Annotated in this window: 40 protein-coding genes; 15 read left to right on the forward strand and 25 right to left on the reverse strand. The window is 62.1% G+C overall.

Annotated features, from left to right (window positions below):
* Positions 1–64: 64 nt before the first annotated feature.
* On the reverse strand, positions 65–652 hold the full coding sequence (locus ACIQUI_RS09465) for a TIGR00730 family Rossman fold protein (protein WP_403197448.1): 588 nt from the start codon (positions 650–652) through the stop codon (positions 65–67).
* A gap of 349 nt (positions 653–1,001) precedes the next feature.
* On the opposite strand from ACIQUI_RS09465, the gene azu reads away from it, so the two are divergent.
* Entirely contained in the window at positions 1,002–1,451 is a 450-nt protein-coding gene (gene azu, locus ACIQUI_RS09470; protein ID WP_403197449.1) for an azurin, read from the forward strand.
* Positions 1,452–1,565: 114 nt separating this feature from the next.
* On the opposite strand, the gene nadE is transcribed toward azu, so the two are convergent.
* Entirely contained in the window at positions 1,566–2,393 is an 828-nt protein-coding gene (nadE, locus tag ACIQUI_RS09475; RefSeq protein ID WP_391129436.1) for an ammonia-dependent NAD(+) synthetase, read from the reverse strand.
* Between the two features lie 3 nt (positions 2,394–2,396).
* Positions 2,397–3,602 (reverse strand): nicotinate phosphoribosyltransferase, encoded by a 1,206-nt coding sequence (pncB, locus tag ACIQUI_RS09480; protein ID WP_403197452.1) that lies wholly within the window; start codon positions 3,600–3,602, stop codon positions 2,397–2,399.
* A gap of 525 nt (positions 3,603–4,127) precedes the next feature.
* Between pncB and ACIQUI_RS09485 the strand changes: the two genes are divergently transcribed.
* The 6 genes from ACIQUI_RS09485 to ACIQUI_RS09510 all read left to right on the forward strand — a co-directional run bounded on the left by ACIQUI_RS09485 (position 4,128) and on the right by ACIQUI_RS09510 (position 10,674).
* Positions 4,128–5,264 (forward strand): branched-chain amino acid ABC transporter substrate-binding protein, encoded by a 1,137-nt coding sequence (locus ACIQUI_RS09485; RefSeq protein ID WP_403197454.1) that lies wholly within the window; start codon positions 4,128–4,130, stop codon positions 5,262–5,264.
* 145 nt (positions 5,265–5,409) lie between these two features.
* Positions 5,410–6,324: a branched-chain amino acid ABC transporter permease LivH gene (locus ACIQUI_RS09490; RefSeq protein WP_403197457.1), complete on the forward strand. Its 915-nt coding sequence runs from the start codon at positions 5,410–5,412 to the stop codon at positions 6,322–6,324.
* A gap of 2 nt (positions 6,325–6,326) precedes the next feature.
* A complete protein-coding gene (gene livM / locus ACIQUI_RS09495; RefSeq protein ID WP_403197460.1) occupies positions 6,327–7,628 on the forward strand; it encodes a high-affinity branched-chain amino acid ABC transporter permease LivM in 1,302 nt (433 codons plus the stop codon).
* Positions 7,625–8,500, forward strand: a complete 876-nt coding sequence (locus ACIQUI_RS09500; protein ID WP_403197462.1) for an ATP-binding cassette domain-containing protein — start codon at positions 7,625–7,627, stop codon at positions 8,498–8,500. Before livM ends, ACIQUI_RS09500 begins: the two co-directional genes overlap by 4 nt.
* Positions 8,497–9,213 (forward strand): ABC transporter ATP-binding protein, encoded by a 717-nt coding sequence (locus tag ACIQUI_RS09505; RefSeq protein ID WP_403197464.1) that lies wholly within the window; start codon positions 8,497–8,499, stop codon positions 9,211–9,213. Before ACIQUI_RS09500 ends, ACIQUI_RS09505 begins: the two co-directional genes overlap by 4 nt.
* Before the next feature lie 693 nt (positions 9,214–9,906).
* On the forward strand, positions 9,907–10,674 hold the full coding sequence (locus ACIQUI_RS09510; RefSeq protein ID WP_403197466.1) for an SDR family oxidoreductase: 768 nt from the start codon (positions 9,907–9,909) through the stop codon (positions 10,672–10,674).
* Between the two features lie 98 nt (positions 10,675–10,772).
* Here ACIQUI_RS09510 and ACIQUI_RS09515 read toward each other — a convergent pair whose 3' ends face one another.
* The 3 genes from ACIQUI_RS09515 to ACIQUI_RS09525 form a co-directional block, all read right to left on the reverse strand.
* Entirely contained in the window at positions 10,773–11,870 is a 1,098-nt protein-coding gene (locus ACIQUI_RS09515; protein WP_403197469.1) for an AGE family epimerase/isomerase, read from the reverse strand.
* 175 nt (positions 11,871–12,045) lie between these two features.
* Complete coding sequence (locus tag ACIQUI_RS09520; protein WP_403197471.1) at positions 12,046–12,678, reverse strand: TetR family transcriptional regulator; 633 nt, start codon at positions 12,676–12,678, stop codon at positions 12,046–12,048.
* A 121-nt stretch (positions 12,679–12,799) separates the two neighbouring features.
* Entirely contained in the window at positions 12,800–13,162 is a 363-nt protein-coding gene (locus ACIQUI_RS09525) for a hypothetical protein (RefSeq protein WP_197854212.1), read from the reverse strand.
* Between the two features lie 341 nt (positions 13,163–13,503).
* Here ACIQUI_RS09525 and ACIQUI_RS09530 point away from each other — a divergent pair, with 341 nt between their 5' ends.
* Positions 13,504–15,570, forward strand: a complete 2,067-nt coding sequence (locus ACIQUI_RS09530; RefSeq protein WP_403197474.1) for an AsmA family protein — start codon at positions 13,504–13,506, stop codon at positions 15,568–15,570.
* Positions 15,571–15,698: 128 nt separating this feature from the next.
* On the opposite strand, the gene ACIQUI_RS09535 is transcribed toward ACIQUI_RS09530, so the two are convergent.
* Positions 15,699–16,229: a bacterioferritin gene (locus ACIQUI_RS09535; RefSeq protein WP_403197477.1), complete on the reverse strand. Its 531-nt coding sequence runs from the start codon at positions 16,227–16,229 to the stop codon at positions 15,699–15,701.
* Positions 16,230–16,271: 42 nt separating this feature from the next.
* Positions 16,272–16,613, reverse strand: a complete 342-nt coding sequence (gene osmE, locus ACIQUI_RS09540) for an osmotically-inducible lipoprotein OsmE (RefSeq protein ID WP_027592558.1) — start codon at positions 16,611–16,613, stop codon at positions 16,272–16,274.
* A 123-nt stretch (positions 16,614–16,736) separates the two neighbouring features.
* On the opposite strand from osmE, the gene ACIQUI_RS09545 reads away from it, so the two are divergent.
* Positions 16,737–17,627, forward strand: coding sequence for an alpha/beta fold hydrolase (locus tag ACIQUI_RS09545; RefSeq protein ID WP_403197480.1), 891 nt, complete (start codon positions 16,737–16,739; stop codon positions 17,625–17,627).
* Here the strand turns inward: ACIQUI_RS09545 and ACIQUI_RS09550 are convergent.
* A complete protein-coding gene (locus ACIQUI_RS09550) occupies positions 17,624–18,496 on the reverse strand; it encodes a DMT family transporter (protein WP_403197483.1) in 873 nt (290 codons plus the stop codon). The genes ACIQUI_RS09545 and ACIQUI_RS09550 overlap by 4 nt on opposite strands.
* A 216-nt stretch (positions 18,497–18,712) precedes the next feature.
* Here ACIQUI_RS09550 and ACIQUI_RS09555 point away from each other — a divergent pair, with 216 nt between their 5' ends.
* From ACIQUI_RS09555 to ACIQUI_RS09565, 3 genes are all read left to right on the forward strand, one after another.
* The gene (locus tag ACIQUI_RS09555; protein WP_403197486.1) at positions 18,713–19,501 is read left to right on the forward strand and encodes an AraC family transcriptional regulator; all 789 of its coding nucleotides are present in this window, start codon (positions 18,713–18,715) and stop codon (positions 19,499–19,501) included.
* Positions 19,502–19,564: 63 nt separating this feature from the next.
* Positions 19,565–19,852 carry a PsiF family protein gene (locus ACIQUI_RS09560; protein ID WP_403197489.1) on the forward strand — a complete coding sequence of 96 codons (288 nt, stop codon included), beginning with the start codon at positions 19,565–19,567 and terminating at the stop codon, positions 19,850–19,852.
* Positions 19,853–19,922: 70 nt separating this feature from the next.
* Positions 19,923–20,930, forward strand: coding sequence for an AI-2E family transporter (locus tag ACIQUI_RS09565; protein ID WP_403197492.1), 1,008 nt, complete (start codon positions 19,923–19,925; stop codon positions 20,928–20,930).
* A gap of 122 nt (positions 20,931–21,052) precedes the next feature.
* Here ACIQUI_RS09565 and ACIQUI_RS09570 read toward each other — a convergent pair whose 3' ends face one another.
* Positions 21,053–22,321: an Hsp70 family protein gene (locus ACIQUI_RS09570; protein WP_403197495.1), complete on the reverse strand. Its 1,269-nt coding sequence runs from the start codon at positions 22,319–22,321 to the stop codon at positions 21,053–21,055.
* A gap of 164 nt (positions 22,322–22,485) precedes the next feature.
* On the opposite strand from ACIQUI_RS09570, the gene cbpA reads away from it, so the two are divergent.
* Positions 22,486–23,439, forward strand: a complete 954-nt coding sequence (cbpA, locus tag ACIQUI_RS09575; RefSeq protein ID WP_403197498.1) for a curved DNA-binding protein — start codon at positions 22,486–22,488, stop codon at positions 23,437–23,439.
* Positions 23,440–23,441: 2 nt separating this feature from the next.
* Positions 23,442–23,747 (forward strand): chaperone modulator CbpM, encoded by a 306-nt coding sequence (locus tag ACIQUI_RS09580; protein ID WP_201202507.1) that lies wholly within the window; start codon positions 23,442–23,444, stop codon positions 23,745–23,747.
* 117 nt (positions 23,748–23,864) lie between these two features.
* Here ACIQUI_RS09580 and ACIQUI_RS09585 read toward each other — a convergent pair whose 3' ends face one another.
* The 7 genes from ACIQUI_RS09585 to ACIQUI_RS09615 all read right to left on the reverse strand — a co-directional run bounded on the left by ACIQUI_RS09585 (position 23,865) and on the right by ACIQUI_RS09615 (position 37,301).
* Positions 23,865–24,380: a GNAT family N-acetyltransferase gene (locus ACIQUI_RS09585; RefSeq protein WP_403197502.1), complete on the reverse strand. Its 516-nt coding sequence runs from the start codon at positions 24,378–24,380 to the stop codon at positions 23,865–23,867.
* A gap of 31 nt (positions 24,381–24,411) precedes the next feature.
* Positions 24,412–25,110 carry an urea ABC transporter ATP-binding subunit UrtE gene (gene urtE / locus ACIQUI_RS09590; protein WP_403197505.1) on the reverse strand — a complete coding sequence of 233 codons (699 nt, stop codon included), beginning with the start codon at positions 25,108–25,110 and terminating at the stop codon, positions 24,412–24,414.
* Between the two features lie 146 nt (positions 25,111–25,256).
* Entirely contained in the window at positions 25,257–26,114 is an 858-nt protein-coding gene (urtD, locus tag ACIQUI_RS09595; RefSeq protein ID WP_403197509.1) for an urea ABC transporter ATP-binding protein UrtD, read from the reverse strand.
* Complete coding sequence (gene urtC / locus ACIQUI_RS09600) at positions 26,111–27,190, reverse strand: urea ABC transporter permease subunit UrtC (protein WP_403197512.1); 1,080 nt, start codon at positions 27,188–27,190, stop codon at positions 26,111–26,113. The genes urtD and urtC overlap by 4 nt, the downstream gene beginning before the upstream one ends.
* The gene (gene urtB / locus ACIQUI_RS09605; RefSeq protein WP_403197514.1) at positions 27,190–28,719 is read right to left on the reverse strand and encodes an urea ABC transporter permease subunit UrtB; all 1,530 of its coding nucleotides are present in this window, start codon (positions 28,717–28,719) and stop codon (positions 27,190–27,192) included. The genes urtC and urtB overlap by 1 nt, the downstream gene beginning before the upstream one ends.
* A 79-nt stretch (positions 28,720–28,798) precedes the next feature.
* Entirely contained in the window at positions 28,799–30,064 is a 1,266-nt protein-coding gene (urtA, locus tag ACIQUI_RS09610; RefSeq protein WP_403197517.1) for an urea ABC transporter substrate-binding protein, read from the reverse strand.
* A 292-nt stretch (positions 30,065–30,356) separates the two neighbouring features.
* On the reverse strand, positions 30,357–37,301 hold the full coding sequence (locus tag ACIQUI_RS09615; RefSeq protein ID WP_403197520.1) for a neuraminidase-like domain-containing protein: 6,945 nt from the start codon (positions 37,299–37,301) through the stop codon (positions 30,357–30,359).
* A 504-nt stretch (positions 37,302–37,805) separates the two neighbouring features.
* On the opposite strand from ACIQUI_RS09615, the gene ACIQUI_RS09620 reads away from it, so the two are divergent.
* Positions 37,806–38,105 (forward strand): hypothetical protein, encoded by a 300-nt coding sequence (locus ACIQUI_RS09620; protein WP_403197523.1) that lies wholly within the window; start codon positions 37,806–37,808, stop codon positions 38,103–38,105.
* A 148-nt stretch (positions 38,106–38,253) separates the two neighbouring features.
* Here ACIQUI_RS09620 and cycA read toward each other — a convergent pair whose 3' ends face one another.
* The 8 genes from cycA to ACIQUI_RS09660 all read right to left on the reverse strand — a co-directional run bounded on the left by cycA (position 38,254) and on the right by ACIQUI_RS09660 (position 46,351).
* A complete protein-coding gene (gene cycA, locus ACIQUI_RS09625; RefSeq protein WP_403197526.1) occupies positions 38,254–39,660 on the reverse strand; it encodes a D-serine/D-alanine/glycine transporter in 1,407 nt (468 codons plus the stop codon).
* Between the two features lie 228 nt (positions 39,661–39,888).
* The gene (locus tag ACIQUI_RS09630; RefSeq protein WP_403197529.1) at positions 39,889–41,256 is read right to left on the reverse strand and encodes a PepSY-associated TM helix domain-containing protein; all 1,368 of its coding nucleotides are present in this window, start codon (positions 41,254–41,256) and stop codon (positions 39,889–39,891) included.
* 58 nt (positions 41,257–41,314) lie between these two features.
* Complete coding sequence (locus tag ACIQUI_RS09635) at positions 41,315–43,381, reverse strand: TonB-dependent copper receptor (RefSeq protein WP_403197531.1); 2,067 nt, start codon at positions 43,379–43,381, stop codon at positions 41,315–41,317.
* Between the two features lie 66 nt (positions 43,382–43,447).
* Positions 43,448–43,879, reverse strand: a complete 432-nt coding sequence (locus tag ACIQUI_RS09640; RefSeq protein ID WP_391129358.1) for a DUF2946 family protein — start codon at positions 43,877–43,879, stop codon at positions 43,448–43,450.
* Between the two features lie 22 nt (positions 43,880–43,901).
* The gene (locus ACIQUI_RS09645) at positions 43,902–44,387 is read right to left on the reverse strand and encodes a copper chaperone PCu(A)C (RefSeq protein ID WP_403197533.1); all 486 of its coding nucleotides are present in this window, start codon (positions 44,385–44,387) and stop codon (positions 43,902–43,904) included.
* Between the two features lie 46 nt (positions 44,388–44,433).
* Positions 44,434–44,823 (reverse strand): DUF2946 domain-containing protein, encoded by a 390-nt coding sequence (locus ACIQUI_RS09650; protein ID WP_403197536.1) that lies wholly within the window; start codon positions 44,821–44,823, stop codon positions 44,434–44,436.
* Between the two features lie 209 nt (positions 44,824–45,032).
* Positions 45,033–45,887, reverse strand: a complete 855-nt coding sequence (locus ACIQUI_RS09655; protein ID WP_403197539.1) for an SPFH domain-containing protein — start codon at positions 45,885–45,887, stop codon at positions 45,033–45,035.
* Positions 45,888–45,913: 26 nt separating this feature from the next.
* The gene (locus tag ACIQUI_RS09660; protein WP_104833875.1) at positions 45,914–46,351 is read right to left on the reverse strand and encodes an NfeD family protein; all 438 of its coding nucleotides are present in this window, start codon (positions 46,349–46,351) and stop codon (positions 45,914–45,916) included.
* Between the last annotated feature and the right edge of the window lie 341 nt (positions 46,352–46,692).

The following is a 46,692-nucleotide window of genomic DNA, read 5'->3' on the forward strand; positions in this document are numbered from 1 at the left end:
GCAATCCCTGTGGGAGCTGGCTTGCCTGCGATGGACCGCAGAGCGGTCCCATGGATTTCAGCCTTCAATCAGGTTTCTTGTCGACCCACTTCGGCGCCACCGGCGCAACGAAGCTGTCCATCCCGTCCAGCAGCTCATCCGGCTGCTGCGCCAGCAGCAACATCGCCCGGTGCTGCGGGCGCACAAAGCCTTCTTCGACAATATGGTCGAGGAACCCGCCCAGCTTGTCGTAAAAGCCGTTCACATCGAGCAGCCCCAGTGGCTTGGCGTGATAGCCCAGTTGCCCCCAGGTCCACACTTCGAACAGTTCCTCCAGCGTACCCAGCCCACCCGGCAAGGCGATGAACGCATCGCTCAGTTCGGCCATGCGGGCCTTGCGTGCGTGCATGCCATCAACCACTTCCAGGCGGGTCAGGCCTTTGTGGCCGACTTCAGCGTCCAGCAGGCTCTGCGGGATGATGCCTACCACTTCGCCACCTGCTGCCATGGCCGCGTCGGCCACCACGCCCATCAGGCCTACGGCACCGCCGCCGTACACCAGCTTCAGCCCACGACGCGCTATGGCCTGGCCAAGCGCGACGGCGGCCTCACGGTAGGCAGGGTTGGCGCCAATGCTGGCGCCGCAGAACACACAAACGGAACGTACGGGCATTGCTCATCTCCTGTCACTTAGCTGCACAGGGTAAGGCGCATGCCCGTCACTTCCAAGGCCGCTTTCATTCGGGGCGGGAGAATTCGCAGATGGCGCCAGTAGCGCCGTGGGCGTAGGCCGCGAGCAGGCTATTGAGGAAATTCGAGATGGGCATTTGGTATTGCTCCTAAATGAGAGGTTGTCCCATCGTCTATTAAAAGGGCATGATGTGCCCTTAGATTGGTTGTATACAATCCATTGAACAATTCTACTGGCTGGCCTCTTGACAGCCCCTTGACCCATGTCAGCAGGGGGCTGAACGGTTTCAGGCAGTCTCGCAATTGATAAAACCCTGCCAAGGAGATTCATGATGTTTGCGAAAGCTGTAGCGGTATCCCTGCTGACCCTCGCCAGCGCTTCTGTCTTCGCCGCCGAGTGCTCGGTAACTGTCGAATCGACGGACCAGATGTCCTATACCACCAAGGAATTCACCGTCGACAAGAGCTGCAAGGAGTTCACCGTCAAACTGACCCACTCCGGCAGCCTGCCGAAGAACGTCATGGGTCACAACCTGGTGATCAGCAAGACTGCCGACATGCAGGGCATTGCCACCGAAGGCATGAGCCAGGGCATCGAAAAGGGTTATCTGAAAGAAGATAACGCCAACATCATCGCCCACACTGCGATGATCGGCGCGCCGGAAAAAGAAACCGAAGTGAAGTTCGACACTTCCAAGCTGGAAGCCGGTGGTGACTACAGCTTCTTCTGCACCTTCCCGGGCCACATCTCGATGATGAAGGGCAAGGTTGTCGTCAAGTGATGGCAGCTGAGTAGGGCTTTCGGGCCTATTCGCGGGCACGCCCGCTCCCACAGGTGAATCACTGTTCTCAAGGGCAGTGGCTATCCTGTGGGAGCGGGCGAGCCCGCGAAGCTTTTATGGGGCAAACGGCAGTTCGCGCTTGTGCTGGGTCTTGCGGTAGGTGGCAACGATGATGTCGAATGCTGCCTGGTCAACCGGCAACCCATGCAGGAAGGCATCGATCTGCTGGTAGGTCACGCCATGCGACGCTTCGTCCGGCTTGCCCGGTTCCAGGTCTTCCAGGTCCGCAGTCGGCACCTTCTCCACCAGTGACTCCGGCGCACCAAAGCTGCGCGCAATCGCCCGTACCTGGTTCTTCACCAGCCCGCTCAGCGGCGCCAGGTCGCAGGCCCCATCACCAAACTTGGTAAAGAAGCCCATCACCGCCTCGGCGGCGTGGTCGGTACCGATCACCAGGCCTGCGCGTGCGCCGGCGATGGTGTACTGGGCAACCATGCGCGTACGCGCCTTGACGTTGCCGACCACGAAGTCGACCAGGGTTGGCGAGCCGTTCTTCAGCTCCACCACTTCCGCCGCCAATGCCCGCACTGCCGGGGCAATGTCCACGGTGTGCACTTCATCGGCCTTGATCACCTCCAGGCAGGCCTGGGCATCATGCTCGTCATGCTGCACCTGGTACGGCAGGCGCACGGCAATGAAGGTGTATGCCTGGTCGCCGGTTTCGGCGCGCAGTTCATTCACTGCGCGCTGGGCGAGCAGGGCGGCCGTCAGCGAGTCGACACCGCCGCTGATGCCCAGCACCAGGGTCTTGAGCCGGGCATTGGCCAGGCAGTCCTTGATGAACGCCACACGCCGGGCGACTTCGGCCTCGAGCGCGGCGGTGTCGGCGAACGGCGGCTGTACCTTCAGCGCCTGGGCAATCTCTTGCTGAACCGCTTGCATGGGTTACTCCTTGCTGGGGACTTTGAATACGTGGCGCATATAGGCGACGAAATTCTCGTCGCGGCATTGGGTCTTGGCGGCTTCGTCCGAGATCTTGGCCACTGGCGCGCCGTTGCAGTCGGTCATTTTAAGCACGATGTTCATCGGTGCTACACCCGGTATGTCGCAAGTCAGGTTGGTGCCGATGCCAAAACTGACGTTGATGCGACCGCGCAGGGCACGGAAGATTTCCAGCGAGCGGGTGAGGTTGAGGCCATCGGAGAACACCAGGGTCTTGGTCATCGGGTCGATACCCAGTTTCTGGTAGTGGGCAATGGCCTTCTCTGCCCAGGCCACCGGCTCACCCGAGTCATGGCGCAGGCCGTCGAACAGCTTGGCGAAGTACAGGTCGAAATCGCCGAGGAAGGCGTCCATGGTGATGCAATCGGTCAGGGCGATGCCGAGCAGCCCGCGGTACTCGCGTACCCAGCAGTCCAGCGCGGCGATCTGGCTGTCGATCAGCCGCGGGCCGAGCTGCTGGTGGGCCATGATCCACTCATGGGCCATGGTGCCCAGCGGCTTGATATCCAGTTTCCATGCCAGGTCGACGTTGCTGGTGCCGACGAAGCGGGCCGGGAAGTCGTTGCGCAATACCCGCACCACTTCTTCCTGCACGCGACTGGAAAAACGCCGGCGGGTGCCGAAGTCGGCCACCTGCAGGTCGGCCAGTTCATCATCGCTGGCATGCGCACGCAGCCAGTCGAACTTGCGGTACAGCTGGTCACGGGCTTCGGCCAGCCGCATGTGCGGGTGCAGTTGGCGGTTGCGCACTTCGCTGATGATGGCCAGTAGCGGCACTTCGAACAGGATTACGTGCAGCCACGGGCCTTTCAGGCGCAGGAACAGTTGATCGTTTTCGATACCGACGCGTACGTAGCGCAGGTTGAAGCGAAACAGCCGCAGAAAGCGCAGGAAGTCCGGCTTGAGGAAGCTGATGCGTTCGAGGAAAGCCAGTTGGCCATCATCGAGTGTGAGGTCGCTGAGCAGTTCGAGCTGGTGACGGATCTCGCCCAGGTAGGGGCGCAGATCCTCGCCGTTGCGGCAGCGGAATTCCCATTCGACGTCAGCGTCCGGGTAGTTGTGCAACACGCCCTGCATCATGGTGAGTTTGTAGAAGTCGGTGTCGAGCAGGTTGTGCACGATGCGCTCGGCGAATGCGCTCTCGCTCATCAAGGGGGCTCCGGAAGCGGCGAATGGCGGACATTGTGCCAGCCTTTGATGGCTTGTGTGGCTGTTATGGCCCTTTCGCGGGCTTGCCCGCTCCCACAGGAACTGCACTGAGCTTGAAAACGGTGCAATACCTGTGGGAGCGGGCGAGCCCGCGAAGAGGCCCGAACAGCCAAAACAGAGGTGTTTTTCCATGCACCGGCTAGCCTTGAAACGGTGCCGCCTGTAGCAGTCGCGCACCAGCGGTGTGCAGTTCGGTGACGTCCGCTGTTACAGGCTGGTTGCACGTAAACACTTGTCGGGGTTGCAATGATGGCACCGTACGGTTGCTCCTTGTCTGTACGTGTGGTGGCGCCTGCCGCGTGGCAGACGGTTGCACGCTCAATAAAGAAAAGGCCGTCGGTCGCCTTCAGTGCACCCGCGCAGTGTGTTTCCCCGGAAGACAAAACCTATGGCACGGCCCTTGCTCTGAGCACAGGGTTGAGAAGTTGTAGTGCCAACCAAAAAAAACTCTAGGAGCACCACCTCATGTCGCAGACGTTTTACAAGAAAGGTTTCCTGGCTCTGGCCGTGGCTACAGCACTGGGTGTTTCTTCGTATGTTCAGGCCGACGTCAAGATCGGTGTAGCGGGCCCCATGACCGGGGCGAACGCAGCGTTTGGCGAGCAGTACATGAAGGGTGCGCAGGCAGCGGCCGACAAGATCAACGCCGCCGGTGGCGTGAATGGCGAGAAAATCGTCCTGGTGAAGGGCGATGACGCCTGCGAGCCGAAGCAGGCCGTGGCCGTGGCCAACCGCCTGGTCGACCAGGACAAGGTGATCGGGGTGGTCGGCCACTTCTGTTCCTCCAACACCATTCCGGCGTCCGAGGTGTATGACGAGGCGGGCGTGATCGCCATCACCCCTGGCTCCACCAACCCACAGGTTACCGAGCGTGGCCTGAGCGCCATGTTCCGCATGTGCGGCCGTGACGACCAGCAGGGCATCGTCGCCGGCGACTACATCGTTGATGTGCTCAAGGGCAAGAAAGTCGCGGTGCTGCACGACAAGGACACCTACGGCCAAGGCCTGGCCGATGCCACCAAGGCGCAGTTGGAAAAACGCGGCGTCAAGCCTGTGCTGTACGAAGGCCTGACCCGTGGCGAGAAAGACTTCAGCGCCGTGGTTACCAAGATCCGCTCCACCGGTGCCGACGTGGTCTACTTTGGCGGCCTGCACCCGGAAGCCGGCCCGCTGGTACGCCAGCTGCGCGAGCAGGGCCTGAAGGACGTCAAGTTCATGTCCGATGACGGCATCGTCACCGACGAACTGGTGGCCACCGCCGGCGGCGCGCAATACGTCGATGGCGTATACATGACCTTCGGCGCCGACCCGCGCCTGCTGCCAGACAGCAAGGCGGTGGTGGAAGAGTTCCGCAAGGCCGGTACCGAACCTGAAGGCTACACCCTGTACGCCTATGCCTCGCTGCAGGCCCTGGCCGCTGGCTTCAACGGCGCCAAGTCGAACAAGGGCGAAGATGCTGCCAAGTGGCTGAAGGCCAACCCGGTGCAGACCGTCATGGGCGAGAAGAAGTGGGACAGTAAAGGCGACCTGACCGTCTCCGACTACGTGGTCTACCAGTGGGACAAGGACGGTAAATACCACCAGCTGGAAAAACAAAAATAATAACGGCCCACGGCCCGGGCTGATGCTCGGGCCCAAGCCCCGCGGTACCTGTCTTTATTTCGGAGATCTGCACGGTTCTGCGCCGCCTGGGGCCGCTTCATCCGTGGCCGGCGCCCGTGCAGTCTCACTCAGGTGAGATTGCGTTATGGATGGTATTTTCCTGCAGCAACTGGTCAACGGCCTGACCCTCGGGTCGGTCTATGGCCTGATCGCCATCGGCTACACAATGGTCTATGGCATTATCGGCATGATCAACTTCGCGCACGGCGAGGTGTACATGATCTCCGCGTACCTCGCGGCGATCAGCCTGGCATTGCTGGCTTATTTCGGTATCGAGTCGTTCCCCCTGCTGATGTTGGGCACGCTGTTGTTCACCGTCGTCGTCACGGGCGTGTATGGCTTCACCATCGAGCGCATCGCCTACAAACCTCTGCGTAACTCCACCCGCCTGGCACCGCTGATCAGTGCCATCGGTATTTCGCTGATTCTGCAGAACTACGCGCAGATCAGCCAGGGTGCCCGCCAGCAAGGCGTGCCAACCCTGCTTGAAGGGGCTGTGCGCGTCGAATTCGGTACCGGCTTCGTGCAACTGACCTACACCAAGATCTTCATCCTGGTCGCGGCCTTCGTCGGCATGGGCCTGCTCACCTACGTGATCAAGTACACCAAGCTCGGCCGCATGTGCCGCGCTACCCAGCAAGACCGCAAGATGGCCTCGATCCTGGGCATCAACACCGACCGGGTGATTTCGTACGTGTTTGTCATCGGTGCGGTAATGGCCGCCCTGGCAGGCGTGCTGATCACCATGAACTACGGCACCTTCGACTTCTACGCCGGCTTCATCATCGGCATCAAGGCGTTCACCGCCGCCGTGCTCGGTGGTATCGGCTCGCTGCCTGGCGCCATGCTTGGCGGGATCATCCTGGGTATTTCCGAGTCGCTGTTCTCTGGCCTGATCAACTCCGACTACAAGGACGTGTTCAGCTTCTCGCTGCTGGTGATGATCCTTATCTTCCGCCCTCAAGGCCTGCTGGGTCGTCCGCTCGTGGCTAAGGTGTGAACATGTCGATTGCCAAGATTGCCTCTGCCTCTGAAACCAAAGGTTTCGATATCAAGCGCAGCTTGCTCGAAACCATCGTCGCCGGCCTGCTGGCGCTCATCGTCTTCGGCCCGATCGTCGGCGTGGTGCTCGATGGTTACACCTTCAACGCCGAACCACGCCGGGTAGCCTGGCTGGTGGGCGGGGTGATGCTCGGGCGCTTCCTGCTCAGCCTCTACGTGCAGACCGCCGCCGGGCGGCGCATGCTCGAAGGCTTCGACAGTGGTGGCTCGGGCGTGCACGTCAACGCACCGGACTACAAGTCGCGGTTGCGCTACATCATCCCGGCGCTGGTGGTAATTGCCATCGTCTTCCCGATCTTCGCCAACAAGTACCTGCTGACCGTGGTCATCCTCGGCCTGATCTACGTGTTGCTGGGCCTTGGCCTGAATATCGTGGTCGGCCTGGCCGGCCTGCTCGACCTGGGTTACGTGGCGTTCTACGCCATTGGCGCCTACGGCCTGGCGCTGGGTTACCAATACCTCGGCCTGGGCTTCTGGAGCGTACTGCCGCTGGCGGCCATCGCGGCGGCGCTGGCGGGGTGCATACTCGGCTTCCCGGTGTTACGCATGCACGGTGACTACCTGGCGATCGTGACCCTGGGCTTTGGCGAGATCATCCGCCTGGTGCTGAACAACTGGCTGTCGTTCACCGGTGGCCCCAACGGCATGCCGGCGCCGTCGCCAACCTTCTTCGGCCTGGAGTTCGGCCGCCGGGCCAAGGACGGCGGGGTGCCGATCCATGAGTTCTTCGGCTTCGATTACAACGCCAACCTCAAGTTCGTGTTCATCTACGCGGTGCTGTTCCTGGTTGTGCTGGCGGTGTTGTACATCAAGCACCGCCTGACCCGCATGCCGGTCGGCCGGGCGTGGGAAGCACTGCGCGAAGACGAGATCGCCTGCCGCTCGATGGGCCTGAACCACGTACTGGTCAAGCTTTCGGCGTTTACCCTGGGTGCTTCCACTGCCGGCCTGGCCGGGGTGTTCTTTGCCACCTACCAGGGCTTCGTCAACCCGTCGTCGTTCACCTTCTTCGAGTCGGCGCTGATCCTCGCCATCGTCGTACTGGGCGGCATGGGCTCGACCGTGGGCGTGGTGATCGCGGCGTTCGTGCTGACCGTGGCGCCGGAGCTGCTGCGCAGCTTCTCCGAATACCGGGTACTGCTGTTCGGTGTGTTGATGGTGCTGATGATGATCTGGCGACCGCGTGGGCTGATCCGCATCAGCCGTACCGGTGTGACCCCGCGTAAAGGAGTGGCGCCATGAGCGACGAAATCATTCTATCGGTCGACAACCTGATGATGCAGTTCGGCGGCATCAAGGCGCTCAGCGACGTCAGCCTGAAGGTCAAGCGCAACCAGATCTTCGCCCTGATCGGCCCCAACGGCGCCGGCAAGACCACCGTGTTCAACTGCCTGACCGGATTCTACAAGGCCAGCGGCGGGCGTATCGAGCTGAACGTGCGCGGCAGCCACACCAACGTCATCCAGCTGCTTGGCGAGCGCTTCCAGGCGGCCGACTTCGTGTCGCCGGCGCGCTTTGCCAACCGCCTGTACTACAAGATGTTCGGCGGTACTCACCTGGTCAACCGCGCAGGCCTGGCGCGCACCTTCCAGAACATTCGCCTGTTCAAGGAAATGTCGGTGGTGGAGAACCTGCTGGTAGCCCAGCACATGTGGGTCAACCGCAACCTGCTGGCCGGGGTGCTCAACACCAAGGCCTTCCGCAAGGCCGAGAGCGATGCGCTGGACCACGCCTTCTACTGGCTGGAAGTGGTTGATCTGGTCGACTGTGCCAACCGCCTGGCCGGCGAGCTGTCGTACGGCCAGCAGCGTCGCCTGGAAATTGCCCGGGCCATGTGCACGCGGCCAAAGATCATCTGCCTGGACGAACCGGCTGCCGGCCTGAACCCGCAGGAAACCGAGGCGCTCAGCCGCATGATCCGCGTGCTGCGTGACGAGCATGACATCACTGTGGTGCTGATCGAGCACGACATGGGCATGGTCATGAGCATTTCCGACCATATCGTGGTGCTGGACCACGGCAACGTGATTGCCGAAGGCGCCCCGCAGGATATCCGCCATAACCCGACGGTGATCGCCGCCTACCTGGGTGCAGACGAAGAGGAACTGGTATGAGTGCACCCATTCTCGAGCTGAAGGACCTGGACGTGTTCTACGGGCCGATCCAGGCGCTGAAAAAGGTGTCGATGCACATCAACGAGGGCGAGACGGTCAGCCTGATCGGTGCCAACGGTGCCGGCAAGTCGACCTTGCTGATGTCGATCTTCGGCCAGCCGCGGGCGGCCGCCGGGAACATCGTGTACCGCGGCACTGACATCACCCGCAAGTCGTCGCACTACATCGCCTCCAACGGCATTGCCCAGTCACCGGAGGGGCGCCGGGTGTTCCCCGACATGACCGTCGAGGAGAACCTGATGATGGGCACCATCCCCATTGGCGACAAACATGCCGACGAAGACATGCAGCGCATGTACGAGTTGTTCCCACGGCTGAAGGAGCGGCGCAACCAGCGGGCCATGACCATGTCCGGTGGCGAGCAGCAGATGCTCGCCATCGCCCGGGCGCTGATGAGCCGGCCCAAGTTGCTGCTGCTGGACGAGCCCTCGCTGGGGCTGGCGCCGATCGTGGTCAAGCAGATCTTCTCGACGTTGCGTGAATTGGCCAAGAGCGGGATGACCATCTTCCTGGTGGAGCAGAACGCCAACCATGCGCTGAAGTTGTCGGACCGTGCGTATGTGATGGTCAACGGGCAGATCCGCATGACCGGGACCGGGCAGGAACTGTTGGTCAACGAGGAAGTGCGTAACGCCTATCTTGGCGGGCATTGAGTTTAATTCGGGGCCGCTTTGCGGCCCATCGCCGGCAAGCCAGCTCCCACAGGGATCTCACAAGCCCTGAGAGCAACGCAATACCTGTGGGAGCTGGCTTGCCGGCGATGGGCTGCAAAGCAGCCCCATTCCCAATGTGGACAACTTGTCGCGCACCTTTGGCCATAATCATCACCATCCCATCCCAAGCCCTTGTTTCCACAGGCCAGATCTTTTCCACGGATAATGTGGAACCGCCTGTGGAAAACATGGTGGCATCTCGCTCAAGCCCTTTAATATCAAGCCCTGCAGAGGTGTGATCATTTTTTGATCATGTCCGGCTTGTGGATGATTTTCCAAGGTATTTCAAAGCCCTGCATGCATCCGCAGAGCAATGAAAAAACTGTGGATAACTCTGTGTAAAAACCTTGGACAGACCGCTACAGGCGGCATGCTTGAAAGCCTTGCGCCATCACCGAAAAGATATCCACCGACCACAAGCCGCTGAAAGGGTTCCGCACAGCAGACAAGTTGCCCCCAATCCGTGGGGAAAGCCTTGTGGATAACATGCGCATAGCTGGCGCCAAGCCCTCTGCCGCAAGGGTTTGCCGCATATGTACAAAAAATGAACAGCGCCATGAACGGCTTGCTGCCGGCGCCCGGCGCGGGCATGCTGCAAAGCTGCCGATGACAACCCACCGTGAGGAACAGAGCATGACGTCCACCGTATTCATCACTGGCGCCACTTCCGGTTTTGGCGAGGCCACCGCCCGCCGCTTCGCCGAAGCCGGCTGGAAGCTGGTGCTCACCGGCCGTCGCAAGGAGCGCCTGGATGCCCTGTGTGCCGAACTGTCGGCCAAGACCGAAGTGCATGGCCTGGTACTGGACGTGCGTGACCGCAAGGCTATGGAACAGGCCATTGCCACCCTGCCGGCCGGCTTCGACAAGCTGCAGGGCCTGGTGAACAACGCTGGCCTGGCACTGGGTGTGGACGCGGCGCAGAACTGCAGCCTGGACGACTGGGAAACCATGGTCGACACCAACATCAAGGGCCTGATGTACACCACTCGGTTGCTGCTGCCACGCCTGATCGCCCACGGCCGTGGTGCATCGATCCTCAACGTGGGTTCGGTGGCGGGCAACTACCCGTACCCGGGCAGCAACGTGTATGGCGGCACCAAGGCGTTTGTCGGCCAGTTCTCGCTGAGCCTGCGCTGCGACCTGCGCGGTACTGGCGTGCGGGTGAGTAACATCGAGCCGGGCCTGTGCGAGAGCGAGTTCTCGCTGGTGCGCTTTGGTGGTGACCAGGCCAAGTACGACGCGACCTATGCGGGTGCCGAGCCGATCCAGCCGCAGGACATTGCCGAGACCATCTTCTGGATCCTCAACCAGCCGGCGCACATCAATATCAACAGCCTCGAGTTGATGCCGGTGAGCCAGGACTGGGCAGGGTTCTCCATCGACCGCTCGGTCAAGGGCTGATCCGAGGGCCTCTTCGCGGGCGCGCCCGCTCCCACAGGTAATTTGCCGCCCTCAAGGTCGGCGCTATCCCTGTGGGAGCGGGCGTGCCCGCGAATGCGTCAGCTCAAGCGCTGCAGCCCTTCCAGGCAAGTCGCCAAATGGTAGGGCGTAGTCGAAGGCATATCATGCCGGCTGACACTGCCTTGCCCATCCCGGCACTCATACCAGCCCGCCTCACGCAGGAACCGCGCCTCCAGCACCTGCAACAGCTCCGGCAATTTTGCCTCGCCCCCAGCCCGCAACACCAGTGCCCGCAAATACTCCGCCTGGGCCCAGATCCGCTGGGTGGCATCGATCACCTTGCCCTCCACATCCAGCATCGCCAGCACTGCCGCATCTTTCACCCCATACTGCTCGGCAAAGCCGAAGGCCCGGTCGATGGACGCATGCAGCGGCGTATCACGCAGCAGCGGCGAGGTATGCAGCAAATAGAACCACTCGAACTGATGCCCTGGCTCAAACCAGTTATCCACAGCCCCGAGTGGCTTTTCCAGCATCAGGCCGTGGGCCGGTTCGATGAAGTATGTCTGCAGTGCTTCGCACAGTTGCAGCAGCGACAGTCGGGTATGCTCGTCATCACGCACCGCCAGCACTTGCAGGAATGCTTCGGCCAGGTGCATCTGCGGGTTCTGCAGCGGGCCGCTGCCCAGGTCGGCCCAGTCTTCGCCCAGGCTGGCTTCGTACAGGCCGTCGTCACGGGCAAACTGCTGGTCGATGATGTCCAGCGCGGCGTTCAGGGTGGACTCCACCAGGCTTTCGCGCACCTTGCCCCAGTAGTGCGCGCAGGCGAAGACGATGAAGGCGTGGGTATACAGGTCCTTGCGCCGGTCCAGCGGCTTGCCCTGGGCATCGATGCTGTAGAACCAGCCACCGTGCTCGGCGTCGTGGAAGTGCTTTTGCAGGGAGCGGAACAGGGCGGCTGCGCGCTCGGCGGCGCCCGGTTGGCCGATGCGGCTGCTGAACAGATACAGCTGACGGGCGCAGGCCATGGCCCGGTAGCGCTGCACGGGCAATGGCTGATGCTGATCGTCCAGCGCCTCGTAGGGCAGGGCCATGTCGGCGTTCCAGCCTGGCCCTTGCCACATCGGCACGATGCGCTCGGCGAAGTGCTGGTTGAAACGGGCCAGTTCGGGCAGGGTGGGGCGGGGGTTGGACATTTCGGCGCTCGTCGCTGTCGGGCAGGGCGCCATGGTAGCAGAACTGGGGTTCTCGGTAGCCTGTGCTGGCCCTTTCGCGGGCGCGCCCGCTCCCACAGGAGCACCACACGTCCCAGCAATGTGGGTTACCTGTGGGAGCGGGCGTGCCCGCGAAAGGGCCGGCACAGGCTACCCATCAGCCCGGGTTGCCCAGCCCCTGCCAGTGCCGCGCCCCGACAAAGATGAAGCGCAACTGCTGGGTAATCTTTTCCTGCGCCGTCAGCGTCTGTGGATAACCCGCTTCCGGGCTGTCAATAAGTTCGGGCAGGGTAGCGAACACGGTCTTCACCACCAGGTCGGCCATCACCGTCAGCGCGGCACTGTCCAGGTGCTGCCAGCGCTTCATGCGCGCAAGGTCGGTGGCCAGGTCGTCGCTGATGTCCTGGCGCAGGCGGGCAATGGCCTGGCGCACGGCCTGTGAGCCACCGTATTGCTCGCGGGCCAGGAACAGGAACTGTGCACGGTGGGCGGCCACCACATCGAGGAAGATGCGCACCGAGGCGTCGGTGATGCCACCCAGTTCGAATTCGTTTTGCCGCACCAGGCGGATGGTCTGGCGGAACGTGGTATCGACTTCAGCTACCAGGGCCAGGCCCAAGGCGTCCATGTCGGAAAAGTGCCGGTAGAACCCGGTGGGCACGATGCCTGCCGTTTTTGCTACTTCGCGCAGGCTGATACTGCCGAAGCCACGGCCGCTCTCCATCAGCAGGCAGGCGGCATCGAGCAGGGCCTGGCGGGTCTGTAGCTTCTGTTCGGCGCGCGGCAGCATGGTGCGGGCTTCTGTGGCGGTAAGGCTGGGCACTCTAGTTAAAAAAACAAAGCCCGGTCAATGACCGGGCCTGGAGGGGAGCAAGCGTTGTGACATGAGTTGTTCTTTTCGACCATGGCTATCAGCTCACACGGCTGAGTTCGACCAGGCGATCCGAACCACCTTCAGCGACGCGGCCACTGCGTTCGATCAGGCGGTCAGAGCCACCTTCGGCAACGCGGCCACTGCGTTCGATCAGGCGATCAGAGCCACCTTCGGCGACGCGGCCACTGCGTTCGATCAGGCGATCAGAGCCACCTTCGGCGACACGGCCACTGCGTTCGATCAGGCGATCAGAGCCACCTTCGGCTACGGTTTTCAGCGGTTGGGCGATTTCCGCAGCGCTGGAGCGCGATTCAGCGGTCAGGTGTTGTTCGGCAGCTGGCAGTGCAAAAGCGTTGGCAGCCAGGATGGACAGGGTCAGGGTCAGCAGATGGCGTTTCATGATTTCGGTGCTCCTCTCGGGGGCTGGAAAGTGGGTACGAAGCCAATGCTACGCCGCGTAACGCCAGAGAGAAGTTCATACGGGTAATGGTAACAATCGACCGCGTTGATAGAGGTTCGCAACGTCTCTATTCAGCCTGTTGCAGGTCGAATGGTGGCAATTTGACGTTGCCGGTAATGGGTAACATGTAGGGGCTGGCACGACAAATTGCTGAGCAAAAGGCCAGGAAAAACTTCGCTATCATGGCGCTATCGATAAAACCCTGCGGGTTTTCGCAAGTCCGACATATTGAGTGCCAACGTTGTGCCCGTTTTGTGCCATGCCGCAAGGAGAACCACGCAATGACGCGTCCCGCCAGAATCCTCGTCTGGACTTTCACCAGCCTGCTGACACTGCTGGCAATCCTGGTGGTGGTGATCGCCACCTTCGACTGGAACCGCGTCAAGCCGCTGCTCAACGAAAAGGTTTCCGAGGCCCTGCACCGGCCCTTCGCAATCAACGGCAACCTTGCCCTCCACTGGCGCACCGAGCCTGAAGAGGGGGGCTGGCGAGCCTGGGTGCCTTGGCCGCACTTCATTGCCGAGGACCTTAGCCTGGGCAATCCTGAGTGGCTCAAGGAGCCGAAGATGGTCGGCCTGGAACGCGTGGAGTTCCGCCTGGCGCCGTTGCCGCTGCTGTTCCAGCAGATCAGTATTCCGCGCATTGACCTGACCAGGCCCACCGCCAGCCTCACTCGCCTGGCTGATGGCCGTGCCAACTGGATATTCGACTTCGGCCCCAAGGATGAAAACGCAGAACCCTCCAAATGGCAGCTGGACATCGGTGCAATCGGGTTCGATCAGGGCAATGTCAGCTTCGACGACCAAACCCTGAAAACCAGCATGAAGGTGCAGATAGACCCGCTTGGCAAGCCAATTCCGTTCAGCGACATCGTCGGCAAGGCCAGCGCCGAGAAGGCCGGCGGTGCGCAGGACTACGCCTTCGGGCTCAAGGCCCAGGGCCGCTACAAGGGCCAGCCAGTGTCCGGTACTGGCAAGATCGGCGGCCTGCTGGCCCTGCAGGACGCCAGTCAGCCGTTCCCTTTGCAGGCCGACGTGCGTATCGCCGATACCCATGTGGTGCTCGCCGGCACCCTGACCGACCCTCGCAACCTCGGCGCTCTCGACCTTCGCTTGCGCCTTTCCGGTGCCAGCCTGGGCAACCTCTACCCATTGACCGGGGTTACCCTGCCGGACACCCCGGCCTACTCGACCGACGGCCACCTCAGCGCCAACCTGCATGCGGAGCAAGGCGCGACGTTCAACTATCAGGGCTTCAACGGCAAGATCGGTGACAGCGATATCCACGGAGACCTTGCCTTCGTCGCCAGCCAGCCACGGCCCAGGTTGTCCGGCAACCTGGTTTCCAACCAGTTGCTGTTCAAGGACCTGGCACCGCTGATTGGCGCCGATTCCAACGCCGAGCAAAAGGCTCGGGGGGGCGCCAGCAAGCAGCCGGCAGGCAAGGTGTTGCCGGTAGAAGAGTTCCGCACCGAGCGCTGGCGTGCGATGGACGCTGACGTCACCTTTGCCGGCAAGCGCATCGTGCACAGCACGCAATTGCCGTTCAATGACCTGTCGGCGCATGTAATCCTCGAAGACGGCCTGCTGCGCCTGGAGCCCCTGCGCTTTGGCGTGGCCGGTGGCAACCTGGCCTCCAAAATTCGCCTGGACGGGCGCAACGTGCCATTGCAGGGGCGTGCCCAGCTGACTGCACGTGGCTTCAAGCTCAAGCAACTGTTCCCTTCCTTTGCACCGATGCAGACCAGTTTTGGCGAGTTGAACGGTGATGCCGACATCAGCGGCCGTGGCAATTCGGTAGCGGCTTTGCTGGGCACGGCCAATGGTGACCTGCGCATGCTGATCAACGATGGCGCCATCAGCCGCAGCCTGATGGAGATTGCCGGTTTGAACGTGGGCAATTACGTGGTCGGCAAACTGTTTGGTGACGAGGATGTGAAGATCAATTGTGCGGCGGCTGATGTGGGGATCAAGGATGGCCTGGCAACGACGCGCCTGTTCATCTTCGATACCGAGAACGCGATCATCTACATCAACGGCACGGCCAATTTCGCCAGCGAGCAGTTGGACTTGAAGATCACCCCGGAATCGAAAGGGCTGCGGCTGTTCTCGCTGCGCTCGCCGCTGTATGTGCGCGGGCCGTTTGCCAAGCCCGGTGCCGGGGTGCAGGCGTTGCCGCTGGCGCTACGCGGTGCGGGAATGGTGGCGCTCGGTGTCGTGGCCGGGCCGGCGGCTGGGTTGCTGGCGCTGATTGCGCCCAGCAGTGGGGATGAACCGAACCAGTGCACACCGTTGTTGCAGCAGATGAAGGCGGGCAAGGCGCCGGCTGCGGTGAAAGGCAAGAAATGAGAAAGGGGGCCGCGTTGCGGCCCATCGCAGGCAAGCCAGCTCCCACAGGTCTGCACACGCCCTGAAACTTGCGCAGTACCTGTGGGAGCTGGCTTGCCTGCGATGGGCTGCAAAGCAGCCCCCAGCGATTACAGCCCTTGCAACAGGTCAGACATATCGTCCGCGTGCTCTTCTTCCTGCGCCAGGATGTCTTCAAAGATACGGCGAGTGGTCGGGTCTGTATCACCGATGTACTGAATGATCTCGCGGTAGCTATCAATGGCGATCCGCTCTGCCACCAGATCCTCCAGTACCATCTCCTTCAGCGAATTACCCGCCACATACTGGGCATGGGAATGCTTGCTCAGGTTATCCGGGTTGAAATCCGGCTCCCCGCCCAGCTGCACGATGCGCTCCGCCAGCTTGTCGGCATGCTCGGCTTCTTGGTTGGCATGCTCCAGAAACTCGCTGGCAGCCACACTGGCCTTGATGCCGCTGGCCATGAAGTAGTGGCGCTTGTAGCGCAGTACACAGACCAGTTCGGTGGCCAGTGACTCGTTCAGCAGGCGCAGGATCTGTTGGCGATCGGCGTGATAGCCCTCGGTCACCGCACCTTGCTCGACATGCTGGCGGGCACGCTCGCGCAGGGTTTGCACATCGGTCAGTTCAACGTTGCTCATGGTTATCTCCAGGCGGGTCAGGACGGTAGGTGAGGGTGGGACTTACGCGCCATGCACGGCGTCGCTGTCCTCTTGGCGCTGCTTGCAGGTCTTGAAGCCCTTGGCATCGACATGGCCGGTAGCGTCGAAGCGCACGTAGTAAGGCTGCTGCTTGCCGTCGCGGTTGAGGATGTAGTCGTTGCAGGTGCCCCCGTGCGGCAGGTCGATCACGTTCGACGGGCTGCCGCCGATGGCGATTACTTTCTGCATGGTCATGCCGTGTTCAACCTGCTTGACCAGCGGCTCGTCGCGGTAGGTGACGTAGTCCACCGGGTTTTCCGGGCGGCTGCCGCAGGCGGCCAGGGTGGCGCTTGCCAGAAGGATTGCCAGGGTCTGCTTGTACATGGTCCCGCTCCTTGCAAAGGGTCTGTGTGGTTTGGAACCACAGCGCGCGTCGGGAGTTCGATTGCGATGGTCATGATGGCCGCTGTAGTGTTGGCCGGTCGTCCACGGAAAGGGGCAGGGGCAATGCAGCAGGAATTGGCCACGCGATACCCGTTGGTGCTGGTGCCGGGCATGCTCGGGTTTGTCCGGTTGGTGCTCTATCCCTACTGGTTCGGCATCGTGCCGGCCCTGCGCAAGGGCGGGGCACAGGTGTTCCCGGTGCAGGTTTCGCCGCTGCACTCAAGCGAGGTGCGTGGCGAGCAGTTGCTGGCGATTATCGAAGGCATTTGCCAGCGCACCGGCGCCGACAAGGTCAACCTCATCGGCCATAGCCAGGGTGCCCTGAGTGCGCGCTACGCCGCGGCCAAGCGGCCGGACCGCGTGGCTTCGGTCACCTCGGTGGCTGGCCCCAACCACGGCTCGGAACTGGCCGACCACCTGGCGCGCACGGCGCCGGGCGATTCTGCCCAGGGGCGCATCCTCAAGGCCGTGCTGCATGGTTTTGCCCTGATGCTGGTGTGGCTGGAAACCGGCTGGCGCCGCGACCCGCTGCCGGTCGACGTGCACGCCTCGCACCAGTCGCTGACCAGCGCCGGGGTTGCGCTGTTCAACCAGGCTTATCCACAGGGCCTGCCGCAGGCCTGGGGCGGTGAAGGTGCCTATGAGGTCAATGGCGTGCGCTATTACTCCTGGTCCGGCACCTTGCAACCCGGCCTGACTGACCAGGGCCGCAACCGTTTTGACGGCAGCAACCGCTTTTGCCGCCTGTTTGCGCGCAGTTTCGTCAAGGAGAAGGGCCAGTGCGACGGTATGGTCGGGCGCTTCAGTTCGCACCTGGGGCAGGTAATTGGCGACGACTATCCGCTCGACCATCTGGACATCGTCAACCAGTCGCTGGGTGCCGTGGGCAAAGGCGCCGAGCCGCTGCGGCTGTTCACCGACCATGCCGCCCGGCTCAAGGCGGCAGGGCTTTAGCGGCGGATGGGGGTGGTCCAGCGCTCGGCCAGCACCACCCCGGCCAGGGTCAGCACGCCGCCGATCAGGTGATAACGGGCCAGTTGCTCGTCGAGCACCACGGCGGCGATCAGCGCAGTAACCACCGGCAGCAGGTTGAAGAACAGCGTGGTACGGCTTGGCCCCAGGCGGTGCACCGCCTGCATCCACACCAGCGGCGCGATCATCGAGGCCAGCAAGCAGGCATACAGCACCAGGCCGATGTTGTGGCTGTTCAGGCCGGTCTTGTCCGACAGCAGGAACAGCGGCAGTAGCACCACGATCGCCACCAGCACCTGCAGGTAAAGCAATTGCAGGGGTGGCAAGCGCAGCTGCCATTTTTTCAGCAGGAAGCTGTACAGCGCATAGGCCAGGGTGGCCACCAGCATCAACAGGTCGCCGCTGTTCAGGCCTTGTTCCAGCAGGCTGGCGGGGTGCCCGGCGCTGACCACTTCCAGTACGCCGAAGAATGAAACCACCGCACCCAGCAGCGCGCCGTAGCTCAGCCGCTGGCCCAGCCAGGCGATGGACAGCGCCAGCGACATCAATGGCATCAGCGAGAGGATGATGCCCATGTTGGTGGCGCTGGTGATGCCGGCGGCGAAGTAGGCCAGGCTCTGGTACAGCGCCATGCCCAGCACGCCGAGCACGAATACTTTGCCCAGGTGCGGGCGAATGGCTGCGCGGTTGCGCCACACGGCGGGCAGCAGGAACGGGGTGAACAGCAGCCCGGCCAGCAGCCAGCGGTAGAAGCCGATTTCGGCGGGGTGGATGGCACCGGCGGACATCTTGGTGACCACGGTATTGCCGGCCCAGATGAGGATGGCGGTGAGGGGGAACAGGTAATTCATGTAGCGGGGTACTCGTTTTTGGCTGATTGGGGCTGCTTTGCAGCCCTTCGCGGGCATGCCCGCTCCCACAGGAATCTGGAGGCTGACGCGGATCCTGTGGGGGCGGGCGCGCCCGCGAAGGCCTGCAAAGCAGGCCCTCGATAGGCCTGTATTATCGGTTGTCCGTCCACAAGCCTATACTCTTATACAGACAACCCACCCCGCCAAACAGTCAGCATGCCGCCCAAACACCTCGACATCCCCCAATTCACCCAGCTCCCTGCCCCGGTGTACTTTCGCCACGACGAGTTCGGTGCCGACACCCTCAGCGCCCCGCACCGCCACACCTGGGGCCAGCTCAACTATTCCGCTCATGGCGTGATGCAGCTGGATGTGGCCGGCCAGCGTTTCCTTTCGCCGCCACACTACGCCGTGTGGGTGCCGCCCGACACCGAGCATGGCTGCTACAACCCCCGGGCCATTGTCTACCGCTCAATCTACCTGGACCGCAGCCTGTGTGCCGCGCTGCCGCAGCAACCGTGCAGCCTGGTGATCAGCGACATCCTCAAAGCCATCCTCGGCGACTTCGCCCGGCGCGACCTCAAGGTGGCCGAGGACGCGCGCGACCAGCGCCTGGTGCAAGTACTGCTCGACCAGCTGCTGCTGGCGCCCACCCAGGCCTGCTACCTGCCATTTGCCCACAGCGATGGCCTGCGCCAGGTGCTTGATGCCCTTGGCGCGGAACCTGGCGACAACCGCCCACTGGCTGACTGGGCCGCGCAGGTACATGTCAGCGAGCGCACCCTGGCCCGCCAGTTCCTGCGCGAGCTGGGCATGAGCTTTGGTGAATGGCGCCTGCGCCTGCGCTTTCTGCGTGCCATCGAAGCGCTGGAGGCCGGCCTGCCGATTCAGGCCATCGCCTTCGACCTGGGCTACAGCAGCGCATCTGCGTTCATTGCCATGTTCCAGCGCCAGGCCCAGTGCACGCCCGAGCAATATCGCCGGCAGGCGCGGGCAGGGCGTTGAGAATTCTTGGCTACACTCAGCTCGACCCCCGTGCATCGGGCGCGGAGCCAAGGAGACCACTCCATGAAAGTGCTGCAAATCCCATTGCTGGTGTTGGCGGTGTTGTTCAGCGCCCAAGGCTTCGCCGCCAATACCGCGCAGCAGGAAAAGATGAAAACCTGCAATGCCGACGCCACCACCAAAGCCCTCAAGGGCGATGAGCGCAAAGCCTTCATGAGTACGTGCCTGAAGAAAGACGTGCCACAAACCCAGCAAGAGAAGATGAAAACCTGCAACGCCGACGCCACCGCCAAGACCCTCAAGGGAGACGAGCGCAAAGCGTTCATGAGCGACTGCCTGAAGAAGAAATGACCTGCGCCTATGCCTGCAGGCATAAGGCTGGCAGACTGCGGGCATTCCCGCTGTCTGCCGTCGAGGCTGTATGACCTTTACCCCCCGTCAGATCACGCTGGCCAGCCTGATCATTGTCATGGCCGGGCTGCTGCTGGCTTTGCCCCTCAAATTGTTGCCCAGCCTGCTTGCCGGGCTGCTGGTGTTCGAACTGGTCAACATGCTGACCCCGCGCCTGCAACCGCTGCTGGCCGGCCAACGGGCGCGCTGGCTGGCGGTGGCGCTGCTGGGTACGCTGGTGGTCAGTACCTTGACGCTGCTGATTGCCGGCGCCTTCAGCTTCCTGCTGCACGAGGCGGAAAACCCCGGCGCTTCGCTGGACAAGTTCATGGCCCTGGTCGAGCGCGCACGGGGCCAGCTGCCGCCGTTCATCGAGGGCTACCTGCCCGCCAGTGCCGCAGAGTTCAAGGTGGCCATCGGCGACTGGATCAAGAGCCACCTGAGCGATTTGCAGCTGGTGGGCAAGGGCATGGCGCACATGTTCGTGACGCTGCTGATCGGCATGATCCTCGGCGCCATCATCGCCTTGCAGCGCATTCCCGATGTATCACGGCGCAAGCCACTGGCGGCGGCGCTGTTCGAGCGCCTGAACCTGCTGGTGAAGGCGTTTCGCAATATCGTCTTCGCGCAGATCAAGATTTCCCTGCTCAACACGGCCTTCACCGGCATCTTCCTGGCGGTGGTGATGCCGCTGTTCGGCGTGCACCTGCCGCTGACCAAGACGCTGATCGTGCTGACCTTCCTGCTGGGCCTGCTGCCGGTGATCGGCAACCTGATGTCCAACACCCTGATCACCATCGTCGGCTTGTCGCTGTCGGTCTGGGTGGCGGCGGCAGCGCTGGGGTATCTGATCGTCATCCACAAGGTCGAGTACTTCCTCAACGCGAAGATCGTGGGCGGGCAGATCAGTGCCAAGGCGTGGGAGCTGTTGCTGGCGATGCTGGTGTTCGAGGCGGCATTCGGGCTGCCTGGAGTGGTGGCGGGGCCGGTCTACTATGCCTACCTGAAGAGTGAGCTGAAGCGCGAAGAGCTGGTCTGATCAGGTAGTTGACCTGTGCCGGCCTCTTCGCGGGCTTGCCCGCTCCCACAGGTACTGCACAAGTCTTGAGATCCGTGCGATCCCTGTGGGAGCGGGCAAGCCCGCGAAGAGGCCGGTACAGGCTAAACGCCGTACCGCTTGCGCGCCTCGATGGCCAGCCCGCTGCCAATGCTGCCAAAGATGTTGCCTTCCACATGCCGCGCATTCGGCAGCATCGCCGCCACGCTGTTGCGCAGCGCCGGAATCCCGCTGGAACCGCCGGTGAAGAACACCGTGTCGACCTGCCCTTCGCTCACCCCGGCCTTGGCCAGCAACTCGGTCACGCTGCCACGCACACGCTCCAGCAACCCCTCGATTGCGTCTTCAAACAGCACGCGGGTCAGTTCCGCCGTCAGCTCAGGCTCGACCCGCCGCAGGTCGATGCTGCGGCTGTCATGCTCGGTCAGCTCGATCTTGCTGGCCTCGACTTCCATCGCCAACCAGTGCCCCGCACGCTGCTCGATCAGCTTGAACAGGCGGTCGATGCCGAAACTGTCCTCGATGTCATAGCGCATGCTGCCCAGCGCCAGCTGCGACTTTTGCGAATACAGGGCGTTGATGGTGTGCCAGGTGGCCAGGTTGAGGTGGTAGCTGGTGGGCATCAGCGCGCCGCTCTTCATGCGGCTGCCGTAGCCGAACAGCGGCATCACGCCCTGCAGGCTCAACTGCTTGTCGAAGTCGGTACCGCCGATGTGCACGCCGCCGGTGGCGAGAATGTCGCTCTGGCGCTCGGCTACCAGGTGGCGCTCGGGCGACAGGCGGATCAGGGTGAAGTCGGACGTACCACCGCCGATGTCGACGATCAGCACCAGTTCTTCGCGGCTGATGCCCGACTCGTAGTCGAAGGCCGCGGCAATCGGCTCGTACTGGAACGACACGTCCTTGAAGCCGATCTTGCGCGCCACTTCGGCCAGGGTATCCTCGGCCTCCTGGTCGGCAGCCGGGTCTTCGTCGACAAAGAACACCGGGCGGCCCAGCACCACCTGGTCGAATTCGCGGCCAGCGGCAGCTTCGGCGCGCTTTTTCAGCTCGCCGATGAACATGCCCAGCAGGTCCTTGAACGGCAAGGCGCTGCCCAGCACGCTGGTGTCGTGCTTGATCAGCTTGGAGCCCAGCAGGCTTTTCAACGAGCGCATCAGGCGGCCTTCGTAGCCTTCCAGGTACTCGTGCAGCGCCAGGCGGCCATACACCGGGCGACGTTCCTCGATATTGAAGAACACCACCGAGGGCAAGGTGATCTTGCCGTCTTCCAGGGCGATCAGCGATTCCACGCCAGGGCGGTGCCAGCCGACCGTGGAGTTGGAGGTGCCAAAGTCGATGCCCAGGGCGCGGGCCGGGGATACGTCAGACATGGGAAATGAGCTTCCGGAGGCAAAACGGCCGCGCAGTGTATGCCAGTTGGCTACAGAATCAAGACCAGTCGTCTGCCATGGGGCAAACCCAAGGCGGCCTTGAAAGGCTATGCTTGACCCCTATCTTCAGTTGCAACACGCACATTCACATTGGTGATCCACAGATGGACTTCAAAGACTATTACAAGATACTCGGCGTAGAGCCAACGGCGGACGACAAGGCGATCAAGGCCGCGTACCGCAAGCTGGCGCGCAAGTATCACCCCGATGTCAGCAAGGAGCGCGACGCCGAGGACAAGTTCAAGGAGGCCAACGAGGCCTACGAAGTGCTGGGCGACGCGCAGAAACGTGCCGAATTCGACGAAATCCGCAAGTACGGTGGCCAGCATGGCCGGCCGTTCCAGGCGCCACCTGGCTGGGAAAACCGTGGCGGTGGCGGCGGCTTCGAGGGCGGCGACTTCTCCGACTTCTTCAGCTCGATCTTTGGTAGCCGGGGTGGTAACCCCTTTGGTGGCGCCCGGCAGCAGCAACGCAGTGCCGGCAGGCGGGGGCAGGACGTGGAGCTTGAACTGGCAGTATTCCTTGAAGAGACCCTGAGCAAGGAGTCCAAGCAGATCAGCTTCCAGGTGCCGCAAACCAATGCCATGGGCCAACGCACCGGGTTCACCACCAAGACCCTGAACGTGAAGATTCCGGCTGGTGTGACCGACGGCGAGCGCATCCGCCTCAAGGGCCAGGGCGCACCGGGCAGTGGCGGCGGGGCCAATGGCGACCTGTTCCTGACCATCCGCATGGCACCGCACCCGCTGTTCGATGTCGAAGGCCATGACCTGATCATCACTGTGCCGCTGGCACCGTGGGAGGCTGCCCTGGGTACCAAGGTGGCGGTGCCGACCCTGGAAGGCAAGATCAACCTGACCATCCGCCCCGACAGCCAGAGCGGCCAGCGCCTGCGCGTGCCGGGCAAGGGCCTGGCCAACAAGAGCGGCGAGCGCGGCAACCTTTACGCGCAACTGAAGGTGGTCATGCCGCCGAGCTCCGATGAGGCTGCCCGCGAACTGTGGACCCAGCTTTCCGAGAAGGCGGCGTTCAACCCGAGGACACAATGGAGTAAGTGATCATGAGCAGCACCCTGATCGTTCAACTGGACATGCGTACCCTGTGTCAGGAAGCCGATGTTACGGCGGACTGCGTGATCGAAATCGTCGAACACGGCATTGTCGAACCCTCCGGGCGAACGCCTGAGGACTGGTTGTTCGACGATCAGGCGCCGTTGTTGGCCAAGCGCGCGGCGAAGCTGCACCAGGAGCTGGAACTGGAGTGGGAAGGGGTGGCGCTGGCGCTGGAGCTGTTGCAGGAGGTGCAGCAGTTGCGCAGTGAGAACAGCATGCTGAAGCAGCGGCTGGGCAGGTTTACCCAGATGTAAGGGTTGCAGGCCCGGCCTCTTCGCGGGCTTGCCCGCTCCTACAGGTACAGCACAGATTTCGAGGCCTGTGGTGTACCTGTGGGAGCGGGCAAGCCCGCGAAGAATGTCACACGGAACTCAGCTGGGTTCAGCCCCCGGGTTCAGCACCAGCTGCATGAAGGTCAAATCCAGCCAGCGGCCAAACTTCACCCCCACCTGTGGCATCTGCCCGGTCACCACAAAGCCCAGCCGCTCATGAATGCGCACCGACGCCGCATTGCCACTTTCGATGGCCGCCACCATCACGTGCTTGCCGCAATCCCGTGCCCGCTCGATCAGCGCCGCCATCAACACCGGCCCCAGCCCTTTGCCACGCTGGTCACCACGCACATACACCGAATGCTCCACGGTCAGCCGGAAGCCTTCGAACGGCCGCCAGTCGCCAAACGAGGCATAACCCAGCACGCCGGTCTCATCCACCGCCACCAGAATCGGGTAACCCTGCTGCGCCCGTGCTTCGAACCAGGCCTGGCGGTTGCCAAGGTCAACCGGTGTTTCGTTCCAGATTGCCGTGGTGTTGCGCACGGCGTCGTTGTAGATGTCGAGGATGCCCGGCACGTCGGCGGGCAGGGCGTCGCGGATTTCGTAACTCATGACAGCGTCTCGCAAGGTCGTTGTTGGCAGATTAAATGGTTACCAGCCCACGCACACCTTCGGCTTGCATGTTTTCGCCGCGGCCGCGCTGGATGATTTCGCCACGGGCCATGACCAGGTACTGGTCGGCCAGTGCTTCGGCAAAGTCGTAGAACTGCTCCACCAGCAGGATCGCCATGTCGCCGCGCTCGGCCAGGCGGCGGATCACCGCACCGATTTCCTTGATGACCGAGGGCTGGATGCCTTCGGTCGGCTCATCAAGGATCAGCAGGCGCGGGCGGCTGGCCAGGGCGCGGCCGATGGCCAGCTGTTGCTGCTGGCCGCCAGAGAGGTCGCCGCCGCGGCGTTGCTTCATCTGCTCCAGCACCGGGAACAGTTCGTAGATGAACGCTGGCACTTCCCGGGCCTCACGGGCGGGGAAGCGCGACAGGCCCATCAGCAGGTTTTCCTCCACAGTGAGCCGCGGGAAGATTTCGCGGCCCTGGGGCACGTAGGCGATGCCCGCGTGCACCCGCTGCTGCGGTTTGAGGGCGGTGATCGGCTTGCCTTCCCATGTGATGCTGCCGTCGCGGGCGGGCACCAGGCCCATCAGGCAGCGCAGCAGGGTGGTCTTGCCCACGCCGTTGCGGCCCAGCAGGCAGGTGACTTCGCCAACCTTGGCTTCGAAGGACAGGCCGCGCAGGATGTGGCTGCCGCCGTAGTATTGGTGCAGGGTGTCGATCTTGAGCATGTTGGTATTCCTGAAAGGGTTGCTGTGCCTGTGCCGGCCCTTTCGCGGGCTCGCCCGCTCCCACAGGAAACTCGCGGATTTCGAGCCCTGTGGAGTACCTGTGGGAGCGGGCGAGCCCGCGAAAGGGCCGGCACAGGTTTCCTTGTCTAGCGGCCCAGATAAACCTCGACCACCCGCTCATCCGCCTGCACCTGCTCCAGCGAGCCCTCTGCCAGCACGCTCCCTTGGTGCAGCACGGTGACATGGTCGGCAATGCTCCCCACAAACCCCATGTCATGCTCCACCACCATCAGCGAATGCTTGCCGGCCAGGCCCTTGAACAGCTCGGCGGTGAACTCGGTCTCGGCATCGGTCATGCCCGCCACCGGTTCATCCAGCAACAGCAATTGCGGTTCCTGCACCAGCAGCATGCCGATCTCCAGAAACTGCTTTTGCCCGTGCGACAGCAGCCCGGCCGTGCGCTGGGCCAGCGGCAACAGGCGCAAAGTGGTCAGCACTTCTTCGATACGCTGGCGCTGCTCACCGCTCAAGCGCGCAGCCAGGCTGGCCCACACCGATTTGTCGGCCTTCAACGCCAGCTCCAGGTTCTCGAACACCGACAGCGCCTCGAACACCGTGGGCTTCTGGAATTTGCGGCCGATGCCGGCCTGGGCGATCTGGTATTCGCTCATGCAGGTCAGGTCGAGGGTGTCGCCAAAGAAGGCGCTGCCCGTGTCGGGGCGGGTCTTGCCGGTAATCACGTCCATCATCGTGGTCTTGCCGGCGCCGTTGGGGCCGATGATGCAGCGTAACTCGCCCACGCCGATGTACAGGTTCAGCGCGTTGAGCGCCTTGAAACCATCGAAGCTGACGCTGATGTCTTCCAGGCTCAGCACCGTGCCGTGACGGGCGTCGAGGCCGGCCTTGCGGCGCTGGCCCAGGCCGATGGCATCGCGGCCGGCGCCGAGGTTGTCGAACACCGGCTCAAGCATGAATTCCGGGTGTACCGGGGGCACGCCTCTCATGGCTGGCTCCTTTTCTTCAACAGGCCGACCACGCCCTTGGGCAGGTACAGGGTGACGACGATGAACAGCGCGCCGAGGAAGAACAGCCAGAACTCCGGGAAGGCCACGGTGAACCAGCTCTTCATGCCATTGACCAGGCCGGCGCCGAGCAGCGAGCCGATCAGCGTGCCGCGCCCGCCCAGGGCCACCCACACGGCGGCTTCGATGGAGTTGGTCGGCGACATCTCGCTGGGGTTGATGATGCCCACCTGCGGCACGTACAACGCGCCTGCCAGGCCACACAGCACGGCGCTGAGCACCCACACCAGCAGCTTGAAACCACGCGGGTCGTAGCCACAGAACATCAGGCGGTTTTCGGCGTCGCGCACGGCGGTGAGCAGGCGGCCGAACTTGCTGCGGGTCAGGCGCCAGCATAGGTACAGGCTGGCCAGCAGCAACCCGACGGTGAGCAGGAACAACACCGCCCGGGTGCCTTGCGCGGTAATGTCGAAGCCGAGGATGGTGCGGAAGTTGGTAAAGCCGTTGTTACCGCCAAAGCCGGTTTCGTTGCGGAAGAACAGCAACATGCCGGCGAAGGTGAGGGCCTGGGTCATGATCGAGAAGTACACGCCCTTGATTCGCGAACGGAAGGCGAACCAGCCGAACACCAGCGCCAGCAACCCCGGCGCCAGCACCACCAGGCACAGGGCCCAGGCAAAGTGCTGGGTGCCGGCCCAGTACCACGGCAGTTCGGTCCACGACAGGAAGGTCATGAACCCCGGCAGGCCGTCACCGGCCGCCTGGCGCATCAGGTACATGCCCATGGCATAGCCGCCCAGGGCGAAGAACAGGCCGTGGCCCAGCGACAGCAAGCCGGCGTAGCCCCAGACCAGGTCCAGGGCCAGGGCGACAATGGCATAGCAGAGGATCTTGCCGACCAGGGTCAGGGTGTAGGCCGACACTTGCAGGGCATGGTCGGCCGGCAGCAACGATAGCAGTGCAAGGCCGACCAGCAGCAGGATGACGACGGTGCCGATGGCCAGCGTCAGGCGGGGGCCGGCCTTTTGCGTAGCAGTGACAAGCAGTGGCTGGTTCATCAGTCGATTACCCGTCCCTTGAGGGCGAACAGGCCTTGCGGGCGCTTCTGGATGAACAGAATGATCAACGCAAGGATGAGGATCTTGCCGAGCACGGCACCGATTTGCGGCTCCAGCAGCTTGTTTGCGATGCCAAGGCCGAAGGCTGCCCAGAGGCTGCCGGCCAGTTGCCCGACGCCACCCAGCACCACCACCAGGAACGAGTCGATGATGTAGCTCTGGCCCAGGTCCGGGCCGACGTTGCCGACCTGGCTCAGGGCCACGCCGCCCAGCCCGGCGATGCCAGAACCCAAACCGAATGCGAGCATGTCGACGCGCCCGGTGGACACGCCGCAGCAGGCGGCCATGTTGCGGTTCTGGGTAACTGCACGCACGTTCAGGCCCAGCCGCGTGCGGTTGAGCAGCAGCCAGGTGAGCAGCACCACGGCCAGGGCGAAGCCGATGATCACCAGGCGGTTGTACGGCAGCACCAGGTTGGGCAACAGCTGGATGCCGCCCGACAGCCAGGCCGGGTTGCTGACCTCGACGTTCTGCGCGCCGAACAGCAGGCGGATGGCCTGGATCAGGATCAGGCTGATGCCCCAGGTGGCCAGCAGGGTTTCCAGCGGGCGACCGTAGAGGTGGCGGATCACGGTGCGTTCCAGCGCCATGCCGACCCCGGCACTGACGGCGAAGGCCACCGGCAAGGCGATCAGCGGGTAGAACTCGATGGCATCTGGGGCGTAGCGCTGCACCAGCACCTGGACCATGTAGGTGCTGTAGGCGCCGAGCATCAGCATCTCGCCGTGGGCCATGTTGATTACCCCGAGCAGGCCGAAGGTGATCGCCAGGCCCAGCGCCGCCAGCAGCAGGATCGAGCCCAGCGACAGGCCGCTGAAGGCCTGGCCGAGCAGTTCGCCAACCAGCAGCTTGCGCTTGACCTGGGCCAGGCTGGTTTCGGCCGCGGTGCGCACGCCTGGGTCGCTTTCTGCATCGGGTTGCAGCATTGCTTCGAGGCGGGTGCGGGCTAGCGGGTCGCCGGTTTCACCTAGCAGGCGCACGGCGGCCAGGCGTACGGCTGGCTCGCTGGCGCCCAGTTGCAGGTTGGCCAGGGCCAGGCCGAGGGCGGCGTGTACGGCGGCGTCCGGTTCGCTGGCGAAGCGCCGGTCGAGGAAGGCCATTTGCGCCGGTTGAGCACTTTTTTGCAGTTGCTGGGCGGCGGCCAGGCGGGTGTCGTTGTTGTCGCTGAGCAGCTGGTGGCTGGCCAGGGCGTTGTCGATCAGGCCGCGCAGGCGGTTGTTCAGGCGCAGCTTGCGGGTGTCATCGGCAGCGATGCGGCCTTGGCGCAGGTTGTCCAGCAGCGGCAGGCGTGCGGCGTCGGGTTGCGCCGCCCAGCTTTCGAGCAGGCGGGCTTGCTCGGCGGGCTTGGCGGTGAGGAAAAATTCGCCCTCGCTGGCCTGGGTGGCCAGGGGGAATAGCAGGAGCAGGGTAAGCAGGAGTCTGAGCATGCGGGCAATCCTGGAAATCGGCGGTGGATTCTTCGCGGGCATGCCCGCTCCCACAGGTACATCACACGCCCTGTGGGAGCGGGCGAGCCCGCGAATGGGCTGCAAAGCAGCCCCAGTGCACTCAGTTACCTTTCACTGCATAGTCCGGCCGCTTTTCATTCCCCGGAATGAACGGGCTCCACGGCTGCGCCCGCAGCGGCTGTTCGGTTTCCCACACCACACTGAACTGCCCGTCATCCTGGATCTCGCCGATCATCACCGGCTTGTGCAGGTGGTGGTTGGTCTTGTCCATGGTCAAGGTAAAGCCCGAGGGCGCCTTGAAGCTTTGCCCGGCCAGCGCCTCACGCACCTTGTCGACGTCGGTGGACTTGGCTTTCTCTACCGCCTGCGCCCACATGTGGATACCCACGTAGGTGGCTTCCATCGGGTCGTTGGTCACTGCCTTGTCGGCGCCCGGCAGGCCCTTGGCCTTGGCGTAGGCCTTCCAGTCGGCGACGAACTTCTGGTTGACCGGGTTATCCACCGACTCGAAGTAGTTCCAGGCGGCCAGGTGGCCCACCAGTGGCTTGGTGTCGATACCGCGCAGTTCTTCTTCACCCACCGAGAACGCCACCACCGGCACGTCGGTGGCCTTCAGGCCCTGGTTGGCCAGTTCCTTGTAGAACGGCACGTTGGAGTCGCCGTTGACCGTGGAGATGACCGCCGTCTTGCCGCCGGCAGAGAACTTCTTGATGTTGGCGACGATGGTCTGGTAATCGGCGTGGCCGAACGGCGTGTATACCTCTTCGATGTCCTTGTCGGCCACGCCTTTGCTGTGCAGGAAGGCGCGCAAAATCTTGTTGGTGGTGCGCGGGTAGACGTAGTCGGTGCCCAGCAGGAAGAAGCGCTTGGCGCTGCCGCCGTCTTCGCTCATCAGGTATTCCACCGCCGGGATGGCTTGCTGGTTGGGCGCGGCGCCGGTGTAGAACACGTTCGGCGACATCTCTTCACCTTCGTATTGCACGGGGTAGAACAGCAGGCCGTTGAGTTCTTCGAACACCGGCAGCACCGATTTGCGCGATACCGACGTCCAGCAGCCGAACACCACCGCGACCTTGTCCTGGGTCAGCAGCTGGCGGCTTTTTTCGGCGAACAGCGGCCAGTTGGAGGCCGGGTCGACCACCACCGGTTCGAGCATCTTGCCATTGACCCCGCCCTTGGCGTTGATCTGCTCGATGGTCATCAGCGCCATGTCCTTGAGCGACGTCTCGGAAATGGCCATGGTCCCCGACAGCGAATGCAGGATGCCGACCTTGATGGTTTCGGCGGCCTGGATACTCCAGCTCAGGCCCATTGCGGCAATCGATGCGCTAAGGGTAAAAGCCTTGATCAGACTGCGACGCTTCATGTGCTCTCTCCGCTGGTTTTTTATGTGTTGGGCAAGCGGGGAGGGGCGTTGCAAGGGGTGTGCCTAGTGGCGAAAGCGGCGGGATAGAGGGGTTGTGCGAGGTGTTGGGGCGTTTGTGCGGGCCAGGTTGGTGCCAGGGGGATTTGTGTGCACAGGATTGGGGCCGCTGTGCGGCCCATCGCCGGCAAGCCAGCTCCCACCTCGACCGCATCGTTCATGAGCAATATGCAGTACTTGTGGGAGCTGGCTTGCCGGCGATGGGCTGCAAAGCAGCCCCCGAGGCCATCAGCCGTTACGCATCGCCCTGTTGCGCTGTGGCAACCTCTTTCCTGATCTTGGCTATCTCCTTGATGAAATCGCCATCACCCGCCTTGGCCGTATAAACCATGTTGAATCGAATGTCTTCGATGATCGAAAGGTCCTTGAGCAGGCCCTCATCGCCCAATAGCTCCAGCGTCCACTGCGAGATAGCGCCGGTACCTTCGAACGGCAGGTAACGGCCATCGTGGAACATCAATTCATACACCCAGGTACCGGCATCGTAGCCAAGCCCGTCTTCGGCCACGGTTGACGACAACGCGATCTGCTGGTTTTCGCGGGGGTTGCGCAGGACCAGTCTGGGGTTATCTTTCGCGCTCTTCACCACGACTTCGTCCTCCTTGCCTGGATAGAACGAGCGAGCTGCATTCTTGTCAGGCTCAAGCAGCGTGGTACTGGCTGTTTGCTTGAGGATTGCACACAGCTCTTGCGTTTTTTTGTCTGCCTTGAGTACCAGCGTGACGGACACATATTTCAGTTGGCGGAGGTACTGACCCGGGTAACCTTTGTCGAAATCATCTGCCTTGAATTCGAACGTGTGGGTCAGTGATGTGGTGCGTTTAGCGTTCTTTATGAAAATACCGGCCCACTTTTCTTCGGCCTTGGTTGCATCACTGTCCAGCTGGTTCTTGAGGCTGAACGACTTCTTGATCGTCAGCCGCCGCTCGTTTCTGGCCAGGTATTCATTCTCCATCTGCTGCAAGTTCACCAGCAGCGATTCACCCACCAGCATGCCTTTGTAGTTGTCGCGCCAGGCGCTGGTATCGATGAAACTGTCACGCCGGTAGTCTCCGATTTCATAGCGCCAGGCGGCCTCTACTCCCATGCACAGCGAACGTACAGCGTCGTAGGCCGCCCCGTAGATCTGCTCCTGGCGTGCCACCAGCCAGTTATAGACGGGGATGATGGTAAACCCGGTGGTCATGGACACGTAGGCTTCCTTCAGGTTGACCAGGTCCTGTCGGCACTGGTCAAGGGCAATGGTACTGGCATTGAGTTCGATGTTGGTTTCGGCCAGTTGTTGGTCAAGGATCTTCAGATCCCATTCAACCTGGCTTTTTTCAAATACCCACTCCGCTGCGCGGCGGTTGTAACCTGCCTGGATCGTCAGCTCGTCGGCGATCATTTTTGAAGCTTCAGCTGCGGCAGATAAGGCCTGGGCGGTTCTGGCTATGGGGGCTGCTGGCTGGTTGCCACCAATCGCCATGCCGTAAATGGTAGGCACCGCCACTTCCAAACCGCCAGCCAGGAACTGGAAGGGAATACCCATAAGCGTTGACGCATTGGCGATCCAGGTGAACGCGGTGGCTGCCTCTTCTTCCGGGGATCGACCGACGTCGATGAGTTCGCTGAGATATGTTTTCTGTGCGGCTACTTTATCGCGGCTTATCAGCAGTCCTTTTTTCTTCGCCTTAATGGTGTTAACAGCCTCTTTTTGCAAGAGTATTGCAAATTCAGACATCTTGATATCCTGCGCTTTCAATTGCACCGACAGGCTGGTGTTAAACTCTTCTTCCATCAAACTCATGTAGTGCCGGCCGAAATCCGACAACTGTTGCGCCGCTGCCCTGGCAAGGGGCAGCAGTTGGCGGAAGCGGTAGTGCGGGATCTCAGCCTGGCCGCTGCGGTAAGGGATAGGCAGGTTGCTCACGCCGCCTCGCCCATTGTCGAAAGCGTCCAGGCTTTCGCTGCTCCAGTCCAGCGGTGGGAGCTTCTTGCCATCAAGGGTAAGCCCATTGCGCAGGTTGTACAGCCGGCTTTGCAGGGTTTGGTGCAGGTCAAGCACCCGGCCATTGATTGGTCGGCGGAAGCTGCCTTCGTTGACCGAGGCCAAGGTCACAGCGTTCCAGCGCGAGGCATTGCTGCCTTGTGGCAGAGGGCCGAGCAATTGTTGCACCTGCTGGTAGCACAGCCAGGCCTGGTTCAGTGAACTGAGGGTGAGCTGGCGGTAAAAGTGGTCGCCCTGTAACTGCCAGTTTTCCAGTAGCGACAAGTAGATCGCCTGCTGGTAGTGACGCGAAAGGGTGAACACCCGGCTGATGGGGTCGACACCCTTGCGCAGGGAAGAACTCAAGGTGCCCACCTGGGCAAGCGGGCGGGTGCCCCAAGGCGCGGGTCGGCCATGCGCGTCGGCTTTGGTCCGGTAAGGGTTGAACAGGTAACGCAGGTACCAGTCTTCGGCTTCTTCGAACTGTTGTTGTTCGGTCAGGCGCATGGCCACCAGGGCGGGTACATGCAGGAACAGTTCTCGGAAGTAAAGAGCATTTGCGCCGTGGAAGTCCATGTCGACAAGCGTGCCAGAATCTGATTCAAGGCTCGGTTCTTGCAGTTTCTGCGTGTCCCAGGCAAGTACCTGCTCGACCCCCTGGCTGGCGCGTGCGACGAGGTTCTTGCCGAACAGTGTATTGAGGCGGATCTTATGTGTTGGGAGTTTAGGGTTATCCTCTTCAACCTGGCTCAGGTCGAGATACTGTGCCTGGTTTGCATTGGATGCAAGGGAAACAGTCCAGGTCTCGTCAGCGGCGGTGTTTGACGTTATCTCGTATACTACTTCCCCCTGGCTGAGCATATCATGCATGGAGTCCCAAGGGTACCATTCAGTTAGTATCTTGATTTCCTTGTATTCGCTTATGTCGATTTGCGGTTCGAGTTTGGTTGGGTTTGTTTCGTGGAATACTTGCGTAACAAGGTGCGTTGCTTCAGGTATTAGAACATTGTCTCCAAAAAATTTTACAGTAAGACTATATTTAAACCCCCGATCCATTTCTGGGGTTTCAGGAAAGACTACAAAGACTCGGATTTTATCTTTGCTGGTAGAGGCAAAATCAACATAAGATGAGTCATTTTCTAAGCTGGAGCTTTTTAGTTTTAACTGCCTTGGGTTGCCGTTGTAAGGGTGCTGGATGTCGTGCGCGTTTTTGTAAGATGCCCGGAGCGAAACATAGAGTTTGTGAGCGTCTGTATCAGCTATTAGCTTGTTCTCGAGCAACAGGAGGTCTCGCGCTTCAAGGTAATAGTCGGTATTGCGCTTATGCTCCGTTTCTTTTCCTTTTTCCAAAATCTTTTCACTATCATGCAATAGCGCAGTTAGCAATAGCTCATTACCATTGCTTTCCTGAACCACCACGATCAAGCCAGGCATGAAGCTCACATCTTTCGCGCGTGTTTCATCCCATTTTCCGTCTTTATAGCCATTCAGGCAGAACAGCTCATTACCGGTACTCCAGGTCAAGTCGCTTTGTTGGAATATAAAATTCACCGACAGCTTGCGCTTGTCATGCAAGGTCTTGTTCTGGTTTTTGTGATCCGGCAGGTCAGTGCTGCCACGCTCTGCCCAGAACACATACCGACGACCAGCAATCACCACCGGGCGTACGGTGTCGTAAAGCTTGCCATTGGACTTGCTTTGGGCAATTTCACCCGTGGCCGCCAGCTCGATTTTCTCCCACTCGCTCCAGGCCAGCGGGCTTAGCCGGTTCTGATCGTCACGCAGGCTGATGTCCAGTGTTCGCCAGTAATATTCGTAGGGTGTGGTGTTGGTCTTGGCGATAAGGTGATAGGTGTCATGCTTGGGATCATGCCCATCCAGGTAGCCGCTGATCACTTGCAGGTTGCTGACCCGTTCGAACTTGGCCAGGTAGCTGCAGATGGCGGTGTGCAGCAGCGAGGTGTCCATCTTGCCCTGGTTGAGGGCTACCTCCAGTTCCTGGAACGCCACGCTCTTGTTGGTGCGGTTGGCGTAGTAGATGAGGTTGGCGGGGTGGTTGTAGCGGTCGATCAGGCGTTTCCACGTACCGTACTGCCCCAGCCCAGTCTGCCATTCGGCCTGATCCTCGCCGGAAGGGCCGGTGTCGCCATACCCCGGCTCAAGCCGCGCAAACAGCCGTGAAAGGTAGTGCTGCAGGCTGCCGATGGCCTGGTTCAGCAACGTGGTGGTGACCTCGCTGGCGACCTGGATATCGGTCAGGCAGTAACTCGACAGGTCATCGAAGGAGGTCACGCTGGGTTTCGCATCAGGCTCAGGCGGTGCCCAGTGTGCGATCAGGTAGCCGGCCAGTGCGTCGCGCCAGTGTTCACGCATCTGTTTGTCTATTACTTCGCGCAGCCCGTCATCGAGGCCGGCCATCAGCAACTGGCTGGCACCCTCGAACTCCCGGTACGGCGAGGTCTCGCTGAGCTCGCTGAGGCTCAGCAGCGAGTGGCACGCCAGGCCGGTTTTCTCGCATAGCAGTTTCAGCCGCAGGATATAGTCGATGTCGCTGATGGTGCTGGGCACACAGGGCGTGCCGACCAGACGCTTGACCGTTCCAGGCCGGTCAGCGAGTTCTTCCATGGCAATCGGGAAGTAGCCAAATTTGACGTCTGTTTTGAAACGTTCCCATACACTTACCCATAAATCAGGCTTATATCCTTTGTTGTACTGTCCCTTCGTGAGTAACAGCGGCCCCGGGTTTTGCTTGAGAAATTCAATCAGTTTGTCCACACTACCTTGTAACTTATCGCCGTATGCGTTGGACCCCGTGCGGCGGACAATAAAATTCTGGAAGAAGTACCTGATTCCTTTTTCATCGTAGTAGGCACGTTCTGTGTCGGAAAGTGTTTCCAGGAAGTCGTCAAAGGTCGGCCTTGTGTCCTCTACCGTCTCTACCTTCATGATGTTCGGGCAGGCCTCTTCCACTTCGCGCTTATCCCACCCTACCAAGGTACCTAATGCCTTGACCGATTGAGCAACCTTTTGTGGATCGATGGACAAACGGTGCCTGGTCAGATAATCGATAACGTCACGCTCATCGGCGCCATTGGCTCTGGCCACCTCGACCCAAGCCCGGAAGCGACTGAGTTGATAGCACAGGTCGAGGTTAATGGCCTCGTCCGGGGCCTTTTCCAGGTCGAACCATTCCGGCTTGTCACACAGTGCCCTTAGCAGGCCGGGGCTTACACGCAGCAGGCCCACAAGCGCGCAGCGGCGCTCGGCTTTGGACCACACCAGGCTTGATTTCCACCGGTCATCGGCCGTGGCCTCGCTGGTCGGGTCGAGGATCGTTATCGCTGCCCTCAGCACCTGCGCTGCTGTCGTACCGGGCCAGCCCAATAGTGCCGTCATGTGCTGCAGGCTGAGGCTGGGCTGAGGCCGCAGGTTGCCAAATATGAACAGCAGCAAGCTTGCTGCCGCTTCTTGCTGATCGCTTTCCGTAGCCTCGGGGAGCAGAGCTTTCCTGATAAGTTCGCCATGCTTCTGAAGGGGGCCCTGCAGCGAGCTGCCCACCGTCATCTCCGCTGTGGGTACTGGCGCCAACGTCACCAGCAGAACACTGGGCAGGATCTGCTGTTGGCGCAGCCACTGGTCAAGGTTGCCAAGCGCGACCAGGGTGTCGAGCACATCGCTGGCACCTGGAACATCACTGATCAGCGGCGTGCCTGCCAACTGTTTAAGCACATCGGTGCCCGACGTTGCCAGCAGCTCAACCAAAGCGCTTGCTTCGCGGGCGGAGCGCTTGAACAGGCGATGTAAACGGCTGAGGCGATACAGCGCAGAAATCAACGACAGCGACACTTTGTACGCCTTCAGCCCTTGCGCCTGCTTGACCTGCGCGAGGTACACCAAGGTTGCCTGCTCATCCACGCCCAAGGCCTTGGCCAGTGCTGGCACGACCTTGAACTGGCCGTCCTGGCCATCGGCCGGGTCGAATACGCGATCGTCGAGGATCAGTGGGTTGGGTGTGTCGAGCTGGCCGGCACCTGGGCCATCGAGTACCCGGTCGAGCATCGGTGCTTGCTCGCCAACCGCAAACGGGTTGATTTCACACACCAGGGCGGCGAACTGTTCGGCGTTTATGCCGTAGGCCTCGTTCAGGTAACGGAAAACCCCCATGGCACGGATAGTGGATGGCGACAGGTGCCAGTTGCCGAACTGACCTTCGGCACGCAGGATTGACGTCAACAGCAGGTCGACGTCCTTGAATGGCAGCGCCAGCGCCCGTTGCAGGTGGATCATCTGGTACATGCGCGACAGGCAGTCGTAATCCATTGAGTCAAACCGCGGTTTGATACCCGCCCCGGCCAGGGCATCCTTGATCGTGAGTGGCGTTTTTCGGCGCGCATTGATGTATGCCGCGCCGTAATGGAATTTGTCCAGTACAGGCTTGCCGGTGGGGCGGTAGGCATTGGAGCTGCGCACCAGGCTGTAGCTGGCCGCAGCATTGTCATCGATCCCGGCCACGGCCAGCATTTCCAGTATCTGCTCGAAGCTCAGCCCGGTTCGGCGGCCGAATGTTTCGACATCGAGCAACGAAGCAATGGCCTTTTTGGCGTCGATATCGGCCATACCGTACCACTGACGCCATTCGTTGCCGGTCGCGCGCAAGGGCTTTTCTTCCAGTAGCAAGGCTTGCAGGGCGGGGCTGAAGCCACTGGCGTTACGCATGACCTGGCGCAGCTCATCGCTGCGAAACCCTTCGTAGCAGAAGCTGGGGTAGCTGTATTGCGTTTGCTGTAGCAGTTCGAAGTAGGGAATGCGCTTGTACGAGAGCACTGCCTTGACTTGCTCGTGGGCATAGTTGAACGGCAGGTGGGCATGCTGGCCTGCGCTGGCCAGTACCTCGGGCAAGTAAGCCGTTGCCCCGGCACGGTCCTGAGCATGGTACGTGAGGGCGCGAATGGCCAGGGTCAGCGCGCTGACGGGGTGTTCCAGTTTGCCGGGATCGAGCAGCAGTGCGCCGATGTCCGGGCGCCGTTGCGCCAGTGTCAGGCGGCTGGTGTCCGTACTGGCCGCCTCCATTTCCAGGGCCTTTTGGTAGAGGGCGTGCAGATAGGCGATGGGCCCGGTGTTCGATTCGGGCGCATCGGGGCTGCACGGGTTGGCCAACTGTTCGGGGAAGAGCTTGGCGTAGGTGTGGGCGGTAGCGGCTTGCTCGGTCATGCGGGCGTGCTCCCTGCTGGATGAGGATGGTCATTGCCATACATCGCGGTCTGGGAGTATTTGAGGGCTAAGGTGGGGAGGTCACAACTGGCAAAAATATCAGGTCGAGGCAGGACGAATGCCGCAACGCAGGTGCGGCAGGCGATGCGGCACAGCTGAAGAGTTTTGACACATAAGCGGCACTTGAGTACCGTGCCGCACCGCAGTAGTTTCTGCGGTACGGGATTGGCGTCCCGTTGTCAGAACCGGACACATCGCACTTGCGATAGTTGTGTCCTGCATGGTTGCACCCGTTATGGGCGGAGCCGTGTGTGGGAGCCTTCGGGCTCACCGGGCCTTCTGACCGGCACGCCAACCCGCACGGCTCCGTCCACCCATATTGGCGTGTGGGCACGGAGATACACTTCAGAAGGCCGCAAGGAAACGCACCATGCGCAAGAAGATCGTTCCAGATCCACCGTTCGTATGTGTTGAAGTCGCCACCTTTCATCGGGAGGTGCAGCCATGAGCCAGGAATCGCTGGTCAACATCACGCCCCGCAAAGCCCGTCCAGTTACCGCCAGTTCCCACTTCGGCACCTGCAATCACGCCCACGCCCCAATACTTGCGGTGCGTGAGGGTGTCGATAGCGAGGATGCGCTGGTGTGTGCCGTGGCGGCGTTGAAGGCGGCGTACGAGACAAATGCTGTGGCCTTGGAGAAGGCGGGAGAGCCGTTGCGCAATTTGCTAACGGCTACGGAAAACTCGCTGGAGAAAGGCTTGGCACTGGCTGAGGCCGTGTTAGAAGGGTTGGAACAAGGCTAAAACCCCGGGGCCGCGGTGCGGCCCATCGCCGGCAAGCCAGCTCCCACACCGAGCGCATAGGCCTCAAGCCCTGTACTTTACCTGTGGGAGCCTGGCTTGTCGTGGCGACGAACCGCGGCGATGGGCTGCATAACAGCCCCCAGCAGAGTCAGCCGTTACGCACAGCCGAACGCGGATGACGGCGGCTACGTACGCCCTGATAGGTCACTGCCAGCAGCAAGAACCAGACAGGCGTGACGACTAGCGCCGAGCGGGTATCTGCCTCCAGGCTCAACAACACCAGGATGAAGGCAAAGAACACCAGGCACACGTAGCACATGAAGCGCCCGCCCGGCATCTTGTACTTCGACGCCTGGTGCAGTGCCGCGCGGTTTTTGCGGTACTTCAGGTACGACAACAGGATCAGCGTCCAGACGAACATGAACAGCACCGCCGAAACCGTGGTCACCAAGGTGAACGCTTCGACCACGTTCGGCACCAGGTAGATCAGCACCGCACCCAGCAGCAGGCAGGTGCAGGAGAAGTACAGGCCGTTGGCCGGCACCGAGCGGCTCGACAGCTTCTCGAACGCCTTGGGTGCGTCACCTTCCTGCGACAGGCCGTAGAGCATGCGGCTGGTGGAGAACACGCCACTGTTGGCCGACGAGGCCGCCGAGGTCAGCACCACGAAATTGATGATGCTCGCCGCTGCCGGCAGGCCCGCCAGTACGAACAGCTCGACGAACGGGCTCTTGCCCGGTACCACGTCGCGCCACGGCGTCACCGCCATGATCGCGATCAGCGCCAGCACATAGAACACGATGATGCGGATCGGGATCGAGTTGATCGCCCGCGGCAGGGTGCGCTCCGGGTTCTTTGCTTCGGCGGCGGTGGTGCCCACCAGCTCGATGCCGACGAAGGCGAACACGGCAATCTGGAACCCGGCGAAGAAGCCCATCAGGCCGTTGGGGAACATGCCGCCGTCATTCCACAGGTTGGCCAGCTGTGCGGTGCGCCCGCTGGGCGAGGTGAAACCGGTAATGACCATGTACAGGCCGGTGGCGACCAGGCCGAGGATGGCGATGATCTTGACCAGGGCGAACCAGAACTCCATTTCGCCGAACATTTTCACCGTGACCAGGTTCAGCGACAGCAGCAACCCCACGCAGGTCAGCGCCGGTATCCACTGCGGCAGGTCGGGGAACCAGAATTGCGTATAGGCTGCGATGGCGACCACGTCGGCAATGCCGGTGACCACCCAGCAGAACCAGTAGGTCCAGCCGGTGAAGTAACCGGCCCAGGGGCCGAGCAGGTCGGCGGAGAAGTCGATGAACGACTTGTAGTTGAGGTTCGACAGCAGCAGTTCGCCCATGGCGCGCATGACGAAGAACAGCATGAAGCCGATGATCATGTAGACGAAGATGATCGATGGCCCGGCCAGGCTGATGGTTTTGCCCGAGCCCATGAACAGACCGGTACCGATCGCGCCACCGATGGCGATCAGCTGGATGTGGCGGTTGGTCAGGTTGCGTTGCAGGTGCTGCTCATCGGGTGGTGTGGGTGAGGTTTGCGTCATAGGCTGCATTCCCTTGTAGAGGTCAGTCTTCTTGTCAGAGGTAGCCGGCTAGGCTAACACGCGCGTTCCAGTTCGGGGCGCGACAGATCGACTCTACTTTTGGGTAGCAGCATTTCGCCTGTGCTGGCCTCTTCGCGGGCTTGCCCGCTCCCACAGGTACTGCGCAAAGCCTGAGGGCAACGCAATCCTGTGGGAGCGGGCAAGCCCGCGAAGAAGCCAGTGCAGATATCAAGCGTTGGCCACGACCCGGCGGCGTCGCACCACCAGGCTATCCACCACCCACATCACCACCATCGACACCCCCACCAGCGGGAACATCACCCCCAGCACCAGCATCACCCCAACCGCCGCCTTCCAGCGCGGCAGGTCGTGGCGCAGCGGCGGCACGCCCAGGCCGCCTTCGGGGCGGCGCTTCCACCACATCACCAGCCCGCTCACCGAGCCCAGCAGGATCATCAGGCACACCAGCAGGATGATGATCTGGTTCAACGGCCCGAACATCTTGCCCTCGTGCAACATCACGCCCAGTTCGGTGGCGCGAGCCACCGTGCTGTAGTCCTGCCAGCGCACATCCGCCAGCACCTTGCCGGTGTACTGGTCGACATGCAGGGTGGCGTCATTGCGCGGGTCATCGGCGAACACGGCGATGGTGTAAACGCCTTCGGCCGTGGTCGGCGCAGTGATGCTGTAGCCCGGTTCGATCTGGCGCGAGGTGGCGATGTCTTCCACCTGCTGCAGGCTCACCTGAGGCGCAGCGGGTGCACTGTCCATCATGTGATGCCCGGCATGTTCGGCATGCGCACCGGATTGCGGCATCGGCGTGTTCTCCATCGCCCACGGCACGGTCTGGCGGTGCGCGCTGTTCAGTTCGCGCGCTTGCTGGTCCGACTTGGGCACGTCATTCCACATGGCCGCCGGGAAGCGGTTCCACAGATCGGCGTACTGCTTGCCCCACATGCCGGTCCAGGTCATGCCGCTGACCAGCATCAGCAACAGCAGGGCAGAACCCCAGAAGCCGGTCACCGCGTGCAGGTCGCGCCAGAACAACCGACCCTTCGCCGCGAACCGTGGCCACAGCACGCCAGCACCATTGCGCCCGCGTGGCCACCACAGGTAAAGGCCCGACACTACCAGCACGATGCCCCAGCCAGCCGCCAGTTCCACCAGGCGATCACCGACTGTGCCGACCATCAGTTCGCCATGCAGCGCACGGGCGATGGCCTGCAGGTTCTGCTTGCCGTCCTGCTCACCGAGGACCTTGCCGCTGTAAGGGTCGACGAACACGTTCAGTTCGCGCCCGCCGTCATGCACCACGAACTGCGCACTGCGCTCGGCGTTCAGCGGCGGCAGGTACTGGCCAACGTGGCCCTTGGGGTAGGCCTGGCGCACTTCGGCCAGCATCGCATCGGCGCCCTGTCGGTGGTGGCCCGCTTCGACCACCATCAGGTCGCGGTACAACAGCGGGTCGAGTTGTGGCTTGAACAGGTAGATGATCCCGGTGATTGCCAGCAGGCTCATGAACGGCGCCACGAACAGCCCCGCATAGAAATGCCAACGCCAGGCCAGGTTATAGAAATTGCTGCGTGTTCCTCTCATGGGAACCTCCTGTTTGACCAGCAGATGGGCGCAACCGAAGCTGCGCCCGTTGTTGTTGTCAGAAGCTGAAATCGACCTTGGTCCAGAAGGTCCTGCCTGGCTCGTTCACCGGCTGTGGATCGGTAGCCGGGTAGCCGAACCCGGCGTTCCCGGCCAGGTTCAAGTGCTCGGCGTAGGTTTTGTCGAACAGGTTGTCGACCCCCGCGCTGAGCTTGAGGTTTTTGCTCACCTTGTAGGCGCCGTTGAGCGAGAACACGCCGAAGCCGGCGCTTTTTTCGTAGTCCTTGCCGACCACGTTGCCCTGGTTTTCGGCGATGCGGTTCTGCGCCGCTACCAGCCGCCACAGGGCGCCGACGCTCCATACATCGCGGCTGTAGGTCAGGCCCAGGCGGCTTTCCAGGGGTGGCATTTGCGGTAGCGCTTTGCCATCACTGCTGTTCTTGCCCCAAGCGTAGGCCAGCGTGCCGTCGGCCTTCCAGTTTTCGCTCAGCTGGTAGGCCGCGCCCAGTTCGCCACCCATGATGCGGGCGTCGATGTTCTGAGCCTGCGAGGTGCTCATGCCCATCATGCCGGTGCGGTAGTCGAACAGGATGTAGTCACGGATCTGCCCCACATAGCCCGAAGCCCAGGCTTCCAGGCGTTCGGTGCGGTACTGGATGCCGAAGTCGAGCTGGGTAGTCTTCTCCGGTTTGATACCGTCAAACGCGTTGGCCGCCCCGGGCGGTGCCAGCTTGGGCGAGAACAGCTCCCAGTAGTCGGGGAAGCGCTGGGCATGGCCGAGGCCGATGTAGGTGGTGGCCGGGATGGCTGCCAGGTCGTGCTCGTAGCGGACGAAGCCGCTGGGCAGGGTATCGGCGCGGGTGTCGCCACTGGTGGCGCTGGCCACCCGGAAGTCGCGGGCTGAGGCACGGTCCAGGCGGGCACCGGTAATAAGCCGGTCTTCACCGCTGACGTACCAGGTCAGTTCGCTGAAGGCGCCGTAGTTGTGGAAGTCGGCGTCCTTGGTCCAGGCCTGGCCCTTGTGCGCGTCCACGCCCATGCCGCCGCGCTGGCGATGCTCATTGGTTTGCGCGTCGATGCCGCTGATCAGTTGTACGTCGGCCCAGCGCCAGGTGGCCTTGATGCGTGCCCCCATTGTGCGGCGGTCGACGTTGCTCACCATCGGCATGCCCATCATGCCGCTGCCCGAGGGCGTGCGCAGGCTGTAGTTGTCCATCACATGGTCGGCGTAGTTGTAGTAAACCTGCGCTTCGACCTTGTCCAGCACCTCGCCGAGGTTGGACTTTTCAAAGCGCAGGCCCAGGCTTTCGCGCTTGAACTGCGAGCCGTCCATGCCGCGCCCGGCATAGCGGGCCTCGCCATCGCCCTTGCCGGCGGTGAGCTCCACCAGGGTGTCCTGGTCTGGCGTCCAGCCGAGGGCGACATCGCCGTTCCATTTTTCCCAGCGCGACGGCACGGTGTCGTTGTTGCCGTCGTGGTAGTCATCCGAGCGGGACTGGTTGCCGACGAAGCGGGCATAGGCCTGGCTGTTGCCGGCAGCGGCATCCAGCACCTTGTCGAAGCGGCCGTTGGAACCGGCCAGCAGGCTGGCGTTCACCCTGCTGCCGAGGGTGCCGAACTTCTCCGGTTCACGCTCGAAGAGGATGGTGCCTGCCGAGCCGCCCGGCCCCCAGATCACGCTTTGCGGGCCCTTGATCACGGTCAGGCGGTCGTAGGTTTCCGGTGAAATGTACGAGGTGGGGGCGTCCATGCGGTTGGGGCAGGCGCCCAGCATCAGGCCGCCGTTGGTGAGGATGTTCAGGCGCGAGCCGAACATGCCACGCAACACCGGGTCGCCGTTGGTGCCGCCGGCACGGATCGCCGAGAAGCCGGGGATGGTCTTCAGGTAGTCGGCGCCGTCGCTGGCCGGCACGGGCTGGCGCGGGTCTTTCGGGTTGGTGACCACGGTCAGCGGCGAACTCGGCGCCACGGCGGTGATCACCGTCGGGCTCAGCTCGGGTGCGTCGTGCGCATGGCCTTCATGGCCAGGGTCGGCGGCCAGGGCTACGGGCGCGAGCAGCGAGCCGCACACGGCGGCGATGGTCCCTCGCAGGGACAAGGCGAAAACAGGGGTGCAGCCGGACATAATGATTCCAGTCGATCAGTCATGAGTTAGCGCGAAGCCTCCTGGCTTCGTGCGCAAAATGTACTTTCAGACGTAGATCGAGGAAGGCGGAGCGCGGCTGCGCGCACCGGGGAATACAGCCTGCCGGGCATGGCCCTGGTGCGTTGGCGCAAGCAGGTGGCTGGTGGGGATTACGCTGCCGGCACTGAGCGGGCTGAGGGCCTGGGGCAGGGCCGGGCAGTTGAACAACAGGCTGCAGTAACCGCACTTTTCCCACATCACATGCAGCTGGCCATCGCCGCCGTGGCCGTGATGGGTGTCGCCGCCATGCTGATGGGCAGCGGCCATTGGCATGTCCATCGGCATGCTCATGCCGGCGTGGTGGTCCATCGGCATCGACTGGGAAATCAGCGGGCCGATGAAGATCATCCACATGGCGAACAGGCTCAGCCATCCGCCACCGGCGCGCCTGCGGTCAGGGCGGGTGGTACGGCTGATGCTGTTGCGCGGCAGGCTCATGGCGAGTGCCTGTCAGCAGGTGTCAGTGCGCGTGATCGTGGGCTTGCGGCTGGTCCGTTGGCGCCTGCTTCTGCACGGCCACTTCGACGGTGATGTCGCCGGCCTTTTCGAAGTGCAGGGTCAACGGGAAGCGCTTGCCGTCGACCAGCAGGCTGCGGTCCTTGGGTTGCATCAGCATCACATGGTAGGCGCTGGGGGCGAAGGTCAGGTCTTTGCCGGCAGGCACCACCACGTCAGGCACTTGCTGCATCTTCATGGCCCCGCTGGCGCTCATGGCATGCTCGTGCAGCTGGGCGTCATCGCTGATGGGGCTGTCGACACTCAGCAGGCGGTCATCGGCCTTGCCGTTGTTGTGCACCACGAAATAGGCGGCGACATTGGGCGCGTTAGGGGGTAGCTGCAGCGACCAGGGGTGAGCGATGTGCAGGTCACCCACGCTGTATTCGTGGGCATTGGCAAAGGCGCCGGGCAGCAGCAGGGCGGCCATGACGAGGGCGTGCTTGAGCATGGTGAATCTCCGTTCTGTTCAGGTTCAGGCAGACAGCGTGATGAACTCAGGCCAGCGGAGAGGCACGGGGGTTGAGCGCAGGCCATAAATGGCGCGGCGTGGTTTGGTAGTCGGCAGGTGGCGGCAGCCGCCCGGCGAGCAGTGTCGGCGGGTTGTGCAACTGCGGTGGGTAGCCGGGCAGGGCCAGCAGCGGTGCGGCGCCCGAGCAGCACCAGCAGTTCATCATGCTGGCGCTGTCGTCGCCTTGCGGGCCGAGGTCGATCTTGGCCAGGGCCTGGACATCGACCTTGGCCTTGTTGGCCATGCTTGAGCAAAAAGCCCCCCACAGCAGCTGCTCGGCCGGGCCCTTGGGCACGGCAGAGGCCAGCGGCATGGCCAGCAGGTTGAACAGCACTGCTAGGCAGGCTATCCAGGCAATGTGCCGACGTGGGGGCATGGAGAGATCCGGTCAGGAATCGTGGTGGGTATTGTAAGGCGGAGTATAGGTAAAAATGGCGGGGTGCGGTGAAGTGACGCAGGTCATGCTGGTTTCGGGGGCTGCGTTGCAGCCCAATCGCGACGCAAGGCCGCTCCCACAGGGATACGCGTACTCTTGTGGGAGCGGCCTTGTGTCGCGATAGGGGCGCAAAGCGCCCCCCGGCATTCTCAAGCCTTGCCACGCCCCATCAGCCCACGCACGGTCTCCTGCAGGTCCGCCGGCAACACCACCACCTTGGCATTGCTGCTGCCCGCCAGGCTCTCCATGGCCCCGACATAGCGCTCACCCAGCAGGTACATGGCCGGCACCGTCTCGTTGCCCACCGCTTCCTTCACCAGCGAAATCGCCCGCGCCGAGGCCTCGGCCAGGCTTATCTGTGCTTCGGCATCCAGCCTGGCCGCTTGCAAGCGCGCTTCTGCTTCAAGGATCGCCGCTTGCTTGGCCCCTTCGGCGCGGGTCACGTCTGCCTTGCGCTCCCGCTCGGCGGCAGCCTGGCGTTCCATGGCCAGTTGCATGTTTTCCGAAGGCTTGATGTCCTGGATTTCCACCGAGCGCACGGTCACGCCCCAGTCTTCGGTCTGCTCGGACATTGCGTCGCGCAGGCGAGCCTTGATCTGCTCGCGGCTGGACAGCGCTTCGTCCAGGTCCATGGCACCGACAATGGCGCGCAGCGAGGTCATGGTCAGGCTGGTGACGGCGAACGAGAAGTTCTGTACGCCATAGGAGGCCTTCTGCGGGTCCACCACCTTGGCGAAGCACAGGGCGTTGGCGACGATCACCGCGTTGTCCCTGGTAATGATTTCCTGCTGTTGCACATCCAGGATGATGTCCTTGGTGGGCAGGCGGTAGGCGACCACATCCATGTACGGAATGAGGATGTTCAGGCCGGGCTTCAGGGTGCTGTGGTAGCGGCCCAGGCGCTCGACGATCCATTCCTCGCCCTGGGGCACGATACGCACCCCCTTGAACACGGTGATCAGGACGAACAGGGCGATGGCCGCGACGACGATGAGGCTGGTCATGATGCTAAATTCCTTTTAGTGCAGGTTCAGGCCCGGATGACGCGGGCGGTGTTCCCCTCGATGGCAGTAAGGCGCACCCGCTCGCCGGCCGGGATCTCGCTGTCGGCGATGCAGGTCCATTCTTCGTTACCCAGGATCGGCTTCTGGAAGCGCACCCGGCCTTTCTGGAACTCCGAAACGCCGGCAGTCAGCAAGCCGACTTCGCCGATCACGCTGTCGGCTGTCCAGCGCACATCCGGCTGTTTGCGCCGGAACAGCTTGAACCAGCACGCGGTGGTGACCGACGACAGCAACACCCACAACAGCACCTGCATGTCCAGTTGCAGACTGGGGGCGGCCAGGGAGATGAGCGAGACCAGCACGGCACCGATGCCGAACCAGAGGATGAAGAACGTCGGCAGGACCAGTTCGAGCAGGATCAGCGCGATGCCGAAGACCAGCCAGATCCACCATTGCATTTCCATATGGGTGAAACCTTCCGGGGGAGGGGGCTTTGAGTTTAATGGAGCAAAGCGACACAACGCTATTTGTCATATAGACAGAAAAATCCGAAATGGGCGTAAGGCAACTGCCTGACACATTTCTCAAGGCTGGCGCGGTCTCCTGTAGGAGCGGCCTTGTGTCGCGATAGGGCTGCGCAGCAGCCCCGGGATTTCAGCACAGGTGCGCAAATTGCCGGAGCTGCTGTGCAGCCCTGTCGCGACACAAGGTGATCTGGTCAAGTAATTTTGGACACCGATTAAGGTTTATGCCGCCGCTTTGAGCTTTTCCTCCATGGCTACCGGTGTTTCATAGCCGTTGTAGC

This window comes from Pseudomonas sp. NPDC090592, from assembly GCF_044769185.1.
Classification (GTDB): domain Bacteria; phylum Pseudomonadota; class Gammaproteobacteria; order Pseudomonadales; family Pseudomonadaceae; genus Aquipseudomonas.

Bases quoted from the DNA above. Each gene is read 5' to 3' on its own strand.
- urtC (WP_403197512.1), bottom strand. From the start codon at position 27,190: ATGAACCAGCCACTGCTTGTCACTGCTACGCAAAAGGCCGGCCCCCGC.
- cycA (WP_403197526.1), bottom strand. From the start codon at position 39,660: ATGACGCAAACCTCACCCACACCACCCGATGAGCAGCACCTGCAACGC.
- ACIQUI_RS09580 (WP_201202507.1), top strand. From the start codon at position 23,442: ATGAGCAGCACCCTGATCGTTCAACTGGACATGCGTACCCTGTGTCAG.
- livM (WP_403197460.1), top strand. From the start codon at position 6,327: ATGTCGATTGCCAAGATTGCCTCTGCCTCTGAAACCAAAGGTTTCGAT.
- cbpA (WP_403197498.1), top strand. From the start codon at position 22,486: ATGGACTTCAAAGACTATTACAAGATACTCGGCGTAGAGCCAACGGCG.
- ACIQUI_RS09465 (WP_403197448.1), bottom strand. From the start codon at position 652: ATGCCCGTACGTTCCGTTTGTGTGTTCTGCGGCGCCAGCATTGGCGCC.
- urtE (WP_403197505.1), bottom strand. From the start codon at position 25,110: ATGCTCAAGATCGACACCCTGCACCAATACTACGGCGGCAGCCACATC.
- ACIQUI_RS09555 (WP_403197486.1), top strand. From the start codon at position 18,713: ATGCCGCCCAAACACCTCGACATCCCCCAATTCACCCAGCTCCCTGCC.
- ACIQUI_RS09570 (WP_403197495.1), bottom strand. From the start codon at position 22,321: ATGTCTGACGTATCCCCGGCCCGCGCCCTGGGCATCGACTTTGGCACC.
- nadE (WP_391129436.1), bottom strand. From the start codon at position 2,393: ATGCAAGCGGTTCAGCAAGAGATTGCCCAGGCGCTGAAGGTACAGCCG.
- ACIQUI_RS09520 (WP_403197471.1), bottom strand. From the start codon at position 12,678: ATGCTGCCGCGCGCCGAACAGAAGCTACAGACCCGCCAGGCCCTGCTC.
- ACIQUI_RS09490 (WP_403197457.1), top strand. From the start codon at position 5,410: ATGGATGGTATTTTCCTGCAGCAACTGGTCAACGGCCTGACCCTCGGG.
- ACIQUI_RS09545 (WP_403197480.1), top strand. From the start codon at position 16,737: ATGCAGCAGGAATTGGCCACGCGATACCCGTTGGTGCTGGTGCCGGGC.
- ACIQUI_RS09585 (WP_403197502.1), bottom strand. From the start codon at position 24,380: ATGAGTTACGAAATCCGCGACGCCCTGCCCGCCGACGTGCCGGGCATC.
- ACIQUI_RS09500 (WP_403197462.1), top strand. From the start codon at position 7,625: ATGAGCGACGAAATCATTCTATCGGTCGACAACCTGATGATGCAGTTC.
- ACIQUI_RS09485 (WP_403197454.1), top strand. From the start codon at position 4,128: ATGTCGCAGACGTTTTACAAGAAAGGTTTCCTGGCTCTGGCCGTGGCT.
- azu (WP_403197449.1), top strand. From the start codon at position 1,002: ATGTTTGCGAAAGCTGTAGCGGTATCCCTGCTGACCCTCGCCAGCGCT.
- urtB (WP_403197514.1), bottom strand. From the start codon at position 28,719: ATGCCCGCGAAGAATCCACCGCCGATTTCCAGGATTGCCCGCATGCTC.
- urtA (WP_403197517.1), bottom strand. From the start codon at position 30,064: ATGAAGCGTCGCAGTCTGATCAAGGCTTTTACCCTTAGCGCATCGATT.
- ACIQUI_RS09650 (WP_403197536.1), bottom strand. From the start codon at position 44,823: ATGCCCCCACGTCGGCACATTGCCTGGATAGCCTGCCTAGCAGTGCTG.
- ACIQUI_RS09635 (WP_403197531.1), bottom strand. From the start codon at position 43,381: ATGTCCGGCTGCACCCCTGTTTTCGCCTTGTCCCTGCGAGGGACCATC.
- ACIQUI_RS09505 (WP_403197464.1), top strand. From the start codon at position 8,497: ATGAGTGCACCCATTCTCGAGCTGAAGGACCTGGACGTGTTCTACGGG.
- ACIQUI_RS09560 (WP_403197489.1), top strand. From the start codon at position 19,565: ATGAAAGTGCTGCAAATCCCATTGCTGGTGTTGGCGGTGTTGTTCAGC.
- osmE (WP_027592558.1), bottom strand. From the start codon at position 16,613: ATGTACAAGCAGACCCTGGCAATCCTTCTGGCAAGCGCCACCCTGGCC.
- ACIQUI_RS09510 (WP_403197466.1), top strand. From the start codon at position 9,907: ATGACGTCCACCGTATTCATCACTGGCGCCACTTCCGGTTTTGGCGAG.
- ACIQUI_RS09530 (WP_403197474.1), top strand. From the start codon at position 13,504: ATGACGCGTCCCGCCAGAATCCTCGTCTGGACTTTCACCAGCCTGCTG.
- pncB (WP_403197452.1), bottom strand. From the start codon at position 3,602: ATGAGCGAGAGCGCATTCGCCGAGCGCATCGTGCACAACCTGCTCGAC.
- ACIQUI_RS09525 (WP_197854212.1), bottom strand. From the start codon at position 13,162: ATGAAACGCCATCTGCTGACCCTGACCCTGTCCATCCTGGCTGCCAAC.
- ACIQUI_RS09565 (WP_403197492.1), top strand. From the start codon at position 19,923: ATGACCTTTACCCCCCGTCAGATCACGCTGGCCAGCCTGATCATTGTC.
- ACIQUI_RS09645 (WP_403197533.1), bottom strand. From the start codon at position 44,387: ATGCTCAAGCACGCCCTCGTCATGGCCGCCCTGCTGCTGCCCGGCGCC.
- ACIQUI_RS09515 (WP_403197469.1), bottom strand. From the start codon at position 11,870: ATGTCCAACCCCCGCCCCACCCTGCCCGAACTGGCCCGTTTCAACCAG.
- urtD (WP_403197509.1), bottom strand. From the start codon at position 26,114: ATGAGAGGCGTGCCCCCGGTACACCCGGAATTCATGCTTGAGCCGGTG.
- ACIQUI_RS09620 (WP_403197523.1), top strand. From the start codon at position 37,806: ATGAGCCAGGAATCGCTGGTCAACATCACGCCCCGCAAAGCCCGTCCA.
- ACIQUI_RS09615 (WP_403197520.1), bottom strand. From the start codon at position 37,301: ATGACCGAGCAAGCCGCTACCGCCCACACCTACGCCAAGCTCTTCCCC.
- ACIQUI_RS09640 (WP_391129358.1), bottom strand. From the start codon at position 43,879: ATGAGCCTGCCGCGCAACAGCATCAGCCGTACCACCCGCCCTGACCGC.
- ACIQUI_RS09630 (WP_403197529.1), bottom strand. From the start codon at position 41,256: ATGAGAGGAACACGCAGCAATTTCTATAACCTGGCCTGGCGTTGGCAT.
- ACIQUI_RS09660 (WP_104833875.1), bottom strand. From the start codon at position 46,351: ATGGAAATGCAATGGTGGATCTGGCTGGTCTTCGGCATCGCGCTGATC.
- ACIQUI_RS09550 (WP_403197483.1), bottom strand. From the start codon at position 18,496: ATGAATTACCTGTTCCCCCTCACCGCCATCCTCATCTGGGCCGGCAAT.
- ACIQUI_RS09535 (WP_403197477.1), bottom strand. From the start codon at position 16,229: ATGAGCAACGTTGAACTGACCGATGTGCAAACCCTGCGCGAGCGTGCC.
- ACIQUI_RS09655 (WP_403197539.1), bottom strand. From the start codon at position 45,887: ATGACCAGCCTCATCGTCGTCGCGGCCATCGCCCTGTTCGTCCTGATC.